Raw genomic sequence first — 57671 nt, 5'->3', positions numbered from 1 at the left:
AGGTTGCGTCCGCCATTGCTGGCGCTGCGAGTTGCTGCCCATTCGATGGCAAGCGCCATGTCCGCAACATCGATCAGTGGCCTCCACGGTGTTCCATCCGATAGAATGGAAATTTCACCGAGTGTTAAAGCGCCTGCGACAAAATCATTAAGTGCCAAGTCGAGTCGCAATCGATCTGCCATTCCGCAAGCAGTAGCGAATCGCAGACTTGTGATTGTCATCGCACCTTTTATCTCTGCCAACGCGTTTTCTGTGCCAATCTTGGACGCAGCGTAAGCCGTCAGAGGATTTACGGGGTCCTGTTCGTTACGCGGCTGACCGCTGGCAAATCCGTAGACACTACAACTCGACGCAAAGACAAGGTTACGTACTCCAACATCGTTAGCGATATTGGCGATCGTAATCGCCGCGTCCTGATTGATTTGACCTGTGACATGAGCAAATCTAGCACCCATTGGATCGTTGGAAATTGCAGCCAACATTATAACGACATCATAGCCCTCGACGTCTTCATGTTTGATCGTTCGTACATCTGCATACGTCTGATGATCAAGAAGTCTCTCGGGGAACCTTTCCGGAATGGTTAGGCAATGTGAAAAATACCCCGTGTCGTATCCGTCAATTACCGCTCTGGGATAAGAATTTCGTAGCTGTCTAACAACGGACGGACCAACGTATCCCATGTTGCCGGTGATGAGTATTCTCATTTAGCAAGCCCCCCATAGCAAAGATATACTGTGATACCACATCCCTTCGCATGGAGAGGCATTTGGAGGCGTATGACATTATGGGCACCATACTTACTGGTTACACTGGTTAATACTATATTAACATACCAGGATGGGCCGTCTTGTAAAGATCATACATTGCAGTATTGTGAATCTATTTAAGTATACCTTGCTAAAAAACGAGTATGCCGAAAAGCAATCCGGGATAATCCACTATATGTCCAGGGACCTAACTTAGATCTAACTCCATTGATACTAATCAATAGCCAAAGGGATAGTCTTGACCAAACCGGTTGAATCCGGTCACATAGGTTATCAAGCGGCCAACACACGGCTGCTTAATAGCACCTTTCTGCCGGGATCGGGGTAATCCGGGCCGAATGCAAATGGGGGTACGAATGTCTGAGCAGGTAACAATATCGCTGCTAGGCGGTAATCCGATATTGCTTGATGGGCTGAGCCGGCTTCTATCTGAAAATAACTTCAAGATAGTCAGCTTAGGGAGTGCTGTTTCCGCGGTGGAAGTATCACCTGATACGGTAAATCCGATATGTCATCTCATACTTATTGATGGCTTGGTTGAAACGCTCGGCGTGGCGCTTCTTGACGAGATTCATCGAAAAATGCCTCTTGGCTTGATGATCGTTCTTACCGATAAGTTCGAATATGAGCTGATGATGGAATGTTTTCAGCACGACGCGAGCGCCTATATTGTCAAGAAAATATCAACCGATTCCTTGATCGCCTATCTCAACCTTGTTGCTGTCGGCGAAAAAGTAATGCCATCGGACTTAACCAACAGCCTTTTGTCGCGCATGCCTAGTAGCCCAGTACATACGCACCGCATTGCGATGGCGGAGACAGGCTTGACGGCGCGTGAAGAAGAGATCCTGGCCGGCCTGGTCGCTGGACAGCCAAACAAGGTTATATCACGCCGTTTTATGATTAGTGAGGCCACAGTAAAAGTTCACGTTAAGGCAATATTGCGTAAGATAGGCGTTCAGAACCGAACTCAGGCTGCAATATGGGCTATGGGGGATCGCGACGAGGCTGCCTGTTCTCACACAGATGGCTGTCACCAGGCTTATCCTGGAAACGGACGCGCGATCGAGCATCTGTAGGCAAAGCTGTACCTGTACTGATCCGGCCGCGGCTACGGAGATACGCAGCATAGCACATACGTCGTGATGGACGGCAGGGTAGAGCACGCGCCGATACTGATGCATTTTGCTTTATATTGATGTCGGGCTTTGGCGGGTCCGAGTATGGTGACCGTCAATGTCGCGTCCGTAACGATCTTGCCTGCAGGTAAACCTCGTAAGTCAAGTTCTATTGCTTGGTATGATTCGTATCTTACACTTGGCTAAGACCTTCTGTATTCACACCACAATGGTTGTTCTTGGCGCCCTTCGCTCCCTTTGTCGGCCATTGATGTGACAGGCGCGATCTGACTCAGGCTCCGCAAGGAGAACCGGGAGGGGCGACTCTGCACTTGCCGACCGATAAGTAGATGGCGCGCTTGCAGCCGTACTTTACGAAGAGCCACGGCAAGCCTCGGATCGATGATCGGGGGTGTTGAGCGGGATCGTTGTCGTCAATCGCAATGAGCAGCGGTGGCGGTACGCGCCCAGCGCTTATGGACCGCACAAAGCCGAGCGACCCTGTTTCGCGCTCGCGAACGGCTTGCCGACCGGCGTACCGAACTCATCAACGCACTCAGGCAGCCCTTTACGAATAGGGCCATATCGTGCTGCAAGACATCCGTCAGATCGGACGGATAGAGGATATCCTTGACCCGTCACACAGTGACTTGCCTGATCTGATGCGGGACGAATGCCGTGATTTGCTGGAACAGATCGCCGAACAGACGGTCCGTATTAACGCGCGGACGAAAAAGATCAAAGCTCTAGCAGGCGAGGCTGACACCGCCCGTCGCTTGCAAGCGATCCCCGGGGCCGGCCCGATGACGGCTCTGGCTGTCGAGGCATTTGCGCCGTCGATGGAGAGTTTCATTCAGGGCCGCGCCTTTCAGCCTGGCTAAGCCTTGTACGGCGCCAGTTTTACTCAGGCGGCAAAGAGCGGCTCGGTCGCACCTCAGAGGCAGGACAGGCTGATATCCGCCGGTTGCTAATATAGGTATGCATTCGGTGAGCGCCCTCTAGTTTGGCGCAACTGATGCTACGCGGCTTGCGCGATGGCTTCGGGGCGCTGTTGTCGAGCTTTCCATTCCCACGGCAATAGCTCGGGAAGTCGTGTCTGAGGATGGTCGGAGATCTGCGCGATGGCGTCTCGCAGCCAAGCATGCGAGTCGACATCGTTGAAGCGGCAGGTCTGGATCAGCGTGTACATGGCGGCCTCACGGTCAGAGCCGCAGAAGGTCCAGTTCCAGCGCCTGACGGCAACGGTTGTCACGCGGCGTTCGGCCGCGTTGTTGGTCATGCAGATCCTGCCGTCGGACACGAAGCGGGCAAAGATGTTCCAGCGTACCATGTAGTTGATGGCCTTGGCCGGATCGCCCTTGTGCGACAGGCGCCCATATTGCTGGCGCAGGAACTGCTCGAGCCCGACAACGAGCGGGGCGACATGGACTTGTCGCAAGGCGAGCCGTTCACTTGCGTTTCGCCCCCAAATCACGCGTTCGGCAGCGAAGATCGCATCCATGCGGGCGACGATGTCGACCGTGAGCGGCGTCCGGCGCAGGCGGGGTTCCTTGAAGAACGGGCGACGGGCGTGTGCCCAGCGCCCGTTCTTCAAGGATGGCCCTGGTTTGCGGCATGCAGCGTAGAGCGCGTCATAGCCGCTATAGGCGTCAGCCTGCAGGATGCCGGAATACCGGGTAAGCTGCCACTGCGGATGGGCTCCTGTGCGGTCGCGGGTGTAGTAATAGCAGACAGGGCGGGTCTGTGCCGCCAAAGGGGCGGTCGTCGAGAACGGATGCCCAGATCCTGCCCGTTATGGTCTTGCCGGCCGCCCTGGCTGGCACGGTCGTATCGTCATAGTGGATGCGCTCGCCGGCGAGGATGTGCGCCTCGATGACGTCGACCAACCTGCGCAGCAGAACGGTGCCGTGGCCGACATAGTCGGCAAGCGTCGACACGCTGATGCTCATGCCTTCGGTGGTATAGGTTTCGCTCTGGCGTTTGAGCGGCTCTTGCCGGTGGCTATCCAGACCCCGTGCCCCGCCCGGAACAGGGATCATGCTTTGAGCTCGCGCAACGCCGCAATCAGCAAGCTCGCAGACAGGCCGCCAGCCACACGGATGGTTACACCGCGGAGCTCGATGACCAGGCATGTCGGACGCATCGTGGTCGATCTCGGGCGGATACGCATGAACGGCCACGGCCGCAAAGCCGGTCGGCTGCGAAAGCTTGCTACACAGTTTGCGCAGCCAATGGTAGATCGACGACGGCGAGACGTCGACATCGCGCGCAATAACGGCAACCGACGCGGCAGGCACAATGGCTGCCTCCACAAGGCCAAGTTTCGCTCTTCGCTCCAATGGCGACGCCGCTCAACGCCGGACAGTACAGTGATCTGGGCCATCGCCACGTCTCGAGCCACGGTGCAAGCCACGATGCTTGCACCGTGGCTAACATCTCAGCTCACACCATCATCCGCCAAATGCCCCTCGCCGGATGCAGACACTGATGCACCCTGAACCTGGGAGCAAAGACATATATGTCGGACCAGGCAATCAGCGTGACGAGTGCCGCCAGTGGGAAAGCGGCTCAACATCAGCCGGGCTACTTCAGACAAGCAATTTCCGTCGTCCCATCATTTCGATCGTGATGTCATAGGTACTGCGGAATAATCGAGGCGCGAGCAGGCGTAGCGACGCCAAATAGACGAGCATGCCGATTGCGATCAGGGACGCAAGCGTTAGGATAGGAGGCAGGTGTTCGCCAAATTCCGCGCTGATTGCGAGTAAGGCGCTCATCATTAACCCGGCTGCGACGGCGGGCGGTAATATGGCGGTCAAGGCAGCGTCCCAGCCAAGGCCTAAGGCGTTGAGGGCAAAGCCCATCCGCACTGGCAGTACCAAAAGAGTTGCCGTCGAAAAAGCGGCCGCCAATGCAACGGGTCCGAAACGTGCGGCAACCACCATCACGACAATATTTGCGCTCGCAGCCAGTGCTGATGTCATGGAATCAAAATGGGTTCTTTGCCCCACGATGAGCGTTAAGGATGCGAATTGAGCAAGCGATAGTAGGTAGCCGCTAGCCGCCAGCGCCGAAAGTATCGGCGCTGCAGCATGCCAGCGCGGTCCCAGCAAAAGGTGGACGAGGACGGGGGAGGTTGCAGCAAGACCTGCAAAGGCGGGAGCCGTAACAACGCTTGTCATGGTCAAGCCCCCAAGAAACGCTCTGCCGCGAGCCTTGGTGTCAGGAATTCCTGCAAGCGTAGGAAGTGCAACCGACGAAATCGCATTACCTAGCATAAGATTGGCCGATAGCATGATCCGCTTGGCAGCATTGTAGACCCCTGCCACTGTAGGCCCAAACCACGCGGACACGATGAACAGGTCAGCGTCCGATGCTATAGAATTCCAAGCAGCGCCGAGCGAAATATGACGCACGCGCTGCCACAGGTCGCGTAAGCCCCCTAACGTAATAATCGGGCGTGGCCGGTAGCTGGCGCTTATCCAAAGGGTCACGACGTTGAACAGGTTAATGGTCAACTGCTGCGCGACAAGGCTCCACAAATCATAGCCTGCAAATGCCATGCCCAAGCCGACAATACCGCCGCATACCACTGATAAAGTCGCGCGGATCGCCAGGGCACGAAACCGCATGGCTCGGGCGAGCCAGGCACCGTGCGTCCCGGCAAGGCTCATTGCCAAAAGGATCAATGCCGTAACGCGTAAGACAGGCGCGGCGTCTGGCGAGCCGACCAATCGTGTCACCTCACTAGCGAACAGCATGAGCATGGATGCGCCCAGTCCGCCTGTGATCAGCAACACGTTGAAGCAAAGGTCATAATCGCTATCTGTCACTTCCCCGCGCGCGTTCGTCGCGGAGGCTACTGGGTCAAACAGCAGGCGTCTGATCACTTCGACGATAGCAAGGCTGATCGCGACAAGTCCAAAACTTGCCTGCGATACAAAACGGGCGATAATTAAAAAAAACAACAGCGAAAGGATCTGTCCTGCGCCTTGCCCGATAACCGCCCAAACCGCATTACTGCCAATGGATGCTCGGCTCGCGCTAGCATCAATTCGCGGAAAATGCGCCCTATTGCGCATCGTCATGAAACGGGCCGTTGCGGTGCCAGCAAAGCGGCCAGGCTCGATATATATTGGCGTCTAAAAAGTCGTATTACCGATTTCACAACACATGTGTATTGATTTTCTGTTGCATTTATATCGGATAATAAAATGTAATGGTGATTTGTTCTAGTTCGATAAAGCTGTAGCACTTGCCCGCCTCCAAGTAAAAACGTCTCTAAGCGCTCTGAGTATAAGGTACGATGTTATTACATAGAACTCGAACGTAAAAGCCCATGATATGGGTTGTCTGTCAGATACTAATACAACCGGCAAACAGGCTAAAAAGACAGTTAGCGTCGCAAGATGGGCTGGAAAGTCTTTTCGCTCACCACCGTACCGATAGATAACATAGGGAACCCATCGGCCAATGGCGTGACTAATGCACAATACTGTGCCGATTCTATCTATCGACATCATCAAGGCGTAGCCCAGCGTCCGCTCCAACTGGAGCATAAGCATAGGGATGATGCGCAACTTCGGGGATAGTGTGTTAAACCATATGAAAGTCAGACGCGTGATTCCTAGCAACAGCAAGGCCATGGACCAACGCCAAGCGACGAGGCTTAATCCGTCCAATTGCCCGATGCGTGTTAGGGATGACGGTTCCGCCAATGTTTGAGCGACTGCACCTGCAGCCGCAAAGCAGATGCCGAACGTCCATGCCCAGGATGCGCGAAAGTGATGTCCGTACAGAGCATATTCGGGGCTGACGACCGGATTTATCTCCTTTGCCAATCCCACACGATCGTTATCTTGGTACCCAATCTCGTAAACAGCGAAGAATGCTAATAAGTATAAACCGATCGTGACAGACGTAGCAATGCTATTTGGACTTAGGAGTGAGAATGAAAGCCACAAGACTGCATAATCATATCCCAAAATACCATTTAAAATATAATTCTCATTTGGTCGTTTAACCCTAGTTGTATAAACAAGAGGAATCATAGGAGTGAGTCCAGCTTTTTCGTAGACAGAGGCATTCCAGCTCACGTAATGGCTGCGTGCACAAAGGTCGCACAGATCCTTATCTATCATGCTATCGGTAATCGCTGTGCTTTGGGAAAGAATGTCCGAGCCCAGCTCTTGTCTGAGGGCCTCTCCCTTGCCGACTCGTCTGAGCCTGGCGCCAGATAGCAGGGACGACGATACGATGAGGTCGATGCGCGTGTCGATCGACGCAAGCAACGGCTTCACGATGAATGAAAAACCATATGTCGCAACGACAATACGCTTGGGATTGAGTGCTGCGACAGTATGGATCAACGAATTGTTGGCATATTGGAGCCCAGCCCCGACCGCATATGTACGCCACGTAAACCACGACCAAGGAGAGGCTAGGAGAACTGCTCCAATCCGTATCCAGTCTCGATACCATTCCGGGCGTTCGCGAGAAATTAGGCGCCAAGGTTTGATGAGCCCGAGTATTTGCAGTATCACGGCCGCTATGATCTTCGGACGGACATGAGCAAGGAACTCTTCAGTAGAGTTTCTCAGCCATAGGGTTTCGTCGAAATCCAGAATAAACAATTCAGGACGGTATTTTCCATCGTTAATGAGTTGGCCTTGGAGCTCGAGCTCATCGGTCCATTTTGCCTGTGTGCTCACTGATTGGCTATCCTTGCTGATCAAGCGGCGCCTAACTGTGCTTAATTTGGTTAAGGCGCGACGGTCTTGATCGATCGAGGGGGGCACTGAGTAGACGATATGCGTATCGTTTTCCTCGGCCAAGCTGTGGTCAGCTGCATCAGGTACAGCGCGCTACTACGCCGGGTCGTCAAACCGGTATTAGTACCGGTAAAGTTGCCAAGGATCTGGCTCAAAGTCGCTTACCATAAATTCTCAGGCCCCAGGTCAGGATTCCGCTTTATTATGATTATGAGGGCCGGAAATGACAGGGCGAATACGGATTACGATTAAATAGGCTGACGGGTTGATCTGAACCAAAAGGGTAATTGATTATGCAATTTGCATTAGACGAAAGCCGATTCTGCCGTCGTTGCGACCTTTTATTGCAGGATGAAGATCTGAACGGACCTTCATAGATTGCGAACGATAATATTACTGAGATGGTTTTGCAGTATGAAGTAAACTACAAGGTAATTATACAGCAGTAGTTCGTCGAGAGGCGGCATCAAACTGACTGTGCCTAGGAAGGCACGGCAGCATGAAGCGAGGCGCTGTACTCCGATACCCTCCCATTGAGGTACCTGGCGAAACGGCAATCTACTCTCATACGTCAGGCGTAAAATTCATACAGCTCGCGTATCGCTGTTGGCTTTGGCGGTATCGCCCCCCCCCAATCGGAGTAGTCTGCACGACCGGATCATGTCGTAGTAATACGAGGTCGTCGGCCTTATTCTAGGATTACATCGGCGTGCCTACTCAGTAATAAGGAGTCAAAGCATCTTGATGGGCTATTACCTTTTTCTAGAGGCGTCGCATAGAGCGGTGTTTTACGCGAGTGAGCGACCTGCGGGCGTCAATCTGGAGCCTAACCGTCCGAACCTCGTTTACCTCAGAACAGCGTGGGAGACGCAGCGATGATCAACGTCACACGTTCATGTCCTCAAGCGCTAGATAGAGCTGCCGTATCGACAGCAAACCAAGACAGCGACATTCCATATAGCATGACGGCATTGCTGAGTCTGGCCGTTCAGCGAGAGAATGCGGAGCATCAACTGCAGGCGCGCCAGGCAACTCGCCTATATTTAGCACGATGGGGAGCAATGGCAGCTATCGTATCGGGATCGATAGCCGGTCTGATGACAATTGCAGCGCCGCGGCATGTCGGTCACCTTCAGCGAACGGCCCGGCCAACGCCGACCGATGTCCCCGCCATTCATACTGCGCCGGTTACGGACCAGCATGCCAAACGAAGTACGCAAAGTGCCCCTATACGGGCTGCGGTACCGGTTGTCAGGTCCATTGCCCAATCGTACGGTAGCGTAAATCGAGTTAATGAGGATCATGTTGATCCGGTAGCCGCATTGACGTTATCGTCGGCGACATTTGGAACTTCGGTTCAAAAACGAGATGGAAACACGGCATCGCTGGACGAGCACGCGGTGACAAGTCGATTGGCGGCCTCGGGGGATAACCTGATACGGTTGAACTCGCCTCCGCAAACGCTGATCGATACAAAAGTAGTCGACGCGGATGATCACAGTCTCGACGCAAGAGCCCAGGAACAGCGTCGGCTCACAGCAATCGATGCGATTAGAACGCTTCGGTCTCGTTAAGTATGCTGCAGGCGGCCATGGTAGGCCGCTGCCTCATACGTGAAGCAACGCCGTTGCAGTATTTCGGCGCGGTCAACCCGGTTGCCTACAGCCGGAACGAGATCCCGAGACCTCCCGAGGCAGCACTCGCGCCAGAGGATAAACCGGCGGTCGCAAAGCCGGTTAGCAAGAGGCCTCCCGTACCGATACGTCGAGAAGCACCGGCAAACATCTCATGGCTGTCTTTCACTAGCCGACTAGCCGATTGTGCGTAATGATATGACGTTAGTAAGACGGTTCTATCATCCACCGCAACTGAAGTTCCCACGGACGCAGATACTCCATTCCGAAGGTGGAACGTGGACGGATCGCCTAGAACGCGGTAGCCGCCTGATACAAACGGCGCAAATTTTCCGACGACTTTGCTGATTTGCACTGCTCCAGCATAATCAGCTTTGCCTGATGAAAGTCGACTTTCCTGCGAGGCTATCGGAAGTTTGACACGACCGGCCAGCTCCACCTCGATGGTACCGCTTAGCGGGACTTCGTAAGAGGCGCCTAGCGTAAGGTCTCCAAACCCGTCGGACTTCTTTCGACCATTCGAAGGTGACGCTACGACAATTGGCGTAGAGTCTATTCCTGTAAAGACCGTGCCATTGCTACGGATCCGCATGTAGGGAAGGGAGGCGGTAATCCGGAGCGGCCCCGTTGCATACCGCACGCCTAAAGCCGTATTCCAAATTTTCGCATCCGCGTCCGATCCGAAGTTACCGGAAGCGTAAGATGTTCCAAGCGAAAAACTGAAGGTACGAAACGGGGTTTCTAAGCGGTCTATAGACTGAGCAACTGTCACAGGCGAAACCGTCGCAGCGGCATTCGAAGGGGATCCTGCTGATGATATCGCTACCTTCATAGTTTGACCGTCCGCCTGTACGTGGCAAAATGCTAAAGCAAAAAAGCTAGTTATAGTGTGCTTTATCACTAGTCGTTACTCCTACACGTTATACGCAATCTGCGACTAGCGCTTTAATAATTGAGATTGCCAAGTACTGGAACCCAATACCAATATTGCGAGACTATCGATAATTCGTGTTGCCGTATCCTGTGACTATATGATTATTTAACGCGCGATTGTATGAAATCGCTCTTACAGATCGGCTTTTTGGGCGTATCCCAAGTCTTGTTTTATATTGAAGTATGAGCGTCCTGCATCTAAGAAACCACATCACGGGCGCCATCGAAATAACGAAAAAGATTATGGTAAGTATGTATGCGAGCGTATATGCAGCAAAAACCGTTGCTAAGAAACGCCGTATAATGAGTTTCATGTTAAAGCCTCGCGGATCTATAACAGTTTACTCATTATATACTAGACTGATCAGTTTCCTAGAATCGCAATTAATGTTTACAACGTTTGCGCTGAGTAGAGAAAATGTCCTTTGGCAAAAGTTGCCAGACGGACTGCAACCTATGTTGGAAAGTAGCGGCTACCGACATTAAAAATTCTGGCGTGATGGCGTTGGTTCACCTAAAAACGAGATGAAACGCCTCGCTTACTTAGCCAAAGGGGGAGGACGGCAAGCGAGGCGCTGAGCCGCTACCCTTGCGGGCGGACGTCCGGCTCGGAACAATGATGCGTCTGGCATATTTTCAAGCCAAGGACGCAAACGGACATATCCCAATGTGCTAGTAAGGCTTCGTTCGGTACGCTTAGTCTGGTGTACCAGGCGTACCGAACGGCCAGTCAATCAGCGCATCCCCTCCAAGGTGATCGACTGATATGTAACGTTTACCGGAATACGACGCGCTTTGCTCCTACTGTTCTTGATTACTCCTTTTGTAAGTGTGTCTGGCCGACCGTAGATAATCGGCTTGCGTGACTGCTTGCTAGGTTGTTCGGTCCAGTTCCAGGGCATGAGTCCGTTAACAGCGCGGTTGGTCACCGGCAGCTATCTTTCGGCGACGTCAGCAATACAGGTCTGCGGGTTGAGACCGTCTCCTTGTAGGTCTGAAAGGCGGTGAAGATCGGTGGCCGCGCTCGCCGCCCCTTTTAACCGACGAAGGCCAGTTTCGTTGTCAGAGGTGGTTCGGTTCATCTGAACAGCTCGGCGCGATTGCTAAGTGGAGCGTCCGCCGGTTTCATGTCGCTGCGAGAAGCGGCGGGTTGAAGTAGACGTGGTCGGGCGTCCTGCGGTCAAGTGACGAGTGGGGACGCCGTTCATTGTAGAAGGCCAGGTAACGGCCGATCGAGGTGCGGGCCTCGCTGACCGAGCCATAGGCCCGCAGGTAGACCTCCTCGTATTTCACGGAGCGCCACCGGCGCTCGACGAACACGTTGTCCCGCCAGGCGCCGCGGCCGTCCATGCTGATTGCAACCTTCTCGCGTTGCAGGACAGCGGTGAATGCCATGCTGGTGAATTGGCTTCCCTGATCGGTGTTGAAGATCTCCGGCGTCCGAAGCGCGTTAGCGCTTCTTCCAAAGCCTCGATGCAGAAATCGGTCTTCAGCGTGATCGACAGTCGCCTGCTGAGCACCCGCCGGCTAAACCAATCGACGATGGCGATCAGATAGACGAAGCCGCGTGCCATCGGGATGTAGGTTATGTCGGTTGCCCAGACCTGGTTGGGCCGCGTTACCAAGAGCTTGCGCAGCAGATAAGGATAGATCTTGTGCCTCGGCCGCCGGTAGATCGCCTCGATCGCCATCTTTTTCATCAGCGTGGAGACGTGCAGCCGGCCGACCTTGATGCCTTCGGCGGCAAGCAGATCGCGCAACATCCGGCTACCCGCGAACGGGAAGTCCATGTGCAACGCGTCGATCCGCCGCATGATCGCGAGGTCGACCGCCGAGGTCGGCCTGGGCAGATAATAGATGCTGCCGCGGCTGATCCCCAACTCTTGCGCCTGCCGTGTCACCGGCAATGCGTGCGAACGGTCGATCATCGTTTTGCGCTCGGCAACAGTCCCGCCTTGCCGAGCGCCCCGGACAAAAATCGTTCACCAGGGTCAATTCGCCGATCTTGGCGTGCAACGTCTTCACGCCGATCGCCGGCTCGCTATGATTCTCCGGCCCGAAAACCCCTGCCGCCCCTTCCAGCAGCTGGCCGCGCCACGTCGTGATCTGGTTCGGGTGAATGTCGAACTGCTGCGCCAACTCGGCCAGTGTCTTTTCGCCCTTCACGGCAGCCAAGGCCACCTTCGCCTTGAAAGCCGGGCTGTGGTTCCGGCGTGTTCGCTTCGTCATCTGATCTCCTGTTCCGCAGCTATGCTGGCGGCCTTCAGGCAGAAGCTCCACTTACCAGCCTGTCCAGATTTGCCGAGCCACCTTTGCCCCATGGCAGCGCGGTGCGGTGCGCGTTCAAGCTAAGGTTAACGATTCTGAACGCCGAATATTGACGAAACGGCGCAATAAGAAGCTAACGTTTCGTGGCGTCGGCGATGGCCTGGGCTATGTCGACTTTGGTAACGGGCGTTACGGTGCTGAGTCCTGTGTGACTAGTGCGTCGGCAAGGGCATCGTCCGATTCTGCCGCGCCGCCAGCGCACGCCAGGCGGGCCGTCGCAGGTTTAGGCTTCTTTTGCTGGACTAGGCACCGATGTTGAGAATGGCGGTAAGCTGCGAATTTCGCGGAATTGACTCAGCTAGCGCCGAAACTGTGCGCCAATCCACCTTCTGCGAGGCGGCTGGTCCCAAAAAAGTTCCGTCGATGAACCGGTAAGTCGACAAGCCGACAAGTAGACATGTCGACGGGTTGACCGGTCGATATATATATTTGGGATGGGATTACTCTGTGAAGCGACGGCGCGATGCTGCGATAATGCTAAGTTAGCTACCATGCATTCGCCGCCTCTCAACAGCCGTATTCTTACCAAACGAACAACACCAGCGCCGTGATCATGTACCGAAGGACCCACCGTCAAAAGTCGATGCCTCGGTGCCAGTCACGGGATCGTCGCACAAACGCGTGAGCTAAATCGGTTCGAACGTGTTTCTCGAATGCCGCGGGTCTGGACTTTGGATCTCGCACACATAGAGCTGTTAAAAGCTCAAAAGCTATAGCGTGTGCCGACGAGCGTACGTACATCACTATATGTTGGGCTGAACGCATCGTTCGTCACGGTGCGATGTACATACGCCACATCAAAGTCAAAGCTCAGACGGCGGTTTGCGCTGTAGCGCGCACCCGCGCCGGCCTCGGCGATCTTGTCTATCCGCGAAGAATCTCGGAAATCATTGTAGCGATAAGATCCGCGAGCGTTCAGAATGAGCGAGCGCAGAAGTTCGTAGTCAGCGCGCACTTCGAGGCTATTTGCAACAAAGCCCGTAGAGCCTTGCAGCACCGCCTCTTCCACGCTGCGGGACGCGACCAGCGACAGGGTTACGAGCGGGGTTAAAAAGTAGCGTATGTCGGCATTGGCCGCCACGCCGGATATTGTGGCGAAACGATTGGTCTTGAAGCTCCGTCGAACATAGCCAGCACCGATCGAGCCTTGGATTAATTGGCCAGGCCCGAACAAAATTCCAACGAGCGCCGTCAGGTTCGTTCCATCGAGATTTGGAATGCCAGGTGCCGATTGATCAAGCCGATAGCTAATTCGGGTACCGGTTCCCTGTGCGAATACCGAAAAGCCCATAGTCACCATATATTCGGCACGCAAACTTGCCCGCAAGCTGTTCTGATCGCGCGCGTTTTGATCGATGACGTCTACGATTGCGCCGGTGGGCGAGAGCGCGCGGGTGCTGCGAAAATCAAAGACCGTATAGTCGAGATTAGCGAAGCCCCGAAACTTGCCGGTGTCGCGGTGCAATCGGGCATAGACCTGGCTTTGAAGGAACGTGATTGGCGTCACGATACCATCCGGACGACCGCTGGAATCGCGTCGCTCGACCAGCTGCTCGCGTTGCGCACCGGCCTCGACATCCGTTGACTGTGTCACGGTGTAGCGGCCCGAGGCGCTAAGCCGGTAGCTAGTTTCATTAGCATCGCTGTTACCGGGAAACCGGGTCAGGCGCCCGCTCGCTTCCAGACGCATTTCACCGTTGGAAAGGTCGGATCGTGCCGAGACACTTGGTTCAAACTGGACCAACGGCGCACCTTTGCGGTCGGTAGGGTTTGCAAACAGGTTGCTGTCGTACCCGGCACCAAGAGCGACCGATGGGAAAACCTGGAACGTGCCTAGGCGGACTCCCATGGGCGCAAATTCATCCCGGACTCGTTGGCGCACATCCAATGCTATTCCGTTCTCCTGGTCGACAATCGACGTACCAACAGGGTCTAGTCGCGGCAGTGCACTCTCCTGTGCGGTCGCGGGCATAACGGCTAGCGGCATGAATATACCTGATGCCGCCAATGTGATCAAACGCGTCCCAAAACGATGCATAGGCCCCCCTTGCGTTGCATTCTCGGGCCGCGATCAGGCGGCCATCATGTCCATCGTGTCGAAGCGTTCTATCAGGCCAACTGTGCTGCGAATGTTGCGCTCGCTCGAGGCGCCAAACAGTATTGAACGAACATAGGGTTCTTGGACGACCCATTCGATTGCCTCCGCCGCGGGGATCGCACCAGACGCTAGGACCGACATTGCGATGACACGCGCCGGCCAGCGCTGCGTTGCGTCCCGATAGGCTTCGATGCCACCCGACATGCGAAACCCGGACTTGTTGACGTTGGCACATACGATTGGATTGTGAATGCCCACCGAGGCCAGCATCGGCAGTAGCATCGGCAAATTCATCGTAATGAACCCCGGCTCGGCATCATAGCGCGCCCGGATATGGTCAGCGAAGATCTTAAACGCGTCCGCGTAGCCAAGTCCGAGCAGCATGTCAGTAATCACATTTTGAACGAACACGATGGGCGTCTTTAAACCGTGGAAAGGCTTCATTTCGGCGTCGATCAGCAAAGTTGCGATGCCTTCCACGTCGCGGCCCATAAGAGCTTTACCGCCGCGCAGGGCGGTATCGAAAATGCCTCCGCTGGGCAGGAATTTGCGTACGGTACCAAGATAGCCAAGATCGGTGACGGCGTTCGCATATTTATGCGCGTACGGCATACAGGGATAAAACTGAAAATCCGGCCATTCGTCAGGTGCGCTGCGCACAGCATCGGCGATCTCGCTGATCCTGTCGTGTGTCGTGCACATGAACGCCTTGATACCGGCATCGCGCGCGGCTGTAAGGGTATCAAGAATTGCCGGCAGTTCTGCAAATTGCATCATCTGCTGGCGCGCCTTGTCCTCCGACATATGATTTATGCCAAAGAACTGATTATCGCCAAATAAAATTCGGTCCATGGATCAGGTCCTCTTACCGGGGAATAGATGTCAGTAGGAAATCGCGTATCTTGTTAGTCATTGATTCAGGCGCGAAACTGGACAGCCGATCAGCGTTTGAAAGCGGCGAAGCCAATAATTTGCTCATTGCCAAATGGAGGCTCGGGGTATCATCAACGATGGCCAAACCGGCGGTGTGGTGGAATTTTGTGGCTGTATCCAGCTGATGATCGGTCGTGTGTTCGCCCAAGCTCGCGCGTCTGGGCAGCATGAGCATCTGGCGTCCGAGTTCGAGCGCTTGAAGGATGGACCCGATGCCGACATGGGCTACAAACAACCTGCAGTCGGTCATGTGCTTCAGGTACACCTCATGCGGCATCATCCGCGTCCATTCGGCATATTGTGGTTCGTATACGCCGCTGCCTATTTGAATAAGCACGCGAGTTTTAGGGTTTTCACCAGCCCACGCGTCGACCGCGCGTGTAAGTCTATCGAACGGCAACATCGATCCTACCGAAGCGAAGATCATTGGATGCGTCCAGTTGCAGTTTGCGCCACTGGTTAATATCCAAAGGCGCGAGCAAGCATCGTGGCTTTTGGACGTTTTACTGCAGCGACAGCGATCGGTACCACGGGTTCACGGATACCGTCCGCCGCACTGCGGATCATCCCAAGTGTATGATCCGTCTCGGCGCCACTCACGAAGCTATTGACGTATCCAGTCGCTGGATCATTCATGGCGCTTACGAAGCCTTCCAACTGCGCGGAGTATTCTTCACCGCGCAAATAAAAGGCGGGATGTGGCGTTAGGTCAGTAATATTGCGAACCGTCCATTTTGGACGATACCCTGCTGAAACCTTGCCTTTGTCGCCGACGTAAACCCGAACCTCCTGTCTATCGACAGAGATTTTACCTCCATCCCCCCATAAGGTCAGGCTGGTCGTCATCTTACGAATTGTCTCATCAGCCCAGTTGACGGACACCTGACCGGATACCCCGCCTGGGAACATAAGATTGGAGTAGATGGCGTCATCGACATCTTCGGACCATTGCTTCGTAAGTTGTGCTCCGGTACAAAAGACCGGCTTGCCAAGGTACCAGTTCATCAGATTGATGGGATGCGCCGCATAATCATACAGGCATCCGCCGCCTTCTGTCGGCTTACTCCGCCAAGTTTTGGCAGCGGGCTTGAGTACAACGGGACCATAGGCGTCCGCATGAACATGGCGAATCTTGCCGATCGTACCAAGATCGAGCAGGCGCTTTACCTCAGCAAAAGTGCCAACGAACCGGTTATGATAGCCGACCTGTGCCGCTAAATTCTGCTCGGAGGCTATTTGTGCTAGCTCCGTGCTGGTTGCCGCGGATAATGTAAGCGGCTTCTCGCAGAAAACGTGCAGTTTGCCTGCTAGAGCTCGGCGGATCATGGCCTCATGGTGACGGGTAGGGGTTGCTATAATGACGCCGTCCAGATCCGGAACCGCCAAGACATCGTCATACTGAGGGTAAAAAGGAAGTTTTGTATATTTTCCGATCATGCCACCGATCATTGCTGACGTGTCGCAGATCGCAACCACCTTCATTCCTGGTGTCGCGTTGGCTATGCTCAGATGAGAAACGCCCATCTTTCCCAACCCGACCACAGCGATATTTCGGACAGCTTCCATTAGTCGCATCCCCTGATCTTCCGATTCGATCATCACCATAGGCGCGTGTCGGATTCCCGGTGTAGCAGGTAACAGTATTACTCATTGTGAATGACCTGAAATCACAGATTTATCCAACTAAAACTGTAGGACCCAGTACGGGGTATACCTTAATGATATTGGCGGTTGGGAAGGCAACAGTCATTCGAGTTTCCATGTGCTAGATGTCAGGGCTTATTCGTACGTACTCATTTTGAGCTAGTATGATATCACAATAGTGATTTCTTGAAGACCTCAATGCAATCTACATTTGTGGCATGCTTGAGAGTGTGAAAATCGTGCAGGGCACCGAGGGCCGCAACCAAGGCGTGCAATGGCCGATCGTCGCACTTTTGATTGCGGCTATCGGCTACAATGCCATACTCGCCATCGTAAACGCACACGTAACAAGCCTGTCTGTGACGCAAGTGGCGTTGTGCGAATTCATCGTACTGAGCGGGGCAGGGGTGATCGTTGCCCGCCAAAGGTTAACGGTAGATGATGGCGCGTGGCTAACGTTCCTGATGGGGACATTCTTTGGGACAGTGTTCCTGTCTCTGGCAAACGGGAGCGTCCTAGTCGAAGCGTTGCGCAATGTGGCGATTGTTGCATTGTTTACCGCACTAGGGATACGCTCAAATGCCTATACAATTCGTGCCGCTTTTCTGGTTGCTGTTGGCATCGTTGGTAGTGTTATGATCTTTGAAATACTGGCCGTCAGTCAATATAGTCAGCTCTTCAAACCTTTTAGCTATTATCAAAATACTCGCGGGATAGGCGAGATTGATTACGGAGACGTTGGTCTTTTTGGTAACGCACTGGGGTTTGAAGGACGGTTCAGCTTCGGTATATTTACAACGCCTCGAACATCATCGATATTTCTAGAACAAACGTCGCTTGCCAACTTTGCGAGTGTTGTCGGGATCTATCTAGTGACCATGTGGCGATGGCTAGTTCGTGGCGAGCGAATTCTGATCGTATCCTTCGTTTTACTTGCCTTGATGTCTAACAACACGCGTATGGCATCAGTGTTCGCAGGAATTACGCTGGCCGGCTACTTTTTGTATCCGCGACTGCCGCGCTACGGCACGTTGATCTTGCCGATCATCCTGCTTGGACTTGCGGTTGGGTTATCATCGTGGATGGGGCCTTCGAAAGAGGACGATCTTGCGGGGCGGATTGGCCTGACGGTCCGGCTGCTGTCATTGACGGATTTCCCAGCATCACTAGGCCTTCGTGTCGCGGATGCGACGGAATTTCCTGATAGCGGATATTCCTATCTCATTTATTCCTGCTCGCTCGTTGGGGCTTTTGCCATCTGGCTGTACGTAGCGCTTGCGATCCCTTTCCGGTCGCCTGAGCAGCGTCGCTGCGCCTGGGCTGTAAGCCTGTTCCTGTTTCTCAACCTGCTAGTCGCCGGCAACGCGGTGTTCAGTATGAAGATAGCCGCGCCACTCTGGCTGCTAGCTGGCTTCATGCGGTCCTCGACCGCGTTCCCGCGCTTGTCCTGGCGCAGTGCGCCGGTGCTCCGGCTGCGCAAGCTGTCTTGGGAGCCGGCCATATGACGCCCCTTTTCCAACATCGACGGTCATGTCCGTTACCGGGGGTTTTTATGCGAAATGGTGTACGATGAACGGTAGTCTCGCTTTGACAAAGATCTCCGGCAACCCGTTGACGCGGTTCTTGAACGGTGTTTGGCATTGGCTAGTCTCATCGCCAGAAGATCATCGGTATCATGGTCCCGTCGTGATGCCACTCGAACATGAACAAGCAGACGTGTTGGCGCCCGCCAAGAATGATTCAGTTTCGTTAGGAGGGCGTTTTGTAAACCGGAACGAAACCGTCCGTATCATGGACGCCTTCGATTCTGCACACCCCGTTCGTCAGCGCAAAAACCTTCACGGTCGCGATGATAAGCTGGAAGCGTTATTTGACGCCGTGCTTTTTAACCGACAGCATGCAGTCATTCATGGTGCGCGTGGGTCAGGAAAGACATCGCTCGCGCAAGTTTTCGGTGATTATGCTGATCAGCAAGGGGCTGTCGTTATTTACGCCGCTTGTGAGGCAACTACCTCATTTGCTGAGCTCATTCGGCCCTATCTGGGATTTATTCCCGACTCATCGGTATCGCTCAAGGACAAGGCGAACTTTGATCGCGATATGGAGCTGCTGGATGGTGAATTTGGTGCAAGGGCGATCGTTGACCTGTTCTCTTATCTATCATCTGACCGACAGATCATTCTGATTTTTGATGAGTTCGACCGCGCAGAGAGCGCGGCGGTCATCGAGCAGGTTGCCACCTTAATCAAGCTGCTGTCTGACGCTCGTTCACCAGTTCAGCTATTGATTGTAGGTATTGGACGTACGCTCGACGATCTGATCCGTTCGCACCCGTCGTTGCGCCGGCACCTCGTGCCGATCCCGATTGGTCGGATATCGCAGGGCGATATGCTCGCGCTTATCGAGGCCGGTGCCGGGCGAGCAGGGGTGACCTTCGATGCGGCGTGTCGTACCTTGATCACGTCAATATCGTGCGGCTCCCCCTATCATCTTCAGCTTTTCTGTTACGTTGCCGCGATCGAGGCGACACGGCGTAACACGCGCGCCATCGATATGGAGATAATGCAGGCAGGTATGGCGCGTGCGTTCGATACGTGGGCGATGGTGAATGGCCCCGACGCGGCGTTGTTCAGGGATCTGGAAAACTCGGAGCCAGAGATGCGCGAGGAACTAGAGCGTTGCGCACGTGAGGCGGCAGCTACTGACTGCGTCCATGCTAATAGCGAGATGCAGGCCGTGCTCGGTGCTACGCTGCGCGTCGACGAAAGCCATCCCGAACGCTTCTATTTTCGCGACGGGGCGGCCCCGCAGTTTTTACTGGCAATTCTTTCGATTGGACATGCGGCGCGGGCCGTCAATCTGCAACGGGGGTAAGATACGATGTTCTCATCCGATATGTGGGCTGCTCTACGCGCCCGTTGGAAACTGATCCTAGGGATCTTTATACTGTCGATCGCGCTAGCAATCCTATGGATATCGACTGTCGAGCGCATTTACGTTGCGCGCGCATCGCTGCTTTTCGACGAGAAGGGGCCGAGTCCGGCATTACAGGAATCCAGTGCGTCGCAAGACGACCGATCACTGCTGGGCACGCAGGCTGACATTATCAAAAGCGATGCCGTGGCACGCCGCGTTATTTCTGCAGAAAAGCTTTTGTTGAATAAACGACTTGCGGATACCTGGACCAAAGGAGGTCACAAGGCGGGATCCTTCGAGCGTTGGTTGACCACCGACCTGCTTGCAAACCTAGAAGTCCTGCCCGAGCGAGATACAAACGTTCTTGCAGTTCGTTTCAGCGCCCATAATCCTGATTTTGCTGCGCGGATTGCGAATAGTTTTGCCGCAAACTTCGTGTCAATGAGAATGCAGATCAGCACTGACACGGCGAAGCAATATGCCAGCTGGTTCCAGCAGCGCACCAACGAAGTCCGGGCCAAGCTTGAACAAGCGCAAAGCCGGCTGACGGACTTTCAGCGTAGCCACGGTATCGTCGATGGCAGTGTACTGGCGCTTGAGGCTGACCGCCTGGGCGCACTTTCGGGGCAACTGGCTCAAGCCGAAGGAGGCGCGGCCGATCTGCGCGCGCGCGCTGGTACGCGGGTATCGGAATCACCAGACGTTCAATCGACCGCGGTTATTCAATCGCTCCGGCAGCAGGCAGCGATAAGTGAAGCCAAGATTGGTCAGTTGGCGTCAAATCATGGGCCAAATCACCCCGATATGCTGGCAGCGCAAGCCGAACTGGCGGTGCTACGTGCAAAGTTGGGTAGCGAGACGTCTACTGCCAGTCGATCCTTGAAGGTCGCCAGTTCGGCCGCCTCTTCGCGAGAGTCTCAGCTTCAGGGCTTGGTATCTCAGCAACGGGCCCGAATGTTGGCCCTCTCAGGCAATCAGTCGGAAGTTGAGGCGTTGCAGAACGACGTCGCTACTGCTCAAAAAGCGTACGACGCGGTGACGCAGCGACTAAACCTGATGCGGCTGCAAAGCGGGCTGCCTACAACCAATGCGCAGCAGGTTGACCGCGCGACACCGCCTCTTTTGCCCGCCAGTCCCAATGTCCCGTTGCTACTATTTATCGCAGCGCTCGCAGGCTTGGTGCTCGGGGTGCTGATAGCAGTCATACTCGAAGTGCGTCGCCCACTGGTCCGTACATCTGCCGGGCTGATGGAGACAATCGATGCGTCGGTAATCGGACGGTTCAATTTTGCCGCGTCCAGGCCAGGACGCATTTTGTCAGGGGGAATGTGATGCGAATTCGATCGGTAGAAGAGGACACGCGTTCCAACGATATCGTGTATACGAAGGGCGAGGGGCTTGCGCATCAACTCCCCGTAGACCGTTTGCCTGGGCCCCTTGCGGGGGGAGTAGGCGACAGCGATAGTCAGATGTCGCAGCTAATCCGCTCGCTTAGGCTTTCGATCTCGGCGCTTGTACGGCCAAGCTCGGCACCGGCACGATCTATTGCTGTCGTAGGTATCGATGCTGCAGCCGAAGCGGCTATCATTGCAGCGAACCTGGGCATATCGTATGCGCAGACTGGCGTGACCACCGTTATCGTCGATGGCAATCTAACCGATGCCATGCAGCACGACCTGTTAAGCATGCCGCTTGGCGACGGGCTTGCAACGGTCTTATCCGGAGCAAGTGAAGCACGGGCAGCTACGATGGTTACGTCTGTCCGAAACCTGTCATTGCTGACAGCTGGCGAGGCCGATACGCCAGAGGTTGCACTTATCGATGGAGAGAGGTTTCATCGACGCGCTATGCCGTTGCTGGACTGGCACGATATGCTGATCGTCGATGGCGGCAACGCAACAAACGATCCTCCGTCGTTATGTGAAGTTATGGACGGGGTCGTCCTGGTTGTCCGTCGCAACAAGACCGAAATCGCAAAAGTCGATCACATGCGGCAACGACTTATTGCTATGAACACGACACTATTCGGTATCATAATAGCACAATGAATTATATCAACGAGATGAGATGATCACAGATAACTAGTGCAAATAAACATATCATACCAATGAGATATTCGTATACTGGCTTAGTACCGGTATATTCTATCTTAAGCTTGTGAAAGGGTAAGATATGCTTTTGTCGGCAGAGGATAACGGTGGTTCCTTAGCGGAATCAGTTGCTACGAATGCGGACTACGTTGACGCAACGTCAAATGTGATGGTTGATACGGCCCATGCATTGGCATCGTCAAAACGTGCGATTGATATCGTCGTATCACTAATCGCGCTAATCGTTCTGGCTCCTGTGTTGACTGTTATTGCTATATCTATCGCCTTAACCACGAGGGGGCCGATTTTCTTTAGACAGGCGCGCACCGGATATTGTGAAAAACCATTCCGCATCATCAAATTCCGGACCATGACGGTGGTCGAGGACGGCGATATGATCGCGCATGCGCGACGCGGCGATCTACGTGTTACGCCTGTAGGCCGCTTCCTACGGGCCAGCAGCCTGGATGAAGTTCCCCAGCTGGTCAATATTCTTCTAGGCGACATGTCGCTGGTTGGTCCCAGGCCCCACGCGCTAGCTCATGACAGATATTACGGTTCATTGCTCGAGGGGTATGGAAAGCGCTTTTTGGTCAAGCCAGGCCTGACAGGGTTGGCGCAAGTGCGCGGCTTGCGTGGTGAAATCCACGACCTCTCGTATATGGCACGACGCCTTGACGCCGATGTCGAATATATCAGGCGGTGGACACCACTGTTTGACATCGCGATCATTTTCCAAACCGTACCGAAGATGGTACGTGATCGCAGCGCATACTAATGGCCGACGTGATCTCGCCAATGACTATTGTACACGTCGTGCGGCAATATCTGCCTGGTATCGGCGGTATCGAGAACTTCGTTTCGTTACTCGCGACAGGGCAGGCGCAGGCTGGGCATCGTGTCCGCGTCGTCACACTCGATCGCATCTTTGATGGCGATAACGCACCGCTTCCACGTCGCGAGCGGTACGGAGGCGTTGATGTGGTCCGTGTGCCGTTTCGTGGACTCAAGAAATACCCGTTCGCGCCCGGCATGGTCCGCCATGTCAGCGACGCGGATATCATCCATGTTCATGGCATCGAGTCCTCTGTTGATCTCTTGGCGGTGACGCAACGCTGGCACCGACGACCGATGGTCGTCTCAACGCACGGGGGGATCTTCCACACGCCCCGCGGCGGGTGGCTGAAAAGATGCTGGTTCGCAACGATTACGCGGCTTAGCCTGAAGCACTATGCCGCCGTGATCGCATCGAGCGTTCAAGACGCGGGCACCTTCACTCCAATCGCGGGCAATAAGGTCGTTCTTGTCGAAAACGCCGTCGACACTGAGAAATTTGCCGGACTTGGCGATCCAACAGCGACGACTGTGATCTATTTTGGACGGCTGGCGCCCAGCAAGAATGTCGACCGCCTGCTGCTGTGGTTTGCCGCAGTTCACAAGGCATCGCCGGCGTGGCGCCTCATTATCGCGGGCAAGGAGATGGGTACTAAAATCGCTATTCTCCGGTCTCTGGCTTTGCGCCTCGGCGTTGCAAGCGCGGTAGAATTCTATGCCGCGCCAACTGACGGACGACTTGCTGAATTGATCGCACGATGCAGTGTCTTTGCATGCGCATCGCGGTACGAAGGGTTCGGAATTGCGGCTGTGGAAGCTGCCGCGGCCGGGTTGTTTCCAGTGCTGTCTACTATCCCCGCATTTCAACGCACCTTCGAACGTCTTCAGACCGGCATGTTGTGCGATTTTGATGCCGATCCTGATCCCGCGGCATTTCTCGAGCGGTTTGCCGCCGCCAGGCCATCAGATCGCCAAGCCTTGTCGGCAGCGCTCGCCTCTTTCGCTTGGCCGGGCGTCCTTGCCGATATCGAGGCAGCCTACGTAAAGGCATGTGTTGATCGGGGCACCGCGTATGCAAGCCCTCCGAATAACGGTTCGATTCGTCCAGAGACGAATAAAGATATCATTCACAATAGCCTCATCGCTGTACCTAGTCCGGGCTATCGTAATCTTTACCAAGGAGAGGGGACTTCATGATCAGGAACATTCTATTGGCTGGCCTTGCGGCTACCCTATTGTCCGGATGCGCTGCAAGATCTCTGCCGCCCGGCGATGCCGTCGCGATGCAGTCAGCGTACTTGCTTGGCGCGGGTGACAAAATTAGAATCACAACCTTCGGGTTTAAGGACCTAGGCGGGGATTTTGTCGTCGCAGCCGACGGATCAATCGCATTGCCTTTGATTGGTGGCATAAAGGTCGTAGGATTAACCCCGACCCAACTTGAGCAATCGATTAGCAGTAAACTGCAGAGCGGCGGTTTTGTACGCGATCCCCGTGTAGGGGCTGAAGTTACTGAGTATCGTCCATATTACATTTATGGAGAAGTCGCAAAACCCGGGCAGTACCCATTCACCAATGGCTTGACGGTCGTGAAGGCCGTTGCAACAGCGCAGGGTTTTACGTACCGGGCAAACAAACGTAGTATATTCATCATTCGCGACGATGCAGGCGTAGAAGTCTCAACGCTCCTTACCGCCGCGACGCCGCTCCATCCCGGTGATACGGTTCGAGTAGCCGAACGGTATTTTTGACCATGCAGATCAAGCAAGCCGTGATCCTCGCCGGGGCATCGGGGGGGGGGCATTGGATCGAACTCCTGCGACTTCGCCCTGCGTTTACGGGGTTTGACGTCGTCTATGTCTCAACATTTGAAAACTATGGCAAAGCCGTGCAGGACAGTCGATTTTATGCGGTTCCTGACGCGTCTCGTTTCAGCGTAGCTGCGTTCTTCCCAATCTTCCTGCAAGCCTTGAAGATTCTACGTCTGGAGCAGCCGGTGGCAATTGTTACCACTGGATCCGCGCCAATGCTTCCGTTCGTCTTCCTTGGAAGGCTATTCGGCGTAAAATCACTATGGATAGACAGCATTTCCAGCACACAACATATGTCAATGTCAGGTCGTATCGCCAAGCGTGTGGCAACTAAGGCTATTGCCCAGTGGCCAGCGCTCGCGGAGACGCAACATGTTGATTACTGGGGAAAAATCATATGATGGTAGTGGTTTCTTGATTGATATTCGCAGCCCGTATCGTGGGAAGGTCCACACCGGAAAACTTACAACCAAAATGAACCTATACGCCGTTTGTAAGAGTCGTGTACCCACAAAGAGGTACTTGTTCATGGCGGCCGATTGACGCACTTTGAAATTGCGGCGCATGATAGTTGCGCAGAACGGTGGAAAGATTGCGGCATCATGAAACATATTATTAATTAATAGTTAATATCGATATTATCCTGAGAACTAGGATCGCGTGCGCTTTGATTGGAGAGCACGGGCCATCACATATGCCATTGTCGTATCATTCGTAACACTAAACGTTTACGTCGTACGGCAATCGAACGTGATCCTAGTGGTTATCACCGTTACTCATTTCGCTAGCTTGGTTATGTAGTTGCTGCCGAGGCAACATCTGCTTGCTCAAGCCTCAGCTGGAAACGATGACGTACACGAAAGCGCTACTATGCGACCCCTCGATCTTACCTCTAATTCTTCGATAAGTGCTGATGACGAAAGCGATGCCCCGCCCAATATCGTGGATCGTCGTCATGTCATTGCCTGGCTGACATTGGGTGGCGCAGCTCTGGCTGGTTGTGGCGGTGAGTCCTCGGGTGCCGGCGCCGGTGAGACCGGGATTGTCGTCGTGCCATCCCCCACACCGGCGCCCGTAGCGGCCCCAACCCCAACCCCAACACCCACACCAGAGGTCATTCCTCCTGCCGCTGTTCCTGAGACCGCAGCCCCGGCGGGGAGCGTAGCGACGTTTTCGCGCGGCGTGTCTTTGTCTACGATCGAAGGCGCTCCAGATACCTTACCGGGACACCTCAATGGCGAGGTCTTCGTTACCCCGGTCAGTCACTTTGCCTATTATGCGAGTGTCGGAATGGATCACGTCCGGCTTGAAGCTTCATGGGAGCGAATGCAGCCGCGGATCAATGGTGAGCTCGGCGAGCAACTGCTTGATCATTACGCGGATCCGAATAATCCGCTGCGAAATCCCGTATCGCTCGTCAAATATTATCTTGATACGGCGCAAAAGAACAATCTGAAGGTTGTTCTCGATCTTTGTCATAACTACGGCGAACGTTACGTGGGGTATGATGGTACATGGGCAAAAAAATCCAAAGCCCAATTGGGATCAACCCAGGTACCGATCGCGGCATTCGCCGATTATTGTGCAAAGATCGTCAAGACATTCGGTAGCCATCCGGCGGTCGTTGGCATCGAACTGATGAACGAGCCGCATGATCTTCTTATTGGTGAGGGCGGTTGGCGATCAGCCTGCCAAGCCGCTATCGATGCTATCCGTAAAATCGATACCGCGATTACGATCATTATCGACGGCTATGGTTGGGCAAGCGCTGAGTTCTGGCCATCGCGTAATCCGACGTTGCACACGCTCAACGATCCTTCCAAGAAGATCATTTGGTCGGCACATCAGTATTTCGATGCAAGTTCTGCCGGCGTATATGGCGGTGGTAGTGAAAAGGCGCCGTCAAACGCAAACTTGGGTGCGCAGCGCGTAGCACCGTTTATTAAATGGCTAGCAGATCACGGCTTTGCCGATAGAGGCCATATGGGCGAATTCGGCGCGCCTGATCGTGATGAATGGCTGCCAATCGTTGAAGGTTTTCTAAAGGCGTCGCGAGCAGCGGGGCTTCGACTTACGGCGCATCAGGATATCGCCTATCCTAACGATGCTTATACCATGAACTTGTTCCCGACGACGAACAGCACGGGGGTGATCACCGGGGCAGACCGCCGGATCGTTCGCCTGATAAAGGGGGGCTAAGGACAGTTACGGGAGGCAGAACAACGTCGTCCTGCCTCCCGGCTGCAATAATGTCGCGCAAGAGTATCCAGGTTACGTCCGTCGAAGGCCGAAACCGGCTGCGCTTGATCTCTGATATGGTGATGAATTCGACGGCGTGCTCCACGACGTGGCGCCGCTTCTGCAGCGCGTTCGGCGATCCGATCCCTATTCGATGCTCTATGACGGCGTTGCTTACCATCACGAACGTCTGCCCCGTTTCGTCCTGGCAGGCGATCAGCACGCCGGCGTCGCTGGCGGGCTGAACGACATAATGCTTTAAGAGCATGTCCACCCCATCTCTGAGCATTGTCTAATGGTTTCCGGCTGGGTTTCCCCACTCCCTCATGCGGCTGCAATTGGTGGCGTAGCGCATGGCCAACAACCGGAATGCCACCTATTCACACATTCATCTATAAATGTCGGTAGGAATTCGGAGTAGTATCACGGCGTGACTACGGAGTACCTCGTCAAGATACTAGCTAACGATCTATCTGCTGATACTCAGGTATGTGGGGGCGGTTGATCATTGTGATCTTCGGCCAATTTTGCATGTGGAGGCGCGGCTATGCAGGGACGTGGATGTCGTCATTGTGGGGGATCAATCGATCTCGTGCTGGCAGATCTGGGCGAGATGCCTGTCGCTAACGACTATGTTGATCCGATTGGAGCGCCGGAGGCCGATGCCATTGTCGGCTTGAAAGTGGTGGTATGTGCCGATTGTCGGCTCGCCCAGACGATTGATCACAAAGACGCCTCTGACCTATTTCGCGATGATTATGCGTATTTCTCGTCTACGTCTCAGGAGTGGTTGGCTCACGCGAGCGACTATGTTGATCAAATGGTCGACCGTTTCTCTCTGAAGCCAGGCACTCGCCACGTAGAGCTTGCAAGCAACGATGGCTATTTGCTTCAATATTCTATCGCTCACGGTCTTTCTGCGGTAGGGGTAGAGCCGTGTAACTCGGTAGCGGACGTCGCGATTGCAAAGGGTATAGATACACAGGTCGCATTCTTTGGCCGCGAGTACGCCCTTGATATGATTAAACGCGGTGGACAAGCAGATCTAATCACCGCCAACAATGTCTTTGCGCATGTTCCCGACGTCAATGACTTCGCTACGGGTATCTACGAGCTTCTAAAGCCGGATGCCGTTGCCACGATCGAGGTCCAGCATCTTCTTCGATTGATGGAACGTTTGCAATTTGATACCATATACCACGAGCATTTTTCCTATTATTCACTGTTTGCGGCGATGCGTGTTTTTGCCAGCGCTGGACTGCGAGTTTTTGACGTTGAGGAATTGACGACACATGGTGGATCGCTGCGATACTTTGTATGCCGAGCAGACGCGGCGCATGTAACTAGTCCGGCCGTACAAGCTCTGCTTGATGAAGAATTGGCGTACGGGATCGACCGGGACGAAACTTACGCGGATTGGGCCATCCGTGTGCGTGCACTACGTGATGAATTTCGCGGCATGCTCAAGGGGCTAAAGAGCAAGGGCAAAAGCATCGCTGCTTACGGCGCGCCTGCGAAGGGAACCACGCTGTTGAATTACTGCGGAATCGGGCGCGACATTATCGATTTCACCGTTGATCGGGCTGTATCCAAGCAGGGGCGAATGATCCCAGGGGTACGCATTCCTATCCGGTCGCCGAGTGCTCTTGATAAAGCACAGCCTGACTATGTCGTCATTCTACCCTGGAACCTTCGCGAGGAAATCGTCTCTGATACCTCCCTATGGGCTGCGCATCCGCATACCCAATTCATATCAGCCATTCCCTGGCCTGCAATTTTTGCCGCATGAGGGCTGCGTTAAATGGAGGGGGATATGGCGTTTCTACACCAGGTCAATTTTGCAACCGGGACGTCAGGTGAGCGCTGGAGCGTCGATTTTTCAGTGGCTCTGGAGAATCGAACTGGAAAATACTTTCTCGGTAGGGATATAATCGCCGATCATCAGTCGCTTATTGCTGATGTGCGATATTGGCGGGGTATTAGCGAGCGTGCTGATCTTCAAGCTGGTATTGGACTGCGTTACGGGTTGAAGGTCGAGAAGCGCCTGTACGCCTACTCCTGCGCTATTCATCTTCCGCCCCGTCGAGCAAGCCGGCGTACGCTTTACCTCGACCCCTTCACCGTCATCATGGCAGACCTTACGCCGCATGACATTGTCTTGTGCCATGACCTGGGGCCCCTAACGCACCCCGAGCTGTTTACGGGGTGGCTGCAAAGGCTGTATGAGAGGGTATACGCAAAGATCGCTCGTGTTCGCCCGCGCATGGTTTTTGTAAGTTCGAGTACGCAACGCGAATTTGAACGGCTGGTCAGCTCGCAGTGTCCGATGAGCGTTATATATCCGCATCTGCGTGCTGACATTGACGATCGTGCGCAGACTGCCATCACCGAAGCGCCACCGCCGTTCTTCCTGACTGTTGGCAGCCTGGGTCGGCGGAAGAATCAACTCACAGCGATCCGCGCTTTTGCCCGGTCCGGACTCGCGGCTTTCGGCGCCCGATACGCGCTTTGCGGTGCTCACGAGCCTGGCTGGGAAGCTGTCGTAGAGGCAGCTGCCATCACGCCGGGTGTCGATCTTTTGCCTTACGTTTCGGATAGTCAGCTTGCTTGGCTGTATGCGCAGGCAAAGGGCTTTGTCCTGCCAAGTCGCCTCGAAGGGTTTGGCATGCCGGTCGCCGAGGCGATCGGACGCGGCTTGGTCCCGATTATTAGTGAAAACAGCGTGCTGGAAGAAGTAGCGGGGCAGGGGGCGATTACTGTAGATCCTGAGGACGAAGCGCAGATCGCGCAGGCAATGACGACCCTTTGGAACATGTCTCACGCCGAATTCTCAGCGCGCACCAACGCCTTGCTGCAGGGCATTGGTCGTTTCACGCGGGAATCATTCTCGAAAAAATGGCGCCTTGAACTGAGCGGAACGCGCATGGCTGAGGTTGCGGGTATGAATCAACTATTTTCTATGAACGTAGATCATCCCAAATCGGCTGCGGTTTATCCGGAATATTTGGATAACATTCCAACGATATCGGTAGGGTTGCAAGGACCGTAGCGGCGATGACCGCATTACTAGGGGTGCATATGGCAAAGTCTTCTACTGTATTGCCTTTGGTGGCGATTGTAACTCCCGTATTGAATGGAGAGACGTTCCTAAAGGCTGCTATGGATTCCGTTCAGGCGCAAACATACCCCAACATCGTTCACATCATATTAGATAATGCCAGCACGGATGGCACGGCCGCATTGCTCGACGCATACGACGGCAAAAATGTTCAGATCCAAAGGTATCGGAACGACACTATACTACCCATCACGGATAACTGGGACCGGGCTTTCGCCTTCGTTCCAAACGATGCCCTATATGTGAAACTACACTGCGCCGACGATGTGATGCACGCGACCTGCATTGCAAAGTTCGTTGCATTGTGTGAAGAAAACCCCGACGTACACGTTGTATCATGTCATGATGTATATTGCGACATGATCCGCCGCGCCAATATTGCGGCGGGTACAAACATCATCGACGGCAAGCTTGCCGCTAGGATGATTATGGATCGAAGTATATGCTGGTTACCATATCAGCATTTATTCGGTCGTTTTGATAGTCGGGATATTGGAAAACCGTTTTTTGGTACGCACAAAGTCGGTGCCGATCCGTTTGCGATGGTGCGTATGGTCTTGCGAGGTTCCCTTGGTTACATTGAAGAACCGCTTGTATACACACGGCGTCACGGTCAGAACTTTTCTGACCGTCTCGCGACTGACGGTCGTACGCCCGTCGCAGCACTTCAAATCAACATGATGTTGATGACGTATTTTGAAATAATGATTGAGTTTGGAGCGTACTGCTTGTCCAAGAAAGCTTATGCTCGAGCGAAAGCCTTCTCATTGGCAAATATAGCAAGAACAGCAATAAGATGGCGTTTTAAAGGCTATCGCCTTGCCTTGGATGACCTAGAAAAGACGCTTTATGATACCGGCGTCAAGCTGAGCTACAGGAACTATCTTGCTGGGATTTTTGGATTCCCGGCGTATATCATCTGGGTCCGTCGTAAAAATACGAAGATCGGGCCCTCTGTTGATCCTGAATATTTCTCAGTGGCAGGTACACGAAAGCGTCCGCTGGAGGCGGAGATCATCGATCGTGGTCACAAGGCGACGGTGGTGGCACGACCGTTATTAAATTAAAGCAGCGCAATACGTCGGACGTGGTAGTAGGCGACGCAGTGACAAACTCCCTTATTCGCATTACGAGCGATTCAATTTATTTATATTGAATAAATAAATATTACGACATTGCTGATATGGATAACTGGAGACTTTGCCGATGAAGGTTGATGATCTTGTATATCAGGGATCTGTATTCAATCACGATCGAAAAGACACCATCCCTCTTCATCTTTGTCGTAGTGGATATATCGACCATTAACCGAACCTGTCGAATTAATATATTGCGATAGGCACACGATGAGCAATATAAACGCGAACAGAACAGCGCCGGATAGTGCCACAAACAGAAACATCGTAGTAGATATTCTGTCGTGATTGGCTGTAAATCTCCACATATGCGGAGTTAATCAGGTAAAATTTAAACAAGCAAATGCTCTCACGAAGTAAATCGAAAGCGTCCGATAATTATGCGATTGCGGGAAAGTCCGGGTACAGCGTTGCGCAATGCCAAGTAGGCTGCTGAAATCGCCTAGCGGGGGTGGAGCGCCCGGACAGACCCTGGGCAGGTTACCATCTCCCAGACTGGTAAGTGCGATGGAGACACGTTCGATACGCTGCCTGCCGCGCCGACCTATTGAAACTGGAACATCAGGTCGCAAACGTTCCATTCGTCACTAGCGCTGAAGGGTTTCTTTTAAAAACGCGCTGACCCCCTGTGTTTCGGGTGCTTCTGAACGGCCGCGATGTCGGCGTGTTGTGTTAGGTGCGGCCGATTGCGCAATCGGCTTTGACGATACGGCAGAACGCCGGTGTAGGCAGCATGCTGAAGCATCATTCTTGCCCAGCGGCGCCCGGGTTATGGAGCCAGCGGAGTCCTCGTCGCCCGCAGTCGCGCATCGGGCCTTCTAGCAAGCCGTAGGAGCTTGCTAACATTGAAAAAATGAGGTTTCTAAGGTGATGGGATTGCTATGTGCATTGATCGGCCATTACCGGCGTAAGGCCAAAGTCTGGCACGACACATCGGACTGGCGGTCAGAGTGCAAGAGATGCGGAGTCTCGATGATAAGAGATCATCGGCTCAACAAATGGCGTCCGTTTGACGACCGGGACAGATCGCCCAAACGAACAGATCCGCCCGCGTCGGGCGTAGGTCGAACTCGCCGCGAAAAGGGTTGATGACTATCGTGTTCGTCATACGCGATGTTGAGGTTACCTGCAGTTCGGGCACGAAAAAACTCAGGATTGGGCGGGGGATAGGCAGAAGTAAAGCCGACGCAACATGCTCAAAGACGCATCGAGGCGAGCCGGTGAGGTACGGAACGAAGGCTTATGTTACAGGTGATCGCCACCTGTCTGTGTGTCCGCGTTCCTCAAACGTCGAAACTCGTCAAAGCTGTCAGACTTTGGAACTGCTACATACGATCATGCGCAACCCCTTCCCGGGACCGTCTGGTCCCTGCGGTCTTCGAGCGTTCTCATCCGAGTTCCTGCCTTCTTACAGCAAAGCTTGAGGGCCGCGGTCCTGTTCGTCTGCCGAGAACGCGTAAGGGGTGCGCGATGGGACCTGACAGTTGGGGTCCCCCGATATAAGCGCCCAAGATGCGAAATTTACTTACAGCGCTGCTATCCTTCGTATGCCTAGTATCGTTAGTCGCGTGCGACCGGCATCGCGATCCACCGGCTGCCAAACGGTCGCCTAGCGAGAACCCGATCGTTCGGGAGACCAGTCAGTTTGAGACAGGGGTGCGCCTAGCGGCTGCAAACAAGCGTATCGACGAACTCGAACTGAAAGTACATGCGCTGGAGGCAACGCCCGAAAAGCTCGATCTGGACCTGCTAACCCAACGGGTAACGGCATTGGAGGTGAAGGCCAGCGGGGCCGCAGCAGCATTTTCGGAGATGGCGTCGGGCAACAGCGCTACACAATCGCCAAGCAGTGCGGCGAGGGGGGCTTCCGAAGCGCGGAGGGCGCCCTCCGGCCCCTCCAGGCTGTCGCTACCAGACCTCGAAAACCGTCCCCGGGTGGGGACCTCTGCGAAGATGTAGACGCGTTCCATCTTGTTGCCGGCACCTTCGAGATAGGTGAGGATCGCGTCGGACATGTCGCCATCGCGGTGTCCTTACGCGCCGATCCGCGGTGTAAGGTCAAAGGCGTCAGTCCATCCCGTCGACGAAGCCGCTTTCGAACCGACCGTGGATCGATCGGTCAGTGGTGTAGCTCTTTGGATTGGACCTGCGCCAGCAATCGCTGTTGACCGGGTCATGCAAAGGCTGCGCTCCCTCGCGGACGTAATGGCCAAATAACGTCGTCGGCTCAGTGCTGCTCAGCGAGCGCACTGTCGCGGCCAGCCTACTTCGCGGCGCGAACGTCGCGCAGCCCTGGATCAGGGTTCTTCCCCTGTAGCTGTACGGCCAGCTATAGAAGCCGCCCTCCTTCACATCAGCGATAAAGGCGGGAACCGCATTATCATATGTAGACGGACAGGGAAGGAGGCAGTGGCCCGATTTGTGGATCGGCGTTGAAAGTGAGAACCCGCTGTGAGCGGCGCAACTGCCTGTAATCTTTTGGATGTATGGGGCAAGGAGGGGGCACGATCAGCGCCGATCTGGACCCCGGTTATGTAAAACTTCAACGCAGTTTCTGGCTTGGCGCAAATCTACCGGGGTTCCACTTTCGACGCCGATCCACACGTGTCAGATGCGGGATCGACGGCTGCAACGCATAGAGGCAATCGTCGAGCGCCAGTAATGTGTGACGCCGCGATTACCGCCGCCTCCTCCGCTTCGGTGAGGGTTACTAGCGGGCTCGTTTTTGCTCCGGCGTCGTGAGAAAGCGATTATGGGGGCAGTGTTGCTTGCCATTGGGGGCTCAGCTGGCTTTCCGGGCTATCTATCCGCTCGCCCGCTGCCAGGCTGCCCGACTGAGCATCCAAGCGAAGTACGATGCACCTTTAATTTGGCTGGTGCCCAGCCGTATCGGCGTTTCCAGGACCCATGCACGTCCGCAGCTGTTGATGCTTGTCATAAGAAGGAAGCCAACATGAACCTCAACGAGTTACTGCCAGCTGGCGGCATCGACGCACTTGCTGCTCAACTCGGTATACCGCGCGAGCAAGCTCAGCGCGGCGCCGAGGCGTTGTTGCCCTCCGTATTAGGCGGCATGAGCGACAACACGACCCAGATAGATGCTCATGTAAACACACTTGGCGGTGCAGACCTAGCGTCTAACGTGTTGGGAGCCGAGCCAACACAAGTTGATAGAGGTAATCAGCTCCTCGGCGGTATCTTCGGCTCGAAGGATGTCAGCCGCGAGGTTGCCGACCACGCCGCACAGGGTAGCGGACTGGACTCCGCGCTTTTGAAGCAGATGCTGCCGATCCTGGTGATGCTGGTAGCCGGTCACCTGACGGAGCGCACCAGCGGACAGCAAGGCGGCCTTGGGGGGATCCTTGGCTCCGTACTTGGTAGCCTCGGCGGTCCTGACGCTACCGGAGCAGCAGGTGGTGGTCTTGGGGGCGGTCTAGGGGGTATTCTCGGTTCGATCCTCGGCACGCGGAGATAGGGCGATTGTTAAGCCTGCGCTGATCGACTGCAGCGTGGCATTGCAGTTCGCGGATATCCCGCAGCAATTGGCCTACGCAAAGCGCAGACATTGATAGTTTAATGGGGGAGCCTTTTTGATGCGGAGACGAGGAAACAAGCGGGCGGGCCCGGTCGCGATCGTCATCTTCGCGTTGATCGTAGCGCTCGTCATCACGATCTGCTGGCTCGCCGCGCAGGGCTTCCAGAAAGAGCCGAACGGACCGCCGCGCGGTAGCCAGACGCTTCCGGCCCAGCCGACTCAGGGCACGGTGGCGCCTTCGCCCGCAGAAACGGGGCCAGCTCACTGAGGGCGGTCAGGACATTCCCCTGCTGGCATTGCATAGTCCGACCATCGCGGACCAACGTCGGACGGAGACGCGCAAACTCAGCAAAGGCTGATCCCGCGGTACGTCGCGTCCTCAACGATGATCTTCGCAGTTCCCAGCCCGACGATCGTGTTCACCTTGCCCAGCGTCGTATCGATCGTGTCCCCTAGAAATACGATCTCAACCACATGAGAATTGGCGACTGGGAGGCCATCAGCGTCGATTACCATCGGCGCCGGTAGCAGTTGTACACGATAGGCAGCTATGTCGGAATTGGTCATGGGGCCTTCTCCAGCCTGATGGATCAGTGTCAATGCCCAGGCGCTGCGGCGTAGAAATCGTTTCGGCATGGGGCCGGATTAATTACAGTCGCGTAAGATAAATGCGTTTAAAGCTGGCAATTTAATCAGGGACTTGGCACGTGCCTGCTGGGCTTATAGACGTGACCGTCTTAATCGTCGACGCAATCTCGAAAGTCAGGTTTCATGCAGGTCATCGTTCGCGACAACAACGTCGACCAGGCTCTTCGCGTTCTGAAAAAGAAGCTGCAACGTGAAGGTGTGTACCGCGAGATGAAGCTACGCCGCCATTTTGAGAAACCGTCGGAGAAGCGAGCTCGCGAACACGCAGCGGCTGTTAGCCGGGCGCGCAAGGCTGATCGCAAGCGCGCCGAGAAGGATCAGTAAGACTCAGGGTTTGGTTAGACCGTCACCGTGCTTGTGCGTGCTACTTGCTTAGGCGGCGAACGACGGAGACGAGCTTCGCCATGGCGGGGTCACGGATCGGCTCGGCGAGCCGCATCTCCCGGCTTCGTCCATCAATCGTCAGGCCAACCGTATACGTGCGCGCATCCGGCCTCGCGATATCGGTCGATGGCTCGCAACCGAAAAAGTCAGCCTGGTCGGCAAGGCTGGTGAGTTCCTGACGCTCCGGCGTTGCAAGGTCGCCGAACGAAATGGTCCGCTCCTTTGCACGGCCGGGAAAATGGGCGAGGCCTCCCTCGATCCGTACCCGGGCTTCGCCCGTCACGGTCTCGTCGCAAGCCTTGCCGATCCGCATCAGATCACTCCAACAGCTGTCCATGCTTCGGCGACGGCTGTCGTCTCGGCACTGTCCGTACCGTGCAAACGCCCCGCAACGTCGATCGTGACGCGGGCAAAGCCGGCGAAGTCTGTGTTGGCCCGCGTATTGGGGTCCAGCAGCGCATTGTACCATATCCGACCGGCACGGTCCCATGCGTTTCCACCGATCGTTGTCGCGGCCAGGTAGAAGGCCCGGTTGGGGATACCGGAGTTGATGTGAACCCCGCCATTGTCCTGATTGGTGCGGACAAAATTGTCCATGTGGCCCGGCTGTGGGTCCTTGCCGAGGACTGGATCGTCATAGGCCGTGCCGGGCTCTTTCATCGACCGCAGCGCGGCGCCTTTGACCGCAGACGTCAGCAGTCCGGCACCAATGAGCCAGTCCGCCTGGTCGGCCGTCTGGCCCAGCAGCTTCTGCTTCACCAGGCTGCCGAACACGTCAGAGATGCTCTCGTTGAGCGCACCCGACTGATTGAAGTAGGCAAGCCCTGCCTCCCTCTCGGTGACGCCGTGGGTGAGCTCGTGACCAATGACATCGAGCGCGATCGTGAAGCGATTGAACAGCTCGCCATCGCCATCGCCGAACACCATCTGGGTGCCGTCCCAGAAGGCGTTGTCATAGTCCTGATCGTAATGGACCGTGGCATCGAGCGGCAGCCCGGCATCATCGATCGAGTTGCGCTGATAGGCCTCCCAGAACAGCGCAAACGTTGCACCCAGGCCCTCATACGCCTCGTCGACCGCGATATCGCCGGTCGGTTTCTCCCCTTCACGCCGCACGACCACAGAACCCGGCGCCTCGGGTTCGCTCCCGGCGTCACGGATCGTTCGAAGTGGACTGGGGACCAGGATATTGCCGGCTGCTGCTCGCCGTCGGGCGATATTGCCGGTGACCGGGCCGGCGGTACTCGCCCGCACGATCCGGATGGTCGGGTCAATCATCAGGCTGTGCATTGCCATGGCCCGCAGCGCAGGCGAGCCGTTCTCGGCGATCTTGGAGAGGATGTAGGGTGGCAAGATGCAGTGAAGCGAATGCCGGTGCGTGGACATACACATGATCGTGTCTCCTTATCGATTAGCGACGGGAGTGGCGGAGCGCGAAGGGTACGAGCGCAACCCACATGATGGTGATGAAAGCGAGGAACTGGCTGGTCTGCGCCGGGCCGCCCGGGAGGTAGCCAAACCCGCCTAGCGAGGCGGCGTAGAGCTCGAACGAAATGACCGACACGCCGATTGCCAGCACATCGGCATCTCCCCCACTCTCCTCCTGCGTTCCGAACCAGCGCAGCGCGATGACGAACAGCGTGATGATGGCGATCAGGATCAAGCGAATGACGATATCGGTGCCAGCAATGCCTATGGCGAGGGGGTAAAGCGTTACCGCCTCGACTGGGAATAGCTTCATCAGGCTGGTGTAATATGGCTCGGGGGTTGAATCAGGCCGGCGTCCGGGTCTTACCAACGGCGTTGATGATCGTCGAAGCCGCAGCGCGCCACGCAGGGCGGGCCGAGCGGAAGCCACCCCTTCATTGGCAAATGCCGCAATCGCGCGCTCTACAGCTGCCGTGTACCGCGACACCTCGGCATCGCTCGGGGTAAGCGCGGCGCCGATCATCGTCGCCTGTTCACAGCGATCCAGAATCGTCGCGAATGCTGGTCGGTCCACGGCCTCGCCACTGTGCAACGAAGCGAACCGATCGCGTTCGTTACCGAGCGCCGTGCGTAAGCCGAATATTGTATCGAAGCGCGGGAGATAGCGGGAGTTCTCGGTCATTTCCTGAAGCTGATCGATAAGCGCATCTGCAGCCTCCACGGCCTCGGTAAAGGTGGTCATCGGATCCTCCTCAGGCGGGGGTGGCGATCGACGCGATGAGTCCGAGCGCGCGGGTGATACGATCGATGTTCAGTCGAGCCGCGGCGCGGCGCTGCTGCGGCGATAAGCGACCTGCCAAGGCATCCCGCAGCCCGGCCTGGGCTTTCGCGGTGAGATCAATGGCGTCTGCGACTTCAGCCGCCCGTACGGGTCCCTGCTTCGCGGCCTCGCGGGCGGCGAAAACACGGGCGGCAAGCTGCTCGCGCTGTTCGGCCGTCAGACTGGTGCGATTGCGAAGATAGGTTCGGAACAGTGCGTTGCCGTAGAGATCGTCGGCGTTGCGCGCCGCCCCCCTGCCCCATGTCGTAACCTGTACGGACAGCGATGCCAGTGCGCGATCGACGACGGCGCCGCGTTCGACGACCAATGCACGTACATCGCCGGTTTGCCGCGCTTCGCGCGCGAGGTCGTTGGCAAACGCGATCAGCGCAACGACGCTCTGCCCTTGTTCGCTGGCGACAGCAGCGTTGACGTTTGGCAGGTCAGTGCCGGCGACGAAGTTCGTGAACCGGGCCTGCCGGTCGGCCTGATCGGCAAACGCAGTGATCTCGGCTAATACGTCGGTCTTGGGGGCGTCGAGAATGGCCGCTAGCGCATCAGCGTATCCACTGATTGCGGCGAGCAGTGCGACACGTGGTTCCAGTACCGCTCGTGGACTGCTCCCGATGTCGATTTCGAACGCCGTATAGCCAGGGGCGGGTGCCTCGTTCGCAAGACATAGAGGTGCGGGCGGGACGGTCGGTGCCGTAGGCACCTGGATGTGGAGCGGGGTCGCCGGCAGGCAGCTTGGATCGCTCGCGACCAACGCTGCAGCAGCCTCCCGACGGCGCAGCTCTATCGCGTCGAAATAGGCCGTCGTGGCGAGGACTGCCTCCCGGCCTCGGGCCTGAACGGTCCCCGCGGTTTCGAGCTGGATTGCGTTTGTCGCACAGCCCGCCAGCAGAGGCAGGCTCGTCAGTACGGGCAGAAGGGAAATGACGCGGCAGCGCATAACGGTCTCCTTCGGGCTTTCGGGCATCATGCGCCTAAACTGCGATTCTCTCTTCTCTTTCTACGCCGCGGGATCGTTCGCACACGCGAACGGTCCGCTGGCCGATCACGCGTGCGAACAGCCGTGAAGATGTTGAAGACGCTGGTGATGAGCGCTGCGATACCTACGAGCATGGGGCCGTCGATCATGTCGGTCATTGTCCGACTCTCCTTGTTGATCCGACCGCCGATGTTCCATATATGTTCTTTGTAGGACAGCGCTATTTGCGGCCGCTACAGCCTAATATCTTCGGCCTTGGTAATCAGCACCCGGACAACGTCGCCGGTCGCCTTTTCCTCGTTCGAGAACCCGTCAAATTGCCTCAGCAAACCAAAGTCGAGATTCGTCAGGCTTTCGATCGAAAGGACTGATCGCTGATAGGTCCTGAACGCGCCGAACAGGAGCGACTGCGCGTCTCGGTCGACATCGTGATCGATCAAATTCGCAGGGGCCGATGGACGACCATCGTCATGGATGAAGGCCACGACCTTCCAATAGGCTAGCGGGATAGCGACGCCGCGATAAACCGGATCATTGGGTCTGAAGACAGGCCCCGTAAAGACGGTCGCACGTTCGCCGACGCGACGCGTGGTGCTGAGGATGTAGTCCTCAAGGCTTAGCCAGGATCGCTGATTGAAGACCGAGAGCTGTGGCGCACAGTTCGTGAAATGGAAGGTATCGCGGTTGGCTACGCTGGCAGTCGGACCTCAGTTTAGATTTTCGCGCTGCACGAGATGGCCGCGATCGAAGTCATTATTCGCATAGAGCTCGTGCCCCACCTGGGCCTCTTCGGGGACGCTGCCGTCGAACGCCCAGGGATCTCTACCGCGGGAAACCGAGACGCTGGCGCTCACCGCGCTAGCGGTCTGGGTACGGCGTTCGGCACCGGAATCATTGCCGCGCTTGTGCCGTTGGTAATGAACAACATGCTGACCGTGCTGGTGGGCGCGTTGTCGATCTATGCGATGCACGCCACAGGCGCGATCAAGGAAGCGATGATTTACGCTAATATGATCGGTTGCGACCTCGTGCTGAAGATCACGCCGATCGGTTCGCTCGCGACGCTGCTTTGGCTGCATGTCCTTGGGCAAAAGGGCATCCGGATCGGCTGGGGCTATTACTTCAAGGTTGGCGCGACGCTAACGATTCCGGTGCTGCTTGTAACGCTCGCGGCACTCGCGATCAGGATCAGCATGTATGACAGCACTCGTATGGCCGCATCGCTCGCGGAAATCGCAGGCTGCTTTGCCTTTTGGGCATGGTTGCGGCTGGGAAATCTCCCTTTGGCTGGCTCCGGGCGTGGTCTCGCTTATGCTGTTCGCCTGGCTGCTAACATGCGTGGATATGCCAACCATTTTGCCATCTGCCGTTGCGGGATCATGCGTGCCGCTTGCCGTAAATACGACGCGCCCGTGATCCTTAAGCCGGTCGAGCAGCAGCTCAACCAGAAGAAAATAACCTAGGTAGTTGGCGGCAAACGGCATCCCGTAGCCATCAGGGCTTTATGACACTGGCTTGGCTTGAACTAGCCGCGGGCGTCGGCTCCAAGAAGTGGCCGAATGCAGAGGAGCACACTGCTAAGCTGCCTTGCCAGCCGCGGCGTCCTTAGCACTCAGCCCCGAATCAAGCATCGCGCCTAATGCTAACGCGCGCTCTTGCACGGTTGCGGCAATCAGATCGACCATGTCACCGGCGAACCCCTCGTCGGCAATCCGCTGGACCACAGACGGGCAGGAGTTGACGACCTTACGGCAAAGCTCGGGCACGCGCCGTAGTACAAACGGACCCGACACGCCGATATCGCTAGCGAACTTGGACCAGACTCGGCGGTCGAGGTTTTCAATTGCCGACATTTTGGCGAATTTCATCGCTAGCTTCGCGCTGATCTCGGGATAGATGATCGTCGCCATCAGATCATAGAGCGGGGCGAGGGTCGGTCCGGTCGGTCGATAGAGCAAGCTGAAGTTCTTGCCATGCGCGTCGTCATTGCCGATGATAACGTTGAAGATTGCGGCATCAAGCAGCCGCAACACGTCCACCGCAGGCCGCACGCATACCTTCCGGACGAGGTCAAAGGATGCCTTAAAACCGGGGCCACCCTCCGACGCATACTTGCACTCGGGCGCGATGCCGAGCGCTTGGCAGAAATCTTCCTGGTGGATCCGCCGAAAAGTAGCATTGTCCGTCTTGGCGCGATCATAGCGCTCGACCAAGACAAAGGTCCGCTCGCCTACGCGGCGGGGCTCGACAGGGGCGGCAGATAGTCCGACTGCGACCGCGAGCCGTAGGCAGAACGCCTCATTCTCGGTGGTGCCGGGATAGTCCTGAAGTGCGGGCTTTAGAATGTGCGTGGTCGGCTGACCCAATGCGGGCAAGGCCACCTGGTTTTTGACCAGAACAACCGGTAGCTTTGGCTGCGCGCCCGCCAGGGAAAGACGAAGTTTGGTCTCGCCAGCTAGCATCGGCCGGCGCGGCAGCTCGTCGAGCAGCGAGGTCAGTTCGGCATCATCCAGCATCCGTGGGTCGGTTTTGGATGGCGCAGGCGGATCGTCTCCTTCGGGCCACAACACCAGGGCACCGGCGACATCGCCGCCTAGTGCGTCCAGCAACGCAAAATCATTGCCTTTGGAGACGCCGAGCACGCGCGCGGCCCCGGCACGTTGATGCTCGTCAGGAAGAAGGCCTGCAAAGAAGGGGCGTGACGCGCGACGACCGAAAGGATCTGCCTGCTTAGGCAAAGAGGCAGAGATCGCCAGCTTGGTGGGGTCCTCGAACCACGTCCGGTCATAGCTGAACACCATGTCGCCGTGCTCATCGAGACGGAGGGTGCCGACGCGATCGCTATCCCATAATACCTTGAGGGCGCGGTTCACGATCGATCATCGACGGTGAGTGCACATCCTAAAGTGTCGAGCACCTGGATGGCCTTACCCAGCTGGATCGTTGGCTTGCCAGCCTCAAGCTCGACAATGAAGCGCAAACCCACACCGGCAGCGCCGGCTAACTGATCCTGGCGCAGCCCCATGCTGCGTCGAGCCTCACGAACTGCGGTGCCAAGTTGCCTAGGACTCATATATCAATCCTTTCCCGATCGGGAATATCGGCCGCTGCAGCGTTTTGGCAACCGCTAAATTTCCCGATCGGGACATATGCCCTCTCATTCACTAGGAGCTAGTAATAATGTACCGATCGGAACGTCTTGGCGTGTTTGGCTTTGTTGCGAATGTGCTAAATTTCGGGCGTTGCGTATGTCTCGCCTTTTGCTGTGCCTGTTGTTTGGACAGCTGGGAATGAGTGTCCAATATGCTGCGCCAATCGATGACGCTCAGTACGATAGGTCTTCTCCAACCGTCCGATTTACGCCTTGGCTAGCGCATAGTCTTGAACCAGCACCTTCTCCGGCACATGCCACGCCCCGGCGATCTTGCGGATCATGGGGAGTGTGAGGGCACGATGACGGCCCAATATCTCGGTCGCCCGTGACTGACCGATCAGCGCGGCCAGCTCAGCACGCGTATAGCCGTTCATCTCCATTGCCGCCTCGATCGCGCGCACCGGATCAAGTGGCTCGATAGGCCAGCGGCGGCTTTCATAGGTTTCGACCAACGTGGCGAGCACGTCGAGCCGATCGCCGGGGTCGGTGCCTTCCTCGGCTCCCCATAGCGCCTCGATTTCCCGCAACGCGGCTTCGTGGTCCTCGTCGGTCCGGATAGGACGAATGTGCATCGCACCAGCTCCAATAGGCATCGTCAAAACAGGCTCACCGTCAGGGCATCGATCTTGTCATACTCAGCATGCGTCCCAACGAACTTGATGAAGGCAATCGACCGTTTCCAATCAAACGCCACCACCATACGATAATCACCGCCTGCCACCTCGAACCGCACCCGCTCGCCGTTGATCGACTTCGCTTTCGAGAAGTCGGCAACGACGTCCAAGGGGCTTTGCCAATCAGCCGCCCCGGCGACCTCATGCCAGTGCTTCAAAGAGGCTTCTGTCGTGGGGTGCTTCGACCAGAACGCGATCAGCTTGTTCCTGGCGATAATCCTCATAGTCACTAATTAGCATTTCCCGTTACGGGAAACAAGCACAGTTCCCATATTGGGAAAGTTTTGGACAGTGGTTATCCCGCTATCGTTCCTACCCCTAGATGCTCACATGGGATGACATCGAAATCGAAGCGTTCATCGCGCAGTGGCGCGATACCGGCGGGTCCGAGTTTGCAAACACGCAAGGCTTCATCGACGGCTACCGGCGGGGTGCCTTCATCCTCGGCCAAGCAGCGCGGCGACGCGGACCGCGCGGCCGCACAGCGCGGCGAGGACGACCTATTCGGTCAGACCGCGACCGCGCGTATGAAGCACGGCACTGCAAAGCGCTGCACACCCGGCTGGGTCGAGGCGATGGTACAAGCGAAGGGCCAAGCTGAACGCTACGCCAAGGCGCTACCGGTCGGTCATGGCTGGCCGCCGTTCCTAATGCGTTGGTAGCAAGCCAGCGTACACCGATCAGCTTTACCCGTCTGATAAGCTCCTAACGTCATTGCATAAATGTACATTCTTACAGGCGCTTGCACCTAAACTACGTTCGGAACCCCTCGGTCGTTTCGCTGTTGATATAAACCGGAAAGTGAGCTCGGCGCGCTGCCGCTCGGTCATTGGAATGCGTGCGGGCTTATTCCAAAAAACCTCTTGCCTTATGCATGCTCAATGAAAGAGGATTGTGAAAGAAGGAAGGCGGAGGAAACCCGTCACTCCTATTTCCGCCTCCGGATACGGCCGTTTGTGAAAGACGCAGGATGACCCGCGAACCATATCTGATCGGCTATGCCCGTGTATCGAAGGGCGATGACCAATCGAACGCAACGCAACGCTGCGCGCTTCATACGGCTGGCTGTAGGCGGGTGTTCGAGGAAACCGCGAGCGGTGGGAGGTGGGATCGGCCCAAGCTCATGGAAATGATTGGGCAGTTGCGTGACGGGGATGTGGTAGTCGTCTGGAAACTTGATCGGTTGTCGCGCAGCCTGAAGGACATGCTGCATATCATGGAGCGGATCGAGCTTGCGGGCGCCGGCTTCCGCTCGTTGACCGAAGCGATCGACACCACCACGTCCGCAGGACGCATGATGATGCAGATGGTCGGTAGCTTCGCCGAGTTCGAACGCGCGATGATCCGCGAACGTACGAGCGCAGGCCTCGCTCAAGCCCGCGCAGAAGGCAGAATCGGGGGACGACGACACAAGCTTGCTGAGAAGCAACGTCACGAAATTGCCGAATCCGTTGCCTCCGGTCGCAAATCCGGCGCAGAAATGGCCCGCCTTTACGCTGTCAGCGAACCCACCGTGTCGCGCATCGTGGCCGCATATAGACAGACCATAAATAAAAAATCCACTGATGTAGATGTTTTAGAAGGATAGCTCGGAGTACGGGTAACGATTGAATCTAAACCGCAACAAAGAGAGCGGCGCTATAGGAGGTGGGACATTGTACGGGACGGCTATAACTCCAACATCGGTAGCTCATGAGGCTAAATTCTATATGTTATGCGGTGCTTCCAGCATCAACCGTTAAGACGGTGCCGGTGATAGATCGTGCGTCGTCTCCAATAATATACGACACCGCGCCGGCAACATCTTCGGGGGTTGCTAGACATCCAAGCGGGCTTCGCCGCTGGATCGATCCAAGCTTATCACCTGCTAATCCGTCGGTCATTTTAGTTTGGACGAAACCCGGTGCCACGGCGTTCACGGTGATGTTGAGTTTGCCAAGTTCGCGGGCAAGGGATCTTGTAAAACCTTCAAGCGCGGCTTTAGATGCCGCATAGGCTGCCAGCCCGGTAAAGCCGGTCGATGCGATGATCGACGAGATGTTTATGATGCGGCCCTGCCTGTTGGCCATCATACCTCGCGAGACGTATTTGGTAAGGATAATCGGCGCGACCGCATTAACTCGCATGACCTCTTCGATCTGCGTATTGTGCATAGTTGCAAGAACGCCTTCCGTACCTAATCCGGCATTATTGACGAGACCGTACAAGAATCCATCAGTCCGCGTCAGCTCACGGACGAAAGGAGCGATCCGATCAATTTCTGCCAGATCGAGCATATGAAATGAATAGCTGTTTGGATACCTTGCGCCGAGACTGAGCAGTTCATCAGTCTCAGTTCGGCCTGATGCGCAGACCTCAAATCCGTCTTGTAGTAGGCGACGGACTACCGCAGATCCGATCCCGCCTCCGGCCCCCGTCACCAGTACTCGTTTCAATGCACCTTCCTTTCAGCCTTGCCGCTCGTATTAGTCGCGATTTCGGTCACGAACCGAATGATCGCCGGCACCTTCCATGGGTCGAGGTATGACCCGCAATGCAATCGAATATCAGCAGTAAGCCTAGCGGTGTCGCGATCGCCATCTGCACTGACAAGTTCGGCTGCTACAAGTTCGCCCATTACGGAGTTCTTTTTGCCGTACACACGAGCGGCAAGGACGTCGGGGTGACGTAATAGGATTGCTTCAACTTCGTCCGGGTGAAGCTTGTTTCCGCCTACATTAATGCTTCCGTTAGCACGTCCGACAAAGAGGAAGCGGTCACCATCCAGCCGAACGATGTCGCCAGTATCTACAAACCCATCTGTTCCCGTGATCGCAGCGCCAGTCCCCACATAGAATGCGCTTCCTGTTTTAAGGCGCACATATAGCCTGCTATCACGTACTTGCACCTCAGGCCTTCCCAAGCGCAGTTCGAGATAAGCGGATGGAAATCCGGGAAGTCCATCATGAACTGGAAAGATCGTTCCAGCCTCGGTTGAGGCATAGATGTGGGTAAGCCGCGCGTGAGGAAATCGGACGCTAAGAGCGTTCAGAATAGTGGCATCGGCTATCTCTCCGCCCAAGGTAATCTGCCTCAAAGTTAAACGTTCGGCTCTAGAGGTCATCAGTATCTTGCGCCACATTGTCGGAGTCGCTGACAAGGCTGTGCAGCCCGCGTTTCCAAAGAACGCCACACTATCGTTTAGTGAGCATCCGTTAGGGGGCAGCAGCAGTCCGCCTCCGCCTAAAAGACCCTGCAGCATGACTTGCGCGCCGGCGAAGCGTGCAGCGTTGAAGAGAAGACCCCAACGTAGCGATCGTCCATCATCAGTTTTGATCGCGCGCAGCAAATGCTCCAGGGTGTGCTCAACGAGTTTCGGCGTACCCGTCGTGCCGGACGTTGCGAAAACCCACCTGGTTTGCTGCATACTATGGTTGGCCGGGCGTCCCCGACGAGTGCCCTCGTCATTGGCAACCCAGCGGACGACATCTACCGCGCTGACCGCAGTCTCATCGTTCGAGTCCGTTACGATCACACCGCCTCCGGCGTCCACGGCAATCGAAACCGCATCCCGCAAAGGCATGTCGCCCGATGCCAACGCGATGCGTTCTGCGTAGCCATCGAGGCTCACGAGTGCAGATACGAGTTTGATAGGGTCGGCAAGATGAAGGGTAACCGTTCTCATCAACCCGATATCAGTAGGCACGTACGTCAAAAGATCGGCAAGCGACCAGATACGGTCTTGAGACCATACTAATTGGGCTTCGTGACCCCCGCGCTCCTCCAAGCGGCGACTAAGGCTGGTTTGAGGCATAAAAACTCACGAATTCACCGAAGGTCTGAGGGTAATATGGTGTATCGGACAAGGTAAATGGATCCCATCCAAGGTCATCCTCAAGGTGCGACACCAGGACCGCGAAACCCAAAGAGTCCAGGCCGCTCTCTAGTAAAACAGAACCATGATCTAAGGTGATGAGACCATTTTCCGCGTTGGAGCCCAGCGCCTGATAGAAGCCATCGCGGATGACGCCTTCAATTTGCTCGATTTTCATCAGCTAAGCTCCCTTTCAAGATGCAGCACGCACGGGATAGGCGCGTGATTATTCTCGGCCGGCCGAACACGAGAGATGATTTTGGACATGGGCGCGAAGACAGTAGCATCTGCCGGAATGTCCGTAATCACAACAGCATTCGGTCCAATGTGAACGCGGTCGCCGATCTTTACATTTCCAATGAGGACCGCTCCCGCGCCGATATCAACGTCGTTTCCAACGACTGGCCCAATCTTATCGGCAAAGTTGTCTTTGTTCAGACCACCCTCTCCGAAAGTGACACCCTGTCTAATTAAGCAGCGGTCGCCAATCCTCGCAAATCGATGTATGACGATACCGTTCTGATGACCGAACCTAACGCCCCGGCCGATCTGCGAAGTCAGATAAAGTTCGATACCATAGCGATTTCGAACAAGCCTGAACATATATAGATGAAATATTAGAATTGCCTGCCTAGCCGGGCGCAATGATATTGTTCTCGCCCATGTGCCAAATCTGTAGGTGGCGATCGCTCGAAAGCCGGGCAGGCTCCAGTCCAGATCATGAGTCCGAAAATCATGCCAAAGGCACCCTATCAGACCATATTTTTCAATCAGATCATTTTCGGCTTTGTTCGAGTATAGCTGCCATTGCAGACGGTATTTCTCGATCTTTACATTTAAGCTCATTGGTTTCCCCCTCACCAACGAAACCGAGCATCAGGATTCTACCTGAATTTTCCAAATTCTTACCGCGTGAAAACACTTGGTCCGGCCATGAAATGGGCGGATTCTATATCTAAACGCGCAGCCTAGGTGATTGGATCGCTCGGTACTTTGCCCTGTGCTCGAAGGCTAATTGTCTGGCGGATCGGCGGCCAGAATAGCCACCCGGAATTTCACCGGGTCCTTGCGAATACAGACAGGCTACGCGGTCACTACCTCGACTCAATCGTTCTTAGGACCATCATCCAAAAGAGTGATCGTGGCGTCTGCTTTTCGTCTGACGCAATATTGCGTACCATAACAAAACGTCTGCAATAGCACTATAACTCTGATTACAATGATATCGCGTATGAATACACAATGATTCCGCTAAGGCGGGCTTTCACATTGCGGCTCGAATGGCAAAAACTGGCGTTAGCAAAAATGGCCGGTTTGGAGAGGATAGCAAACATTGCGCATCAGTGTCGCCTGACGCATCATGGGCCATGTCGATCCGAATGTAGGTGGCTGGAAGAGCGGCGGCTATGCGCTTGTGCTTTCCCGGATATGAGGACGGCTCTTGCCTTGAAGAACTGACCTGGCAGATTGCGGACTCGCTCGTCACGGAGGCGCGCCGCCCGAAAGGCTTCCCGTTAGAACGCCTGATCAGCTTTGATGCTTGCCCGGAGGAGTTTGCTCTGTGGTGGGACGGCTTGAATTGCGAACATGGCTGCTCCGCGCTTTGTGCCGTGGCGATGGATGCCGTGGCCGATCGACTTGTCGCCAGCGGCGCGCTCGAAGCAGCCTGATCTGGCGCGCTCCCATGTCCGGCATTAGGCGGCGTCGGACTGCTTCACGACAAGGAGACGATTGAACAGGATGCTGGTGCGCCGTTGGACAGGCGCAGCTTTCGCCGCATCAAGGGCGCTTTGGTTGAACGGGGTCACCGATCGTTTGAAATTACCAGCTGCGGTCTCATTTTCAGGTCCGGACGCCAGCGCAAAGATGGGCGAAGCTGTGTTCGCTTCCCCGCTGGCCGCGGACGCCTCGATCACGCGAAGGCTGTTGGCGGCGATGGCTAGGTCGATGCGGATTGGCGGCATTTCTGGTGCGGGGATCTTGGTCCGCTCGGCGAGCTTTTTCTCGGCATAATAGCGGACTTTCCTTCCATAGGTTGCGTACATGCCACGCCGGAAGACGATCAGATCGTTCTCCGGCAGCAGCTCGACCTCCTGCGGCAGCATAAGCGGCCGGCGCTGATCGGAGTCGGATGTGGAGCCACCACCGCCGCCCCACGTTCCCATCGACCGCGAGCGCGCCCGGAACGTGTAGCTGCCGAGCTGGTCTGAAATCTTCTTGGCCTCCGCCAAACCGGCCGGCCGAAGCACGAGACGCACCGCGCAATTTCGCTCGATGTCTGCCGCTACCTTGTCGCCATAAACCCCCTGGATTTGCTCGAGCGACTGGAACGCCGGCAGCATTCGCAGCCCGTAGCCAGCGACGTAGCTGAAGGCGTTCGCCAGTACGGTGCATTTGCCAAGGCTGGCGAACTCGTCGAGCGCGAGAAGGACCTTGATCTGGTGCTTATCATCCTTCGGCAGCTCGCGAACGTTGCGGTCAATGAGCTGCTGGAACAGCAGGCCATAGATCGGCGCAACCCGGTCCAGATCGTCAGGTGATACCCCGAGATAGAGCGAGATACGCTTGTCCCGAAACTCACTTAGATCGAAATCGCTTTCGGACGTGGCCGCATCGACATACGGGTTCAGCCAGCCATTGATCTTCGACGTGACCGACTGGCGCAAACCGGAAAACGTGTTTGCTGACGAGCCGGTGTAATCCTGAATTGCCGAAACGCATGCGGTCGACAGCGGCTTACCAGCCTTCTCCCGAGCGGCGATGATTTTCGCAAAACGCCGCTGGGCATCACTGGCCGCAAACTGGCGATAGACCTCACCCAGAGTAAAGGGCAGGGTGTCCTCGCCATCGTCAACGGTTGCGGCGATATAAGCGGTGACGCCTAGGAATGCGGTTCGTGCGCCCTCGGCCCAAAACTTTTCGCCGGTCAGCGGATCGGGGTAGAGCATCGCCGCGATCTTCTGGAGCTCGTTGATGACCCCAACCGGGTCGCGCCGGTTGATGTAGCTCAGCGGATTCCAGCGCACGGTACGACCGGTGGAATCGAGAGGATTGAAGAGCAAGACCTGCTGACGGAGGACGTTTTTTCGGTACCCGGCGGTGTTGTCATAGTTCTCTTGCTTGATATCGAGCACGACCAACGAGTCCGGCCAGTCGAGCAAATTGGGGATGATGACGCCCACACCCTTGCCGGCGCGGGTGGGAGCTTCGAGCATGACATGCTCGGGTCCGCCAAAGCGCATGACCTTGCGCCCGAATTTACCCAGGACGATCCCGGTTTCGGACAGCAACTTGCCCTTGTGAACTTCGCCGGCGCGTGACCAACGCGCTTCGCCGTGGAGCTTCTGCCGCTTGAACAGCGTCGACACGATGGCGATGACGGTCAAGGTTAAGCCGATCCCAAATCCAACCAGGAACGGCTTATAGACGATCGGGTAGTTCTTCATCGCCCAGAGCGCGGCCGGCACCTTTCGCCACGGCGTGTGGACACTGAGAAGGTGTGCACTCCAAAGCACGACGATTGCGCCGATCGTCGTGCTCACCATGAAGCCGATCAACCCTAAGAACGCGATGGCACCTGGCTGCGCCCCCTCGTCGCTACGCACCCACTTACCGCTCATGGTCATATCCTCTCAGTCGTTCGGCTTACTCGCTGGATCGAACCACACCTCGGTCATGCGATAGCGCGCCGGCTGTCCTTTCCCGGGGGGCAGTCGGTGCATTTGCACGACAACATCGACCAGCGAGCGCAGCAGCGTCCGTATGTCGTGGCGGTCGAGGTCGTTGCCGCCTTCCGATTCCTTAACCAGCAGCGTGAGCTGCTCGAGCGCGCCTTCAGCCGTGTTGGCGTGGACGGTCGTGATCGAGCCAGGATGACCGCTGTTGACGTTGCGCAGGTAGAAAAAAGCGGTGCCGTCGCGCAGCTCCTGGAGGAGGATACGATCGGGGCGCATCCGCAGCGCAGATTCCAGTAGCTCTTTCGCACCCGCCTTCTGAAGGCTCTTGCCGTCCTTCGCGTACATCATGTGAACGTGGTTACGCTGGGGCACGACGAGTTCGCGCGTGTCCTCGATCGTCAGGATCCGCTCATAGTCCGGGATTAGCTTGATCAGCCCCTTGGAGAAGCTTGTCTTGCCCGACCCCGTGGCACCCGAGATCAGGATGTTCTTGCGGGCCTCGACCGCCAGCTTGAAGAACGCTTTCCAATCGCCGGCGTCGCGGTGCTTCAGCAGCTTGCCGTCGACGTCGGCGTGCAGACCATGAGCGCGAACCTCGCTGAAGAGCCCTGCGCGCTCAAAATCATCGATGTCCATCGTCACGCCGGAGGCTTTGCGGATTGTGATCGAAATGAAGCCTTGCTCGACAGCCGGGGGGACCACGACCTGCGCGCGCTCGCCACCCGGTAAGACCGACGAGCAGATCGGGTATTCCGAATTGATGTCCTGCTTGGTTAAACCCGCGATCAGCTTTGCAAGCGTCATGAGGGCGGCGTTGTCCAACGCCGGCTCTTCGTGCCACTCCCACCCCTCACGCGTCTCCAGGCCGATCATACCCGGCCCGTTGATAACCAGCTCGGTTACATCGTCGCGCTCGAGGTGCCGCTGAATAGGCGCTGCATTATGCTCGTAGATCAGCGACGTGACAGTGGAAGCCATCGCCTAGCGCCTCAACCCCACGTCATAGACCGAACGGAAATCGAAGTCCTTGGCGACAAAGATCGCGGCCGTATCGCCCTGGTTCTTCTTCAAAATCGGTCTGATCTGCATCGTCTGCTGAAGGACGGTCGACCCGGTGGTGCTGGGGACCTGTGTGGTATTGCTGCCCTCACCGGCGAACGACCGACTGGCAATCTGCGAGGCATCCTCCAGCACCGAGATGACAAGCCCGACACCGAACCGCGCCCAAAACTGCGTATCCACCCCGCCGGCCAAGCCGGCGCGTCCGAGGCTATCGGCCGCGGGCGAACCGAGATCGATCGCGACGCCGCGCGGCGTCAGCGCGCGCGTCCACAGGACGAACAAACGCGCCTGACCCTGCGCGATGCCGCCTGAATATTGCCCGAGCACCTTGGTCCCCTTGTCGAGGAGGACGATCCGGCCGTTCTCAGAATAGACGTCGTGGTTGATGACACAGGACACAAAGCCTGCCTGAGTCGAGTTGATCGCAGTCTGAAGCGTGCAGGGGATGACGGTGCCCGCACTCAGCAGGAGATTGCGATCGGGGACCATTGTCGCCCGGACCGTCTGAATGGACGCGTGACCGAGCTGATCGTTGAAATCAGTCGAACCTTTGCCCGTTGGTCCGGCCTCCTCATTGGGAGTGCCAAAGCCACTTGCCCCGAAGCCCTGCCGACCAGCGATCGTCTGACCGCCAGATCGGGACTGGCCCTCGTCCTGGCCCGACCCTTGTTGCTGCGGTTGCGCTTCCGCCATCGTTGTGTCTGGAAGCGCTGCTGCGGCCGTGCCTGAGGTCCCGAACGCCATGATTGGCGAGCGACGAGCGGCATCTGCCATCGTCCGCGACTGCTCGGCGCGACGCTGTTCTGGAGTTTGCTGCCCGTTTGCTGTCGTCGCCGACGCTGTCGCTGGTGTGACAGGCACAGCATTGCCGTTCGCGTCGACAATCTGTTGACCCGGCGTCCCGCCGATCGGCCGGCCAAATATGTCGGTCTGGGGAGCGCCTGGCTGACCGAGCTGTCCGGCGAGTGCCGCCCGCTGCGCGTTCTGCGAGCCCATCACATCGTCCACTGACCGCTCGCTCGCCTTTGCAGGCTGCGCCGAGCCCGTGGCGCTCGCGCTATGATGGAACGCGCTATAGCCAATCATGATGCCGCCTACTGCGCCCAAAAGGCCGATACCGGCGCCGATGAAGGCGATGTTGCCCCAACCGCCGCTGCGCACGACGACAGTATCGTGCTCGCTGGGAGGAACGGTATCGCCGGCGATATCGCCGCCTCGGTCAATCACGGTACTGACCATCTTACTGCCCCTTGACTTTGCGGGTCACAACATTGGAGACGGTTCCTGTCCGGTCCCCCCGATCGTTGCGCGGTGGTGCCTCATTGTAGATGCAAAGGACTGACGTCCCGCGCCTGAGGCGGAGCTGGCGATAGACGGCATGGATCACCACAAAATCTTCGCGCACGTCGTAGGGGACGATCGTCTCGGTCCCGTCGACGTCGACTGCAAAGATCGACGGAATGTCCGCGTGCCCTGGATAGCGCAGCACCGTGAACTCGCCGTTGTCGGACACCTCGGCTGGCTGCAGAGCGGAGTCGCCCTGCACTGTGTAGTTCATGTTGCGGGTGCCCTCGATAACGGCATGATCGAGTGCGGCTTGAGCGACGTTGGTCTCGACCGCCTTGGCGGTCTGCGCCTGCGCGCGCTGCACCTGCAGCGCCGCCATCGCGCGCTCCTCGCGCGGATAGCGGAAGCGGACCCCGTACATCTGCTGTCCGGTGCCGAGCATTAGATTGAAGTGGTAGGTGCGCGGCGATCCGGCCGCGTTGGTGACAACGATCAGGTTCGTCCCGCCCGCGCGTTCGCGTGGTTTAAGGAAGACGATATTGCCGACCGGTGCGATCTGCCATGACACGGTATCGCCCAAGGCCGCTTGGGTTACGGTCTCGCCTGGGCCGAACTGAATCTCGATCGCATGGCGGAAGCTGCCCACGATCGTCACAACCTGGTCGGGATCGTAATTGACGTTGCGAACCCGCGTGTCCTTGCCGCCTGACACGGGCGTCTGGGAGGCAAATGCGGCATGCGGCATCAGCGTGGTCGCCGCGGCCCCTACAATGGAGAAGGCGACAAGCCGGTGCCAGATCGCACCGACGCCGCGCCAGAAGCGGCTCTTCGCGCCGCTGTCCGTCATTACCAACTTGGTCGCCGGCGGAGACAGACGGACGCCGAGCTTCTTGCGCATGGCGGGTATGAAGGGGACGGCGATACGATCGCCATCGTCCGAGGTGTTCGGTCGATTGCTCATGTCACGCCTCCGGATCAGAGCGGTAATTGACGACCTGGAAGCCGAGCGGATTGATGTTCCGATCCTTCTCGTGCTCCGGTGCCGCGGTGTATCTGAATGTCAGAATCGCGTTCCAGTTCTGCGCGACCTGGGTGTTCTGACCGAAGGTGATGATCTTGGTGAAGCGCACCTGCGCTACGGTTGGGCTCAGGAAGCTGATCGTTCGGATCGAGATCGAGACGTAGCCCTTGTCGCCATAGATACTGGATGGCGCGTTCTTGTTGCTCGACTGGACGCCACCAAGGTAGCGACCGCTTTCTGGTTGGTCGCTCATGAGCATCACGGTGTAAGCGTTCTCGCGGGCCGCATCATTCAGCCAGCCCTCGCGCAAACGCACATATTGCGAGATGAAGTAGCGATTGACCGCATCCTCGTACGTGCGTGGCTGCGGCCCCTTCAGGGCTGTTACGACCTGCGTTTCACCTGAAGCCTTGTCAACCCTGATAACATAGGGCTCGACGGTTTTGAGCGGCGCCAGCATCGCAACGGCGCCAACCGAAACGACAGCGAGGGCGCACGCACCCGTCGCGACACCCCAAGCCAGGCGCTTCGACTGTATGGCTGCGCGCATCCGGTCGTATTCCCAGGTCCTCGATGTCTGGATGTAGTCCTGTTTATCTTCGACCTTCACCGCGCCCATGGCGTCGATCCCTTCAGCACGAGAAGTAAGAGGGCGCAGCGTCCCGAAGGGACGTGCGCGGCGCCGATCGCGGTGCATTCATGGCACCTGGCCCTGAGGGCGTTGTGGGAGCGCTGCCAGTGGCGGGGGCAGGAACTGGAAACGGCTCGGGAGCTAGGGCGGGCGGGGGCGGTGCCACCATCGACTGTCCTGCACCCTGCTGCGATGCCGGTAACGGCACAGGCAGGCTCGGCAGGATCGATCCGTAGAGGTTCGCTGGACGCCGATGCTTGCCATCACAGACGGCAGGCGGCTTGATGTGAGCCCCGGTGCAGCCGCTAAGTGCAAGCGCACATGACGCTACGATGGTTAGCCTTTTCATACGGTCTCCGTTCGTATCGTTCCGCGCTGGCGGCTTTCGAAGTTGATGGGGCAAGGGTGCGCTCAGGCTCCCGGGCCGGAGCGAGACGCCGAGCCCCCTGCGTTCCCCGAACTCGCGGGTTGCCGGGATTGCTGGGTGGCGCGGCGGAACATGAGACGGTTGGTCAACATGTTCGCGCCGGTCTGCAGGAAGCCGTGACCGCCTGACGACGCACCGCCTGCGATGCCTGCGGCGATCGCCGGCGACTGGAAGAAGAAGATCATGCCTACGACGTAGATCGCCGAACAGGAGACCGTCGCGACAAGCATCACGGCAGCTTTTAGAACGATATAGCCGTTCTGCGTCATAAGGAAGGATGAGCCATCATCCGGGATTGATCTCATAATCCCGTTCATCGCGGCTTCCTGAAGGCCAGTGATGAACTTAGTCATGATCGCCATAACGACCATCAAGAGGATGAAATTGACGGTCTGCTTCAACCACCCGTCGAAAAGCCAGTGTGAAGAATTAAACAGCAGACAGGCCAGTGCGAGTGGTGCGAGCGCAACGCAAATCGATACTGACAGCTTGGCGAAGATGACGATGCAAAAGCCAATCGAGGCGGATAAGAACGCAAAAATATACAGGACCGCGACGCAGAGATAGGTAATCAAGGTAGCGCTAAGCTGGATTACTGGCGTACGTAAATCTGTGAAGCCCTTTTGCTCTTGCGACTGGACCTTCAGATTTGCATTGATCAGCTTCTCCGACAGCTTGCCAGTATCGGATACATAGGTGTCGAAGGTGGTACCTGGATTCGTAACAGGCGTGCTCGATCCAGCCGCGATGATCTCGTCAGGCAAGTTGGTGACGACGTTCACCACGAACGCAGAATACCCGACAGCGGTAGCAGCTGCGAGAACGAAACCGACCTTGCCGGCCTGAAATACCAGCTCGCGAAGCGGCGCTTGGATGGCACCTCGCAACACGGCAAAGCCCAGTAGCAAGAAGTAGATGATCGCTGCCAGTGCTAAAGGGGCCGCGACGAAGCTTACAAGGCCCGACCCAAAGATAGCAACCGAGGTTGCTATGGCGCTCTCCACATACGAATACATCGTTGTAAACAGTGACATGATGTTGATTGGAGCGGCGGGCATACGGCGGTTCCGATCTTCGGTAATCAAAATGCAGCAAGGGATTCTAATTTTTCCGGATCGTGTTATTTCTGAAAAAATCCGCTTCCTCGTTTCCAGCCTTCATCTGAGCAACTGAGATCGTGGCGTCGCGAGTTGTCGCACACATTTTTGCGCTAACATCAGCAGGGAGTCGGCTATACTCTCCCGTATCGCACTTATTTTGCCACTTCGTGAGGAGTTGCGGGCTGTTGATTAACTCTTTCGCAGTGGGAACCACGACATTTTGTTGGCATGAGCATGCAACAAGAAAAGTGCATACGGAAAATCTTTTGCGCATGACTACTTCCTAATCGTGTTTGCACTGAAGAATGCCGCTTCGTCGCGACCCGCTGCGACTTGCGCGGCGCTGATTTGCATATTCGCCTGACCGGCTTGCGCCATCTGGATCGCCTGCATCTTAAGCATGTCGTTCTGAAGCTGCGCCTGCTCGACCGAGATCCGCGCTTGCAGATCCATGACATCCTTGGGATCCTTGGCGCTGGACAGTTGCTCTCGGAGCTGGTCGAGGCCCTGCATCCGGGTTTGAGCGATGCTGAGCGTATTCTCGCCCAACGAAGCCGTGACGGCAGACGAACCCGTCGCGTCCTTCAGCGCCTGGCTGTAAGCAGCATCCGCTTCCGAGCCGGAAGATGATAGGGCGTACCGAGACTGAATTTGCGAGGCGAGCGAGCCGAGCGCTCCGATCCTCGTCAGATCGCCGCTCAACAAGGTGTAGGCGTCGATCGTCGTGCTCGGCAGTATGTTGCGAACCTGCGGCTGAAGCAGCTGTGGGGCGATGCTGTTGACGTTGGTCAGCTTCGACAACGAGTTGAGCGTGTTCGTCGCCGTGGTGATCTGCTGCTCACCCTGCTGGATCATCGTGGCGGTGTGCTGCACTGTCGCGAGCGCCTGGAGGTAGCTCGAGGAGTCGAACACGGGGATGCCCTGGGCCGAGGTCGATGACGCGAAGGCAGCGAGCGCGACCGGCGCGCTCACGAACATGATGACGCGCTTGAACGGCATGTCAGCTTCTCCTTTGGTTGGCGTAGAAGTGCGGCAGCCACGCCGCGGGATCGGTGCCCGCATGGGCAATGGCCTCCTCCATGGCGACGAGGGTTTCCTCGCGACCAGAAAGCACTTTCAACTCGTTGGGCATTCCGCCGAGGTCGAGCTTGGCGACGATCGACGTGTGCCCCTGCTTCACCAGGAAGGCCCGGCTCTCTGGAGTAAGGTCTTCACGGATCAGCCGGTACTCCGCGTCCGTTAGCCCAAGCCCGTCGCAATAGTCTGACCGCTTGGCGTCCGAATTTGGCAGCAGGATTTTGGTTGCCGACTGCTCGATGATCGAGTGCGCGATCGACGAGCGTAGCGCGTCAGCTGGCGACTGGGTGCCAAACACCATGAAGGCGTTGCGCTTACGGAAGGTCTTGAGACCATCCTGCGCGAAGGCGCGAAAGGCCTCGTCTTCCAGCGCCTTCCAGAACTCGTCGACGTCGACCACGACACGCTGGCCGTTCAGCAACTCGTCGACACGGTGGAAGAGATACAGCATCGTCGGCGTGCGGATCTCCGGGTTCTCCAGGAAATCTGTCATGTCGAAGCCGACGAACCGCGCCGCCATCGACACCTCG

The 57671-nt window shown here is 56.3% G+C and carries 51 protein-coding genes, 7 pseudogenes and 1 other annotated feature (1 of these 59 running past the window's edge); of the genes and pseudogenes, 25 read left to right on the top strand and 33 right to left on the bottom strand.

Features of this window, described 5'->3' with window-relative positions; genetic code table 11:
* Window positions 1-707, bottom strand: the 5' portion of a protein-coding gene (locus tag SJY41_RS20590; RefSeq protein WP_380784255.1) for an NAD-dependent epimerase/dehydratase family protein. 382 nt of this gene lie to the left of the window's left edge; only the first 707 of its 1089 coding nucleotides appear in the window; the start codon lies at window positions 705-707; its stop codon lies off the left edge, out of view.
* Between the two features lie 419 nt (window positions 708-1126).
* On the opposite strand from SJY41_RS20590, the gene SJY41_RS20585 reads away from it, so the two are divergent.
* From SJY41_RS20585 to SJY41_RS20570, 4 genes and pseudogenes are all read left to right on the top strand, one after another.
* Complete coding sequence (locus SJY41_RS20585) at window positions 1127-1849, top strand: LuxR C-terminal-related transcriptional regulator (protein ID WP_380784254.1); 723 nt, start codon at window positions 1127-1129, stop codon at window positions 1847-1849.
* Between the two features lie 389 nt (window positions 1850-2238).
* A pseudogene (locus SJY41_RS20580) lies at window positions 2239-2378 on the top strand (transposase); the annotation flags it as partial.
* Window positions 2379-2475: 97 nt separating this feature from the next.
* Entirely contained in the window at window positions 2476-2769 is a 294-nt protein-coding gene (locus SJY41_RS20575; RefSeq protein ID WP_380784253.1) for a hypothetical protein, read from the top strand.
* The gene (locus SJY41_RS20570) at window positions 2715-2864 is read left to right on the top strand and encodes a transposase (protein WP_380784433.1); all 150 of its coding nucleotides are present in this window, start codon (window positions 2715-2717) and stop codon (window positions 2862-2864) included. The genes SJY41_RS20575 and SJY41_RS20570 overlap by 55 nt, the downstream gene beginning before the upstream one ends.
* Window positions 2865-2906: 42 nt before the next feature.
* On the opposite strand, the gene SJY41_RS20565 is transcribed toward SJY41_RS20570, so the two are convergent.
* From SJY41_RS20565 to SJY41_RS20525, 9 genes and pseudogenes are all read right to left on the bottom strand, one after another.
* Window positions 2907-3077: a transposase domain-containing protein gene (locus tag SJY41_RS20565; RefSeq protein ID WP_380784432.1), complete on the bottom strand. Its 171-nt coding sequence runs from the start codon at window positions 3075-3077 to the stop codon at window positions 2907-2909.
* A gap of 63 nt (window positions 3078-3140) precedes the next feature.
* Window positions 3141-3837 (bottom strand): annotated as a pseudogene (locus SJY41_RS20560) (IS66 family transposase); the annotation flags it as partial.
* A gap of 639 nt (window positions 3838-4476) precedes the next feature.
* The gene (locus SJY41_RS20555) at window positions 4477-5976 is read right to left on the bottom strand and encodes an oligosaccharide flippase family protein (RefSeq protein WP_380784252.1); all 1500 of its coding nucleotides are present in this window, start codon (window positions 5974-5976) and stop codon (window positions 4477-4479) included.
* A 144-nt stretch (window positions 5977-6120) separates the two neighbouring features.
* Window positions 6121-7599 (bottom strand): hypothetical protein, encoded by a 1479-nt coding sequence (locus SJY41_RS20550; protein WP_380784251.1) that lies wholly within the window; start codon window positions 7597-7599, stop codon window positions 6121-6123.
* A gap of 3752 nt (window positions 7600-11351) precedes the next feature.
* A pseudogene (locus tag SJY41_RS20545) lies at window positions 11352-12455 on the bottom strand (IS3 family transposase).
* 802 nt (window positions 12456-13257) lie between these two features.
* Window positions 13258-14592 carry an outer membrane beta-barrel protein gene (locus tag SJY41_RS20540; protein WP_380784250.1) on the bottom strand — a complete coding sequence of 445 codons (1335 nt, stop codon included), beginning with the start codon at window positions 14590-14592 and terminating at the stop codon, window positions 13258-13260.
* 33 nt (window positions 14593-14625) lie between these two features.
* Entirely contained in the window at window positions 14626-15504 is an 879-nt protein-coding gene (locus SJY41_RS20535; protein WP_380784249.1) for a hypothetical protein, read from the bottom strand.
* A 13-nt stretch (window positions 15505-15517) separates the two neighbouring features.
* Window positions 15518-16012 carry a glycosyltransferase gene (locus SJY41_RS20530; RefSeq protein WP_380784248.1) on the bottom strand — a complete coding sequence of 165 codons (495 nt, stop codon included), beginning with the start codon at window positions 16010-16012 and terminating at the stop codon, window positions 15518-15520.
* A gap of 32 nt (window positions 16013-16044) precedes the next feature.
* A complete protein-coding gene (locus tag SJY41_RS20525) occupies window positions 16045-17190 on the bottom strand; it encodes a Gfo/Idh/MocA family protein (protein ID WP_380784247.1) in 1146 nt (381 codons plus the stop codon).
* A gap of 269 nt (window positions 17191-17459) precedes the next feature.
* Here SJY41_RS20525 and SJY41_RS20520 point away from each other — a divergent pair, with 269 nt between their 5' ends.
* From SJY41_RS20520 to SJY41_RS20450, 15 genes are all read left to right on the top strand, one after another.
* Window positions 17460-18734: a hypothetical protein gene (locus SJY41_RS20520; RefSeq protein ID WP_380784246.1), complete on the top strand. Its 1275-nt coding sequence runs from the start codon at window positions 17460-17462 to the stop codon at window positions 18732-18734.
* A 64-nt stretch (window positions 18735-18798) separates the two neighbouring features.
* Entirely contained in the window at window positions 18799-20103 is a 1305-nt protein-coding gene (locus tag SJY41_RS20515; RefSeq protein ID WP_380784245.1) for an ATP-binding protein, read from the top strand.
* A 6-nt stretch (window positions 20104-20109) separates the two neighbouring features.
* Window positions 20110-21477: a Wzz/FepE/Etk N-terminal domain-containing protein gene (locus tag SJY41_RS20510; RefSeq protein WP_380784244.1), complete on the top strand. Its 1368-nt coding sequence runs from the start codon at window positions 20110-20112 to the stop codon at window positions 21475-21477.
* A 137-nt stretch (window positions 21478-21614) separates the two neighbouring features.
* The gene (locus SJY41_RS20505; protein WP_380784243.1) at window positions 21615-22193 is read left to right on the top strand and encodes a hypothetical protein; all 579 of its coding nucleotides are present in this window, start codon (window positions 21615-21617) and stop codon (window positions 22191-22193) included.
* A 124-nt stretch (window positions 22194-22317) separates the two neighbouring features.
* Entirely contained in the window at window positions 22318-23013 is a 696-nt protein-coding gene (locus tag SJY41_RS20500; RefSeq protein ID WP_380784242.1) for a sugar transferase, read from the top strand.
* A complete protein-coding gene (locus SJY41_RS20495; RefSeq protein WP_380784241.1) occupies window positions 23013-24266 on the top strand; it encodes a glycosyltransferase family 4 protein in 1254 nt (417 codons plus the stop codon). The genes SJY41_RS20500 and SJY41_RS20495 overlap by 1 nt, the downstream gene beginning before the upstream one ends.
* Window positions 24263-24820 (top strand): polysaccharide biosynthesis/export family protein, encoded by a 558-nt coding sequence (locus SJY41_RS20490; RefSeq protein WP_380784240.1) that lies wholly within the window; start codon window positions 24263-24265, stop codon window positions 24818-24820. Before SJY41_RS20495 ends, SJY41_RS20490 begins: the two co-directional genes overlap by 4 nt.
* A gap of 2 nt (window positions 24821-24822) precedes the next feature.
* Window positions 24823-25281, top strand: coding sequence for a hypothetical protein (locus SJY41_RS20485; RefSeq protein ID WP_380784431.1), 459 nt, complete (start codon window positions 24823-24825; stop codon window positions 25279-25281).
* 469 nt (window positions 25282-25750) lie between these two features.
* The gene (locus tag SJY41_RS20480) at window positions 25751-27079 is read left to right on the top strand and encodes a glycoside hydrolase family 5 protein (RefSeq protein ID WP_380784239.1); all 1329 of its coding nucleotides are present in this window, start codon (window positions 25751-25753) and stop codon (window positions 27077-27079) included.
* A gap of 50 nt (window positions 27080-27129) precedes the next feature.
* A complete protein-coding gene (locus SJY41_RS20475) occupies window positions 27130-27363 on the top strand; it encodes a hypothetical protein (protein WP_380784238.1) in 234 nt (77 codons plus the stop codon).
* A gap of 302 nt (window positions 27364-27665) precedes the next feature.
* Window positions 27666-28907, top strand: coding sequence for a class I SAM-dependent methyltransferase (locus tag SJY41_RS20470; protein WP_380784237.1), 1242 nt, complete (start codon window positions 27666-27668; stop codon window positions 28905-28907).
* Window positions 28908-28931: 24 nt separating this feature from the next.
* A complete protein-coding gene (locus SJY41_RS20465; protein ID WP_380784236.1) occupies window positions 28932-30167 on the top strand; it encodes a glycosyltransferase family 4 protein in 1236 nt (411 codons plus the stop codon).
* Between the two features lie 5 nt (window positions 30168-30172).
* Window positions 30173-31303, top strand: coding sequence for a glycosyltransferase family A protein (locus SJY41_RS20460; protein WP_380784235.1), 1131 nt, complete (start codon window positions 30173-30175; stop codon window positions 31301-31303).
* Window positions 31304-34325: 3022 nt separating this feature from the next.
* Complete coding sequence (locus SJY41_RS20455) at window positions 34326-34847, top strand: DUF937 domain-containing protein (RefSeq protein WP_380784234.1); 522 nt, start codon at window positions 34326-34328, stop codon at window positions 34845-34847.
* A 118-nt stretch (window positions 34848-34965) separates the two neighbouring features.
* Complete coding sequence (locus tag SJY41_RS20450) at window positions 34966-35175, top strand: hypothetical protein (RefSeq protein ID WP_380784233.1); 210 nt, start codon at window positions 34966-34968, stop codon at window positions 35173-35175.
* Window positions 35176-35252: 77 nt separating this feature from the next.
* Here the strand turns inward: SJY41_RS20450 and SJY41_RS20445 are convergent, their stop codons facing one another.
* The gene (locus tag SJY41_RS20445; RefSeq protein WP_380784232.1) at window positions 35253-35474 is read right to left on the bottom strand and encodes a hypothetical protein; all 222 of its coding nucleotides are present in this window, start codon (window positions 35472-35474) and stop codon (window positions 35253-35255) included.
* 204 nt (window positions 35475-35678) lie between these two features.
* Between SJY41_RS20445 and rpsU the strand changes: the two genes are divergently transcribed.
* Window positions 35679-35879 carry a 30S ribosomal protein S21 gene (gene rpsU / locus SJY41_RS20440; protein ID WP_056483632.1) on the top strand — a complete coding sequence of 67 codons (201 nt, stop codon included), beginning with the start codon at window positions 35679-35681 and terminating at the stop codon, window positions 35877-35879.
* Window positions 35880-35919: 40 nt separating this feature from the next.
* On the opposite strand, the gene SJY41_RS20435 is transcribed toward rpsU, so the two are convergent.
* From SJY41_RS20435 to SJY41_RS20410, 6 genes and pseudogenes are all read right to left on the bottom strand, one after another.
* Complete coding sequence (locus SJY41_RS20435; RefSeq protein ID WP_380784231.1) at window positions 35920-36252, bottom strand: protealysin inhibitor emfourin; 333 nt, start codon at window positions 36250-36252, stop codon at window positions 35920-35922.
* On the bottom strand, window positions 36252-37325 hold the full coding sequence (locus SJY41_RS20430) for a M4 family metallopeptidase (protein ID WP_380784230.1): 1074 nt from the start codon (window positions 37323-37325) through the stop codon (window positions 36252-36254). Before SJY41_RS20430 ends, SJY41_RS20435 begins: the two co-directional genes overlap by 1 nt.
* Window positions 37326-37350: 25 nt before the next feature.
* Window positions 37351-38109, bottom strand: a complete 759-nt coding sequence (locus SJY41_RS20425) for a hypothetical protein (RefSeq protein WP_380784229.1) — start codon at window positions 38107-38109, stop codon at window positions 37351-37353.
* A 10-nt stretch (window positions 38110-38119) separates the two neighbouring features.
* Window positions 38120-39139, bottom strand: a complete 1020-nt coding sequence (locus tag SJY41_RS20420) for a hypothetical protein (protein WP_380784228.1) — start codon at window positions 39137-39139, stop codon at window positions 38120-38122.
* Between the two features lie 26 nt (window positions 39140-39165).
* A complete protein-coding gene (locus SJY41_RS20415; protein WP_380784227.1) occupies window positions 39166-39336 on the bottom strand; it encodes a hypothetical protein in 171 nt (56 codons plus the stop codon).
* Between the two features lie 75 nt (window positions 39337-39411).
* A pseudogene (locus SJY41_RS20410) lies at window positions 39412-39864 on the bottom strand (DNA/RNA non-specific endonuclease); the annotation flags it as partial.
* Window positions 39865-40059: 195 nt separating this feature from the next.
* On the opposite strand from SJY41_RS20410, the pseudogene SJY41_RS20405 reads away from it, so the two are divergent.
* Together SJY41_RS20405 and SJY41_RS20400 are read left to right on the top strand one after the other, a co-directional pair.
* Window positions 40060-40371: pseudogene (locus SJY41_RS20405) on the top strand (ArsB/NhaD family transporter); the annotation flags it as partial.
* Window positions 40372-40555, top strand: a pseudogene (locus SJY41_RS20400) (hypothetical protein); the annotation flags it as partial.
* Window positions 40556-40755: 200 nt separating this feature from the next.
* On the opposite strand, the gene SJY41_RS20395 reads toward SJY41_RS20400, so the two are convergent.
* The 4 genes from SJY41_RS20395 to SJY41_RS20380 all read right to left on the bottom strand — a co-directional run bounded on the left by SJY41_RS20395 (window position 40756) and on the right by SJY41_RS20380 (window position 43230).
* Complete coding sequence (locus SJY41_RS20395) at window positions 40756-42051, bottom strand: type II toxin-antitoxin system HipA family toxin (RefSeq protein ID WP_380784226.1); 1296 nt, start codon at window positions 42049-42051, stop codon at window positions 40756-40758.
* Entirely contained in the window at window positions 42048-42203 is a 156-nt protein-coding gene (locus tag SJY41_RS20390) for a helix-turn-helix domain-containing protein (RefSeq protein WP_380784225.1), read from the bottom strand. Before SJY41_RS20390 ends, SJY41_RS20395 begins: the two co-directional genes overlap by 4 nt.
* 332 nt (window positions 42204-42535) lie before the next feature.
* Window positions 42536-42904 (bottom strand): type II toxin-antitoxin system HigA family antitoxin, encoded by a 369-nt coding sequence (locus SJY41_RS20385; protein ID WP_380784224.1) that lies wholly within the window; start codon window positions 42902-42904, stop codon window positions 42536-42538.
* 23 nt (window positions 42905-42927) lie between these two features.
* Entirely contained in the window at window positions 42928-43230 is a 303-nt protein-coding gene (locus tag SJY41_RS20380) for a type II toxin-antitoxin system HigB family toxin (RefSeq protein ID WP_380784223.1), read from the bottom strand.
* Window positions 43231-43437: 207 nt separating this feature from the next.
* On the opposite strand from SJY41_RS20380, the gene SJY41_RS20375 reads away from it, so the two are divergent.
* Window positions 43438-43668 carry a hypothetical protein gene (locus SJY41_RS20375; protein ID WP_380784222.1) on the top strand — a complete coding sequence of 77 codons (231 nt, stop codon included), beginning with the start codon at window positions 43438-43440 and terminating at the stop codon, window positions 43666-43668.
* Window positions 43669-43976: 308 nt separating this feature from the next.
* Window positions 43977-44594, top strand: a complete 618-nt coding sequence (locus SJY41_RS20370) for a recombinase family protein (RefSeq protein WP_380784221.1) — start codon at window positions 43977-43979, stop codon at window positions 44592-44594.
* Window positions 44595-44718: 124 nt separating this feature from the next.
* Here SJY41_RS20370 and SJY41_RS20365 read toward each other — a convergent pair whose 3' ends face one another.
* From SJY41_RS20365 to SJY41_RS20350, 4 genes are all read right to left on the bottom strand, one after another.
* Window positions 44719-45441, bottom strand: coding sequence for an SDR family NAD(P)-dependent oxidoreductase (locus SJY41_RS20365; protein ID WP_380784220.1), 723 nt, complete (start codon window positions 45439-45441; stop codon window positions 44719-44721).
* On the bottom strand, window positions 45438-46670 hold the full coding sequence (locus SJY41_RS20360; RefSeq protein ID WP_380784219.1) for a fatty acid--CoA ligase family protein: 1233 nt from the start codon (window positions 46668-46670) through the stop codon (window positions 45438-45440). Before SJY41_RS20360 ends, SJY41_RS20365 begins: the two co-directional genes overlap by 4 nt.
* A 109-nt stretch (window positions 46671-46779) precedes the next feature.
* The gene (locus tag SJY41_RS20355; RefSeq protein ID WP_380784218.1) at window positions 46780-47037 is read right to left on the bottom strand and encodes a hypothetical protein; all 258 of its coding nucleotides are present in this window, start codon (window positions 47035-47037) and stop codon (window positions 46780-46782) included.
* Window positions 47037-47705: a serine O-acetyltransferase gene (locus SJY41_RS20350; RefSeq protein WP_380784217.1), complete on the bottom strand. Its 669-nt coding sequence runs from the start codon at window positions 47703-47705 to the stop codon at window positions 47037-47039. Before SJY41_RS20350 ends, SJY41_RS20355 begins: the two co-directional genes overlap by 1 nt.
* A gap of 167 nt (window positions 47706-47872) precedes the next feature.
* Window positions 47873-47928 (bottom strand) — a sequence feature (sul1 is cis-regulatory element that is thought to sense ions involved in sulfur or methionine metabolism; They are found in Alphaproteobacteria).
* A 337-nt stretch (window positions 47929-48265) separates the two neighbouring features.
* Here SJY41_RS20350 and SJY41_RS20345 point away from each other — a divergent pair.
* Window positions 48266-48529, top strand: a complete 264-nt coding sequence (locus SJY41_RS20345; protein ID WP_380784216.1) for a hypothetical protein — start codon at window positions 48266-48268, stop codon at window positions 48527-48529.
* A gap of 24 nt (window positions 48530-48553) precedes the next feature.
* Here SJY41_RS20345 and SJY41_RS20340 read toward each other — a convergent pair whose 3' ends face one another.
* The 8 genes and pseudogenes from SJY41_RS20340 to SJY41_RS20305 form a co-directional block, all read right to left on the bottom strand.
* Window positions 48554-50479: a type IV secretory system conjugative DNA transfer family protein gene (locus tag SJY41_RS20340; protein WP_380784215.1), complete on the bottom strand. Its 1926-nt coding sequence runs from the start codon at window positions 50477-50479 to the stop codon at window positions 48554-48556.
* Window positions 50480-50491: 12 nt separating this feature from the next.
* Window positions 50492-51514, bottom strand: coding sequence for a P-type DNA transfer ATPase VirB11 (gene virB11 / locus SJY41_RS20335; RefSeq protein ID WP_380784214.1), 1023 nt, complete (start codon window positions 51512-51514; stop codon window positions 50492-50494).
* Between the two features lie 3 nt (window positions 51515-51517).
* Window positions 51518-52837, bottom strand: coding sequence for a type IV secretion system protein VirB10 (gene virB10, locus SJY41_RS20330; protein WP_380784213.1), 1320 nt, complete (start codon window positions 52835-52837; stop codon window positions 51518-51520).
* A 1-nt stretch (window position 52838) separates the two neighbouring features.
* The gene (locus tag SJY41_RS20325; protein ID WP_380784212.1) at window positions 52839-53846 is read right to left on the bottom strand and encodes a TrbG/VirB9 family P-type conjugative transfer protein; all 1008 of its coding nucleotides are present in this window, start codon (window positions 53844-53846) and stop codon (window positions 52839-52841) included.
* A gap of 1 nt (window position 53847) precedes the next feature.
* Entirely contained in the window at window positions 53848-54603 is a 756-nt protein-coding gene (locus tag SJY41_RS20320; protein ID WP_380784211.1) for a virB8 family protein, read from the bottom strand.
* 345 nt (window positions 54604-54948) lie between these two features.
* On the bottom strand, window positions 54949-56022 hold the full coding sequence (locus tag SJY41_RS20315; protein WP_380784210.1) for a type IV secretion system protein: 1074 nt from the start codon (window positions 56020-56022) through the stop codon (window positions 54949-54951).
* Between the two features lie 318 nt (window positions 56023-56340).
* Window positions 56341-57063, bottom strand: coding sequence for a type IV secretion system protein (locus SJY41_RS20310; protein ID WP_380784209.1), 723 nt, complete (start codon window positions 57061-57063; stop codon window positions 56341-56343).
* A 1-nt stretch (window position 57064) separates the two neighbouring features.
* A pseudogene (locus tag SJY41_RS20305) lies at window positions 57065-57671 on the bottom strand (transporter); the annotation flags it as partial.

Origin of the sequence: Sphingomonas sp. R86520 (assembly GCF_042466285.1) — a bacterium.
GTDB lineage: Bacteria > Pseudomonadota > Alphaproteobacteria > Sphingomonadales > Sphingomonadaceae > Sphingomonas.
Note: the sequence above shows the minus strand (reverse complement) of the source record. Positions and strands in the feature narration are given on the sequence as shown.

Coding starts and splice junctions, on each gene's coding strand:
- virB11 (WP_380784214.1), bottom strand. CDS start 51,514: ATGGCTTCCACTGTCACGTCGCTGATCTACGAGCATAATGCAGCGCCT.
- SJY41_RS20460 (WP_380784235.1), top strand. CDS start 30,173: ATGACCGCATTACTAGGGGTGCATATGGCAAAGTCTTCTACTGTATTG.
- SJY41_RS20530 (WP_380784248.1), bottom strand. CDS start 16,012: ATGATCTTCGCTTCGGTAGGATCGATGTTGCCGTTCGATAGACTTACA.
- SJY41_RS20490 (WP_380784240.1), top strand. CDS start 24,263: ATGATCAGGAACATTCTATTGGCTGGCCTTGCGGCTACCCTATTGTCC.
- SJY41_RS20505 (WP_380784243.1), top strand. CDS start 21,615: ATGTCGCAGCTAATCCGCTCGCTTAGGCTTTCGATCTCGGCGCTTGTA.
- SJY41_RS20360 (WP_380784219.1), bottom strand. CDS start 46,670: ATGAGAACGGTTACCCTTCATCTTGCCGACCCTATCAAACTCGTATCT.
- SJY41_RS20465 (WP_380784236.1), top strand. CDS start 28,932: ATGGCGTTTCTACACCAGGTCAATTTTGCAACCGGGACGTCAGGTGAG.
- SJY41_RS20310 (WP_380784209.1), bottom strand. CDS start 57,063: ATGCCGTTCAAGCGCGTCATCATGTTCGTGAGCGCGCCGGTCGCGCTC.
- virB10 (WP_380784213.1), bottom strand. CDS start 52,837: ATGGTCAGTACCGTGATTGACCGAGGCGGCGATATCGCCGGCGATACC.
- SJY41_RS20325 (WP_380784212.1), bottom strand. CDS start 53,846: ATGAGCAATCGACCGAACACCTCGGACGATGGCGATCGTATCGCCGTC.
- SJY41_RS20480 (WP_380784239.1), top strand. CDS start 25,751: ATGCGACCCCTCGATCTTACCTCTAATTCTTCGATAAGTGCTGATGAC.
- SJY41_RS20555 (WP_380784252.1), bottom strand. CDS start 5,976: ATGACGATGCGCAATAGGGCGCATTTTCCGCGAATTGATGCTAGCGCG.
- SJY41_RS20525 (WP_380784247.1), bottom strand. CDS start 17,190: ATGGTGATGATCGAATCGGAAGATCAGGGGATGCGACTAATGGAAGCT.
- SJY41_RS20455 (WP_380784234.1), top strand. CDS start 34,326: ATGAACCTCAACGAGTTACTGCCAGCTGGCGGCATCGACGCACTTGCT.
- SJY41_RS20540 (WP_380784250.1), bottom strand. CDS start 14,592: ATGCATCGTTTTGGGACGCGTTTGATCACATTGGCGGCATCAGGTATA.
- SJY41_RS20320 (WP_380784211.1), bottom strand. CDS start 54,603: ATGCACCGCGATCGGCGCCGCGCACGTCCCTTCGGGACGCTGCGCCCT.
- SJY41_RS20470 (WP_380784237.1), top strand. CDS start 27,666: ATGCAGGGACGTGGATGTCGTCATTGTGGGGGATCAATCGATCTCGTG.
- SJY41_RS20350 (WP_380784217.1), bottom strand. CDS start 47,705: ATGAGCTTAAATGTAAAGATCGAGAAATACCGTCTGCAATGGCAGCTA.
- SJY41_RS20345 (WP_380784216.1), top strand. CDS start 48,266: ATGCGCTTGTGCTTTCCCGGATATGAGGACGGCTCTTGCCTTGAAGAA.
- SJY41_RS20515 (WP_380784245.1), top strand. CDS start 18,799: ATGAACGGTAGTCTCGCTTTGACAAAGATCTCCGGCAACCCGTTGACG.
- SJY41_RS20485 (WP_380784431.1), top strand. CDS start 24,823: ATGCAGATCAAGCAAGCCGTGATCCTCGCCGGGGCATCGGGGGGGGGG.
- SJY41_RS20380 (WP_380784223.1), bottom strand. CDS start 43,230: ATGAGGATTATCGCCAGGAACAAGCTGATCGCGTTCTGGTCGAAGCAC.
- SJY41_RS20495 (WP_380784241.1), top strand. CDS start 23,013: ATGGCCGACGTGATCTCGCCAATGACTATTGTACACGTCGTGCGGCAA.
- SJY41_RS20415 (WP_380784227.1), bottom strand. CDS start 39,336: ATGACCGACATGATCGACGGCCCCATGCTCGTAGGTATCGCAGCGCTC.
- SJY41_RS20390 (WP_380784225.1), bottom strand. CDS start 42,203: ATGGGGCTGCGCCAGGATCAGTTAGCCGGCGCTGCCGGTGTGGGTTTG.
- SJY41_RS20370 (WP_380784221.1), top strand. CDS start 43,977: ATGACCCGCGAACCATATCTGATCGGCTATGCCCGTGTATCGAAGGGC.
- SJY41_RS20425 (WP_380784229.1), bottom strand. CDS start 38,109: ATGACCACCTTTACCGAGGCCGTGGAGGCTGCAGATGCGCTTATCGAT.
- SJY41_RS20445 (WP_380784232.1), bottom strand. CDS start 35,474: ATGACCAATTCCGACATAGCTGCCTATCGTGTACAACTGCTACCGGCG.
- SJY41_RS20450 (WP_380784233.1), top strand. CDS start 34,966: ATGCGGAGACGAGGAAACAAGCGGGCGGGCCCGGTCGCGATCGTCATC.
- SJY41_RS20510 (WP_380784244.1), top strand. CDS start 20,110: ATGTTCTCATCCGATATGTGGGCTGCTCTACGCGCCCGTTGGAAACTG.
- rpsU (WP_056483632.1), top strand. CDS start 35,679: ATGCAGGTCATCGTTCGCGACAACAACGTCGACCAGGCTCTTCGCGTT.
- SJY41_RS20355 (WP_380784218.1), bottom strand. CDS start 47,037: ATGAAAATCGAGCAAATTGAAGGCGTCATCCGCGATGGCTTCTATCAG.
- SJY41_RS20475 (WP_380784238.1), top strand. CDS start 27,130: ATGTCGCGCAAGAGTATCCAGGTTACGTCCGTCGAAGGCCGAAACCGG.
- SJY41_RS20430 (WP_380784230.1), bottom strand. CDS start 37,325: ATGTCCACGCACCGGCATTCGCTTCACTGCATCTTGCCACCCTACATC.
- SJY41_RS20535 (WP_380784249.1), bottom strand. CDS start 15,504: ATGGACCGAATTTTATTTGGCGATAATCAGTTCTTTGGCATAAATCAT.
- SJY41_RS20565 (WP_380784432.1), bottom strand. CDS start 3,077: ATGTACACGCTGATCCAGACCTGCCGCTTCAACGATGTCGACTCGCAT.
- SJY41_RS20315 (WP_380784210.1), bottom strand. CDS start 56,022: ATGCCCGCCGCTCCAATCAACATCATGTCACTGTTTACAACGATGTAT.
- SJY41_RS20385 (WP_380784224.1), bottom strand. CDS start 42,904: ATGCACATTCGTCCTATCCGGACCGACGAGGACCACGAAGCCGCGTTG.
- SJY41_RS20500 (WP_380784242.1), top strand. CDS start 22,318: ATGCTTTTGTCGGCAGAGGATAACGGTGGTTCCTTAGCGGAATCAGTT.
- SJY41_RS20435 (WP_380784231.1), bottom strand. CDS start 36,252: ATGCGGATCGGCAAGGCTTGCGACGAGACCGTGACGGGCGAAGCCCGG.
- SJY41_RS20340 (WP_380784215.1), bottom strand. CDS start 50,479: ATGAGCGGTAAGTGGGTGCGTAGCGACGAGGGGGCGCAGCCAGGTGCC.
- SJY41_RS20585 (WP_380784254.1), top strand. CDS start 1,127: ATGTCTGAGCAGGTAACAATATCGCTGCTAGGCGGTAATCCGATATTG.
- SJY41_RS20420 (WP_380784228.1), bottom strand. CDS start 39,139: ATGCGCTGCCGCGTCATTTCCCTTCTGCCCGTACTGACGAGCCTGCCT.